This is a genomic window from Paenibacillus oryzisoli (genome assembly GCF_050467285.1).
In the GTDB taxonomy this organism is placed as follows: Bacteria; Bacillota; Bacilli; order Paenibacillales; family NBRC-103111; genus Paenibacillus_E; species Paenibacillus_E oryzisoli_A.
This window is the reverse complement of sequence record NZ_JBCMUN010000016.1, coordinates 172,097-229,767: the sequence shown is the minus strand read 5'-3', so window position 1 is coordinate 229,767 and position 57,671 is coordinate 172,097. Positions and strand designations below refer to the sequence as shown.

Here is a 57,671-nt window from a genome sequence, read left to right as displayed (position 1 = left end):
TAGCTCAGCTGGGAGAGCATCTGCCTTACAAGCAGAGGGTCGGCGGTTCGATCCCGTCAGCCTCCACCACTTTCTTATAAGTGGACAATCACCTTTATACGCCGTTGTAGCTCAACTGGTAGAGCAACTGACTTGTAATCAGTAGGTTGGGGGTTCAAGTCCTCTCGACGGCACCATTTATAATGGTTTGAATGATGTATTGTGGAGCCGTGGTGTAGAGGCCTAACATGCCTGCCTGTCACGCAGGAGACCGCGGGTTCGAATCCCGTCGGCTCCGCCATTCATTTCTTTCAAAACATTGGACATACTAATGACATACATATGGCTCGGTAGCTCAGTCGGTAGAGCAGAGGACTGAAAATCCTCGTGTCGGCGGTTCGATTCCGTCCCGAGCCATTTTTATTCTGGAGGCTTAGTGAAGTGGCTAAACACGGCAGACTGTAAATCTGCTCTCTCCGAGTTCGGTGGTTCGAATCCATCAGCCTCCATCCTTACTATGAGCCATTAGCTCAGTTGGTAGAGCACCTGACTTTTAATCAGGGTGTCGTAGGTTCGAGTCCTACATGGCTCACTTTTCATATGTAGGACGTCAAAGGCCAGAAGGTCTTTTTTTTATTTCTATAAATCGGCTATACATAACGAAAGCATCCCGCGTTGGGATGCTTTTTTGTCGCTTCAGGGATTAAGTTAGCTTGCGAGCGACGGAGTCCATTTTTTGCTGCATAGAGGCGTCTTTATCGCGGCGGTCATCGATTTTAATGGACGTGGAGACACGCTCTGCACCATTCGTGAAAGGTACTTCATGCACCGTGCGAATGACTTCCAACAGGCGGTCTAAAGGTCCCTCCAAGATGGTGCTCATCGGTGTCATTTGAAAGGCAATGTCGGTATGACGCTCCAGCTCTTTGTGAAGATCGGCGACATAACTGCTCAGGCTGGTACTTTGGGTGCCGATCGGAATGATGGTGATTTCTGCAATGGCCAAGGAAGGCGCCTCCTTTAGGAATTAGGATGTTCTGACTATTTTACCATACCTGCCAATAATTTAGCGTTTACCCTGCTGAAACAATTGGCACGCTTGCCAATGTCATGAGGGTGAGGAAATATTTTAGGAATGAAAGAGTTTTTATTACCATGGTAACCTATTACTTGTGAGCGTGAAGATTGGTAGAACAACATCATTGTTAGCACTGGAGGAAAAATCATGATGAAGAAACTTGCACGACGTACACTTGGCGTAACGATGGCGATGACGATTGCGTTATCTGCAACGACAGCTGTTTCGGCTTTTGCCGCTAATGATGACATGGACGCGGTATCGCTCGCCAAAAAAATGGTCGGTGTCGATTACAAGAAAGGTGCGGAGACCCCATCAGGCGGTTTTGATTCCTCCGGATTTATTTATTATGTCTTCAATACCCTCGATTATAAGGTGCCTCGTACACTCAAAGAACAGTTTGCGTTGAACAAAACGAAAATTACGAAGATCGACAATGCGCAGGTGGGTGATGTCTTGTTCTTTGGCAGCGGCTCTACGCCGACGTTTGCTGGGATATATGTAGGTTCGGGCAAAATGGTCATGTCTTCCCAGAGCAGAGACGAAGTCATCACCCGGAATGTCAGTGAGCTGAAAGGGAGCTTTATTGGCGGGCGAAGCATTTTATCCAAGGATGATCGCTTGAAGGCTCAATTGATTCTGACTGCTCAAAAGTATCTCGGCGTTCCTTATAAGTTTGGCGCAGCTTATGGTCAGACGAAGACGATGGACTGCTCATCCTTTGTAAAAACGGTATTTGCGGCCTATGGCTACACATTGCCGCGGGTTTCCCGCGATCAGGCGAAGGAAGGCAAGTATGTCAGCAAAAGCAATCTGGAAGTCGGCGATCTCGTCTTTTTTACAACGAAAGAATCGGGCAGCAAAATTGGGCATGTGGGCATTTACGTCGGCGACGGTATGATGATTCATACCTACGGTGAAGGCGGCGTGAAGTTCACGTCGATCAATAAAGAATGGTGGGCGGATCACTACGTGACGGCTCGCAGAATTTTGAAGTAAGTGGTCAGGGCCCTTTTGCAGGTTATGCAGAAGGGTCTTTCGATTATCAGATCGTGGCAAACATATGCTACAATAGAAGGTAGAGAGAGAAAGCGACAGCAAGGAGTGGAGACGGATGAGTTGGGAGCAAGTCAGAGAAAGATTGGAAGCGGTTTTACAGCTGCAGGTTCACCTAACGTCGATACCGGCATCGGATTGGCAGCAGTTGGTGGCAGATCAGGGCAACCCTGGGGACCCATGCAGAAGTGCAGCGCGCGGAACGGAACTTCTTTTTTATGTATCGAAAGAGCCTAACGATATTCGTGTCATGCAAATGGAGGGCAGCAGGCTTACGGAGTTGGAGCGCAAGCTGGTGGAGCTGGCCATTGAATCCAAACAGTCGCTGGAAAAAAAACAGAGAGGCTCGTATCTGTCGGAGGACGAGCGCAAGTCGCAGCAGCTGAGAGACTGGCTGCTGCTGCAATTGGAACGCGGGACGAGCCATGCGGAAGTGCCCGATGTACTGGCCTCGCAATCTTCGCTGTATACCAATAAGATTCCTTTGCTGCTCTACGGCGACTATCCGCAGAATCAGCGGGTGTCGTATACGGAGCTCAAGCGGCTGCTGGAATCGTTCTTTGAGGCGGAGATTATCCTGATTCCGCTGCTGGAGAAGGAGTGGCTGATTCTTGCCCCTGAAGCGCTGCTGACGAGCGGAAGCGAGGAACGAGAGGGCGACGAAGAGGAAAGCGTGGAGACCACGCTGGAGGCGCTTGGCGCCGGTCTCTACGAAATGCTCGCGAACGAGTGGGTGGGCGAGTGCCACCTTGCGATTGATTTTCCGGTGAAGCCGGCGAAGTCGCTGCTCGGAACGATTGTGAAGCTGCGGGAGACGATTATGCTGGGCCGCTCCTTCCATGTGGGAAGCTTCATCCATTTGAGATGGGAGCTTCGTCTGGAGAAGCTGATGCACCTCATCGACGAGGAGGAGAAGTCGGAATTCCTGGAGCAGGTGCTCCGCGGCACCGATCATGCGCTGGATACGGAGACGGTGACGACGCTTGAGCAGTTTTTTTCCCTTGACTGTAATGTCAGTGAGACGGCGAAGAAACTGTATATCCATCGCAATACGCTGCTGTACCGGTTGGATAAGTTTAAAAACGAGACGGGACTTGATGTCCGGACGTTCAATCATGCGGTTTTGGTACGTCTGGCACTGCTATTGTACAAAGTAACGAAAAGAAAGTGATTTTTTTGTAGGGATTGTGCATAGTCAGTCCGCTCATCCTGGGGTAAGATGTGTATATAACATTGATAAATGAATGTGTGAACGATAAACCGTAGGGGGAATGAACACATGGCAGGCGTACGTTTAAATCATATCGTAAAAAGATATTCTGGTGCAGAAGAGTCTACAGTTAAGGATTTCCATCTTGATGTTGCAGACAAAGAGTTCGTTGTATTGGTTGGTGCTTCCGGTTGCGGGAAATCCACAACTCTTCGTATGATCGCAGGTTTGGAAGAAATCACTGAAGGCGAACTTTACATCGGCGACCGTCTTGTAAACGACGTAGCTCCTAAAGACCGCGACATCGCGATGGTATTCCAATCCTATGCCCTTTATCCGCATATGACTGTTTATCAAAACATGGCGTTCGGTTTGAAACTTCGTAAATTCAAAAAGGCTGACATCGACGCTCGCGTTCGTGAAGCAGCTAAAATTCTTGATATCGTTCACTTGCTTGACCGTAAACCAAAAGCACTCTCCGGTGGTCAACGTCAACGTGTTGCCTTGGGCCGTGCGATCGTGCGTGAGCCGCAAGTCTTCTTGATGGATGAGCCGCTCTCCAACTTGGATGCGAAACTTCGTGTACAAATGCGCGCGGAAATCACAAAATTGACAAAACGTCTTGGTGTTACTACGATCTACGTAACGCATGACCAAACAGAAGCGATGACAATGGGCGATCGTATCGTCGTTATGGATAAAGGTATCATTCAACAAGCGGCTACACCAGAAGAAATCTACAACTTCCCAGTGAACATGTTCGTTGCAGGCTTCATCGGATCTCCATCCATGAACTTCATGAACGGTACACTTGCGAACGAAAACGGCGGATTGTTCTTCAAAGCCGGTTCCGTCAACGTAGAAGTTCCAGCTGGTAAAGCGCAAGTGCTGAAAGATAAAGGTTTTGCTGGCAAAGAAGTGATTCTGGGTGTTCGTCCAGAAGACATTCATGAAGAGCCGGTATTCCTGGAAGCATCTCCGAACACAGTATTCAACGTAAATGTTGAGTTGACTGAGAACTTGGGTCACGAAATGTACTTGTACCTGAACGGTATCGGCGCTAACACAGTAATCGCTCGTGTTGACGGTCGTTCCGGTATCAAAGAAGGCACAAATGTAAAATTGGCGCTCGACATGAACAAAGTTCACTTCTTCGACAAAGAGTCCACATTGTCCATCTTGAGCAACTAATTTTCCTAATAGAGCGTAAAAGGTCAGCCGGCAACGGCTGGCCTTTTCTGTGCGTATCGGAAAGTATAGTGAATGAGTTGCTTTCGGCTGACGATTCTATTACGATGAAACTATTGGAAAAGTAAGAACGCTTCACAGGATGGACATAAGCAAACTCGAAGGAGATCGGACATGGCCAAAAAACTGAAGGTTTCTGACATGGTGGAACAGTTACATATGGAGGTTCTCGCGGGCGAAGCAGGACTCAAACGCGCGATTACAACCGGTGATTTGTATCGCCCGGGTCTGGAGATGGCGGGGTATTTCAACTATCATCCACGAGAGCGGATACAAATGCTGGGGAAGACAGAAATTACGTTTATGGAAATGCTTACGGTTGGTGTGCGAAGAAATCGAGTGGAGCAGTTGTGCGCGCCGGAAGAGACGCCTTGTATTATTGTAACGCGGGGCTTGGACGTGCCGGTTGAATTGCTGGAGGAAGCGACGAAACGGGATCTGGCTGTTCTGCGGACGCCAATTTCCACGACGATTTTCGCAAGTCGGTTGACGGGGTACTTGGAGAATAAGCTGGCGCCCAGCACGACGATCCATGGGGTGCTTGTGGATGTGTACGGCATCGGCATGCTGATTACAGGCAGCAGCGGGATCGGGAAAAGTGAGACGGCACTGGAGCTCGTGAAGCGCGGTCACCGTCTGGTTGCGGACGATGCGGTCGAAATCCGGCAGAACGGCGATAAAGTGCTCACGGGCAACGCACCGGAGCTGATTCGATATTTGCTTGAAATTCGCGGCGTCGGTATTATTAATGTGATGACGTTGTTCGGAGCCGGGGCGATTCGCCAAGTGAAGAAGATCTCTGTCGTCGTTAAGCTGGAGAACTGGCAGCAAGAGAAGCAGTACGACCGTCTTGGTCTGGACGAGGAATTGACCAAAATTATCGATACGGATCTTCCGCTTGTCACCATTCCAGTCAGACCGGGCCGTAACTTGGCCGTTATCGTGGAAGTGGCCGCGATGAATTATCGATTAAAGCGCATGGGGTATAACGCGGCGCTGCAGTTTACGAATAAGTTGACGGAATCGCTGAATGACGAGTATGAGGATTTTGATTGAGGCGAGGCATACATCTGTAAAGGAGTGAAACTATGTTAGAAAGTGTAGCTTTTTCGTTAGGGCCGATTCACGTTCGGTGGTACGGAATCATTCTAGGCACAGCGGCGCTGGTGGGCTTGATGCTGGCGATTCGGGAAGGTAAACGATTCAAGATCGTACCTGATTTTTTCATGGACTTGCTGCTGGTGGGTGTACCTTCGGCGATTATCGGGGCGCGGATCTATTATGTAGCGTTCCAATGGAGTGACTATAAGGATAACTTATGGGAAGTATTCATGATCTGGCATGGCGGGATCGCGATATACGGAGCGCTCATCGGAGCGATTATCGGAACGTGGTTCTACATGCGGGCCAAAGGGTATAACTTCCTGCGGATCGCGGATATTATGGCGCCCGGCTTGCTGATCGGACAAGCGATCGGCCGGTGGGGCAATTTTATGAACCAGGAAGCGCATGGTGGCCCGGTTGAGGAATCCTTTTTAAGAAATACGCTGCATTTGCCGAATTTTATCGTGAATCAAATGAATATTGAGGGCACGTATTATCATCCTGCTTTTTTATATGAGTCGGTGTGGAGCTTTGTTGGCGTCCTGTTCTTAATCTGGCTTCGTCGCAGACCGTTCATGCGGGCGGGCGAAATGTTCTTTGCGTATTTTATCTGGTATTCGATCGGCCGCTTCTTTGTTGAAGGGGTTCGGACGGACAGTCTTGATTTTACAGGGCCGAGCTGGCTCGCTTCATTCGTAAATGCGCTGTGGTCGCCGATGAAGCTCGTTTTCGAGCCGGGGGTTATGACGTATGGCGGGAATGTTCGTTTTTCACAGCTGCTTGCGCTCCTGATCGTGATCGGGATGATTATTACCATTATTGTAAGACGCAAGAAAGGCTATGCGGACGTACGCTATTCGGATCCGATTGTATCGTCCAAGGCGGTGGAGCGTAACAATGTAGAGAAAGAAGAGACAGAGGCACACGAAGGAGTAAACTATGATTCAAACCGTACTGTTTGATTTGGATGGCACCATTGTAGATACAAATGAATTGATTGTTCAATCCTTTCTGCACAGCTTGGAAGGCCAAACGCCGGAGCCGATGACTCGCGAAGTCATTATTCCGAATATGGGACGTCCGCTCGTGGAGCAAATGCAGATGTTTACCGGTCGCGAGGAAGTTGAGGAGCTGATCGCCAAATACCGGACGTTCAACTTGTCGAAGCATGATGAGTTGGTGCAGGAATTTCCGCATGTTCGCGAAGTGATGGGCAAGCTTCATGCGAACGGAGTCAAGATTGGTATCGTTACAAGCAAAATCAGACAAACGACCCTGATGGGACTGAAGCTGTGCGGCTTGGATAGTTTCGTGAGCACGATTGTGACGGTCGAAGATGTGAAAGAACCGAAACCGAGCCCGGAGGGCATTCTTGCCGCGATGAAGACGCTGGCTGCCTCGCCGGAGACCACGATGATGGTCGGAGACAGCCATTATGATATTGAAGCCGCTAAAAATGCGGGGGTCACCGCGGTAGGCGTGTCTTGGTCGTGGAAAGGCCGGACATATTTGGAGAAGTATGCGCCGGACTACTTGATTGACGACATGAACGAGCTGCTTCCGATTGCAGATCTCGCGGCGGAAGTGAAGGCCGATTGAGACAAACCGAGCGCTACCCGGTCGACGGACCGAATGCTTTGTGGCAGATTTACCGGACGGTCAGCAAGTGGAAGGCGGTTCGTAATTTCATTTTCATCCAGTTCACACGCTATTGCCCGTCGTTGCCAGTGAAGAACTGGATTTACCGCAACGTGCTGGGGATGAAGGTTGGGGAGCATACGGCTTTTGCCTTAATGGTGATGGTCGATGTGTTCTTCCCGGAGCGGATCTACATTGGGACGAATACGATTATCGGCTATAATACGACGATTCTCGCGCACGAGTATTTGACGAAGGAGTATCGGCTTGGCGATGTGCGAATCGGCTCCAATGTGATGGTTGGCGCGAATTCGACGATTTTGCCGGGTGTGACGATTGGTGATAATGCGGTGATTGGGGCGGGCTCGGTCGTCCATAAGGACGTGCCGCCGAACAGTTTTGTGGCCGGGAATCCGCTGCAGATGATTCGCGAGGGCAAGCAGGAATAGGGGAAGAGAGGAGGCTGTGCGCGTGCGTACAGCTCTTTTTTCTATGCTGGGCGAGGGAAAGCGCGGAAGGCCCCGCTTAGCCGATTGACGCCCCCTACATTCCGTGTTAGAATAACCGTACATTCTTTATTTTGGTAGTATGGTAGCACATTAACGCACTAAAGTATTACGAAAAGAAGTGCGATTCAATAGAACCTATTTTTGAGGTGAACCGATGTCTAAGCCAAAAGTGTTTGAAAAGCCGCTAGGCTCCAAGGATTATTTGCCGGAAGCCGTTGCGAAATTAAGAAATATTGAGTTCCGTGTGCTCGCTTGCATGGAGCGTTGGGGCTACAGTCAGATCATTACGCCGACACTTGAGTATTACGATACGGTGGGGGTTGCTAGTTCGACGGCGGATAAAAAGCTGTTCAAGCTGCTCGACCGTCACGGCAAAACGCTCGTGCTTCGCTCGGAGCTGACGGCGCCGATTGCGCGTGTTGCTTCTTCATTATTGAAGGAACGTGCGTTCCCTCTTCGTTTATCTTACCATTCGAATGTGTTCCGTTCGATTGAGGAAGAGGCGGGCCGGGATTCGGAGTTTTTCCAGACCGGCGTTGAGTTGATCGGGGACGCTTCTTCAGAAGCGGACGCTGAGGTTGTGGCGCTCGCGATTGCTTCACTGCAAGCCGCAGGCGTGAGCACGTTCAAAATCGCGCTCGGCCATGTCGGTTTCTTGAACGGACTGTTCCAAGAAACGCTGGAAGGGTGCGCCGATGCGCAGCAGGCGCTCAAGGAGCATTTGCTGAGCCGCGACTATGTCGGGTACCGCGAAGCGATCAAGGGCTTGAAGCTGTCAGCGGACGTGGAACGTGAGCTGATCGGCGTGCTGCGGCTGCGCGGCGGCGACGAGATCTGCGAGCAGGCCCGCATGGTGACGCAGCATCCGATCGCGCAGGACGCGATCCGACATCTGTGCGAGGTGTACGACGTGTTGAAGGCGTACGGGGTGAGCGAGCATGTGGTGATCGATCTGACGATGATCGGCGACTTCTCTTATTACACCGGCATGACGTTCGAAGGCTATGCCGCAGAGCTGGGCTTCCCGGTCTGCAGCGGCGGCCGGTACGATAATTTGCTGAGCCAGTTCGGGCGTCCGGCTCCGGCGACGGGGTTTGCTTTGAAGACGAACCGGATTCTCGAAGTGACGGGCAAAGAACGGGTTGATCAGCCGCGCCGCGTGCTGATCGCGTACGAAGCCCAGCAGCGTGAGAAGGCGCTGCAGCTGGCGATCTCGCTGCGCAGCCAGGAGGCCGATGTGGCGGTAACGACGCAGCTGCTCGGCGATCATGACATCTCCGAAGCCGACTACGACGAAGTGATTCGTCTCACGGCGACCGAGTAGTTGGAGGAGGATAGCAGGATGGATGATATTTTAAAAGTTGCGATGCCGAAAGGCCGTATTTATAAACAGGCGGCGAAGCTGTTTCATCAAGCGGGTCTGCCGATTCCGGAGGACTTGGAAGAAGGACGCCGTCTGATCATTCCGGTGCCGGAAGCGAAGATGGAGTTTATTTTGGCGAAACCGGTGGATGTGCCGACGTATGTGGAGTACGGCGTGGCTGACATCGGAGTCGTGGGCAAGGACGTGCTGATGGAAGAAAACCGCAGCGTATATGAGTTGCTTGATCTAGGAATTGCACGCTGCCGGATGTCCGTTATCGGACTGCCGGACTGGAAGCAAGTGATCAACCCACGTGTGGCGACGAAGTATCCGAACGTAGCGTCCCAATATTTCCGCGAGCAAGGGCAGCAGGTGGAAGTGATCAAGCTGAACGGCTCGATCGAGCTGGCGCCGTTGATCGGACTCGCCGACCGCATCGTCGACATGGTGGAGACGGGGCAGACGCTCAAGGAGAACGGGCTGGTGGAGCAGGCGGAGATTTTTCAAATTACGAGCCGCTTGATTGCGAATCGTGTGAGCTACCGAATGAAGAACGAGGCGATTCAGCGGTTGTGCGATATGCTGCAACCGGTGCTGCCGACGGTGGATGTGAAGTAAGTTGGAGTCATTCCTGCGATTATGCAGGAATTTTCCGTGAATCCGGCGTCGTGGGCTGGATTCCTGCTTTTTCGCAGGTTTTGTGCCTACAAGCCGGTCGAGAGTATGGAGATGAAGTACGAAGATCAAGAACCGAAGGATTAAGTACGGAAAAGAGGAAGGATGAGGAAGATGCGGATTTTACCCGCCTCGGAATTTCAATTAAACCGCGAGGTTGAATACGGCTCCCCCGAGCAGAACGAATCCGTTCGCCGCATCATCGAGGAGGTGCGGCAGGACGGCGACGCCGCGCTGCGGCGCATGGCGCAGCAGTATGATAGTGTGGAAGTCGCTGAGCTTCGCGTCAGCGACGAAGAGATTGAGGCGGCGTACGCGCAGGTCGACGCCGCATTTCTGGCGGCGCTGCGGCAAGCCGCCGCGAATATTCGTGCGTTTCATGAGAAGCAGAAACGCAATTCCTGGATGGACCTGCAGCCGGACGGCAGTCTGCTGGGCCAAATCATCCGACCGCTGAAGCGGGTCGGCTTGTACGTGCCCGGAGGGAAGGCGGCGTACCCTTCCTCCGTGCTCATGAATGCCATCCCCGCCATCGTGGCAGGGGTGCCGGAGATCGCGATGGTGACGCCTCCGGCCACTGCGGGCGAAGAAGGCATCAACCCGCATATCCTCGTGGCTGCCGCCGAAGCGGGTGTGCGTGAAATCTACCGTGCCGGCGGGGCGCAAGCGGTCGCTGCGCTGGCCTACGGCACGGAGTCGATCAAGCCCGTCGACAAGATCGTCGGGCCGGGCAACATCTACGTCGCGCTGGCGAAGCGCTATGTGTTCGGCGTCGTCGACATCGACATGATCGCCGGGCCGACGGACATTGTCGTGCTCGCAGATGAGCACGCCGACCCGCAGTACATCGCGGCCGATCTGCTGGCGCAGGCCGAGCATGACGAAATGTCACCGGCGATTCTGGTGACACCGTCTGCGGAGCTGGCCGAGGATGTGAAGCAAGAGCTGTGGCGGCAATTGGATGTGCTGCCGAAGAAAGCCATCGCCTCCGTCTCCACGGCGACGAAAGGCGCGATTCTGCTCGTCGGCTCGCTCGAAGAGGGCATCGACGTGGTGAACCGTCTGGCGCCGGAGCACTGCGAGCTGCTCGTGCAGGAGCCGTTCAACTGGCTGCCGCGCATCGAGAACGCAGGAGCGATTTTCTTAGGGCAGTACAGCACGGAGCCTGTCGGCGATTATTTTGCCGGCCCGAACCACGTCCTGCCGACGAACGGCACGGCGCGATTCTCGTCGCCGCTGAATGTGGATGATTTTATCAAGAAATCCAGTGTGATTCATTATAGTAAGGAAGCGCTGCTCGCGAACGGTGAGATGATCATGACCTTGGCCCGCAATGAAGGGCTGGAAGGCCATGCGCGCGCGGTGGAAGTGCGACTTAAAAAAGAAGGGAAGCTGACATAGATGGCAGAGCAGGAGCAAGCAAGAACGCGTTCGGCGAGTGTAGCCCGCAAAACGAATGAAACGGACATCAAGCTGTCGTTTGACGTGGATGGCACGGGGATTTCCGAGTTGGTTACGGATGTGCCTTTTCTGAACCATATGCTCGATTTGTTCACGAAGCACGGTCATTTCAATCTGAAAGTGGACGCGAAAGGCGATATCGAAATCGACGACCACCACACGGTCGAAGATATCGGTATTTGCTTGGGGCAGACGCTGCGTGAGGCGCTCGGCGACAAACGCGGCATTAAACGTTACGCTTCCGTCTTTGTTCCGATGGACGAAGCGTTGGCTCAGGTTGTGATTGATATTAGCAATCGGCCGCATTTTGAATACCGGGCGGAGTATCCGACGGCGAATGTCGGCAGTTTTGAAACGCAGCTAGTGCATGAGTTCCTGTGGAAGCTGGCGCTGGAAGCGCGCATTACGCTGCACGTCATCGTACATTACGGCCAGAACACGCATCACATGATTGAAGCGGTGTTCAAGGCGCTGGGCCGTGCGATTGACGAAGCGACTTCGATTGATCCTCGCGTGCAGGGGGTTCCTTCGACGAAGGGAGTGCTGTAGGGATGATCGCAATTATCGATTACGGAATGGGCAATTTGCACAGCGTCAGCAAAGCGGTCGAGCGGCTGGGCTATGAAGCTGTAGTGACGGGCGATCCGGCGGTCATTTTGGCGGCGGAAGGCGCGATTCTGCCCGGCGTCGGCGCGTTCGGCGATGCGATGGAGCATCTGCGTGAGACGGGGTTGGACGCTGTCGTGAAGCAGTACGCCGCATCCGGCAAGCCATTGCTCGGCATTTGCCTTGGCATGCAGCTGTTGTTCTCGAGCAGCGAGGAACACGGCAACCATGAAGGGCTAGGTTTGCTGCCCGGCGCGGTGCTTCGTTTTCGCGGTGACTATAAAGTGCCGCATATGGGTTGGAACCGGCTCAGCTATAAGCAGGGTGGCAGTCCGATTTTTGCAGGGATTGATGAGGGGCATGTGTACTTCGTGCATTCCTACCATGTGAAGCCGGAGCGGGCGGGCGACCTGCTGGCGGTGACGGACTACTATCAGCCGGTAACGGCGATTGTCGGACGGGACAACGTTTACGGCATGCAGTTCCACCCGGAAAAAAGCGGCGAGACCGGCATGAAGCTGCTGGACAATTTCCTTGCTCTGTGCAAATAAGCCTGGGTGAGAGAAGAGGCGGAGGTGCCCTATGTTAGCAAAACGCATTATTCCCTGCCTGGACGTGAAGGATGGACGTGTGGTCAAGGGTGTGAACTTTGTGAATCTGCGCGATGCCGGGGATCCGGTGGAGCTTGCAGCGATTTATGATAAAGAGGGCGCGGACGAGCTCGTGTTCCTCGATATTTCGGCGTCGGTCGAGGGGCGCGCGACGATGGTGGAGGTCGTTCGCCAGACGGCGGGCGAGATTACGATTCCTTTCACCGTCGGTGGCGGCATTTCGAGCGTGGACGATATGAAGCGCCTGCTGCGCGCAGGGGCGGATAAGATCGGCATTAACACGGCGGCTGTCCGCAACCCGCAGCTGGTGTCCGATGGCGCGCGGAAGTTCGGCTCGCAGTGCGTCGTTGTCGCGATTGACGCGAAGTACAACGCGGAGTGGGGCGAGTGGGAAGTGTTCACGCACGGCGGACGCAATGCGACGGGCATTCGCACGCTGGAATGGGCGAAACGCATGGAATCGCTCGGCGCGGGTGAGATCCTGCTGACCAGCATGGATGCGGACGGGACGAAGGACGGTTTTGATTTGAAGCTGACACGCGCGGTGTCTGAGCTGCTCACGATCCCGGTGATCGCCTCCGGCGGCGCGGGGAAAGCGGAACACTTCTACGATGTGTTCACAGAAGGCAAGGCCGATGCAGGGCTGGCGGCGACGATTTTTCACTACAAAGAACTGACCATTCAAGGGGTTAAAGACAGCCTGAAGGGCAAAGGAGTTGAGATTCGATGACATTTTCCGTCGATCAAATTAAGTTTGACGCGCACGGCCTGGTGCCTGCGATTGTGCAAGACGCGATCTCTAAAGAGGTGCTGATGCTCGCGTACATGAACAGCGAATCTTTGCAGCGTACGATTCAAACGGGCGAGACGTGGTACTGGAGCCGTTCACGCGGAGAGCTGTGGAACAAAGGCGCAACCTCCGGCCACACGCAAAAGGTGAAAGGGCTCCGCTACGACTGCGACGCTGACACCTTGCTCGTGCTCGTGGAACAAACGGGCGCGGCGTGCCATAACGGCACGTACACTTGCTTCACGAACAGCATTCCGGTGGAAGGCGCTGCAACAGCCGAAGCGCCAGTGGCAACAAGCAGCGACCGCTTCGCGATTCTCGGCGAGCTGGAAGCCGTGATCGCTTCACGTGACGCCGAGCGTCCGGAAGGCGCGTATACGACGTACCTTTTCGAGAAAGGTGTCGACAAGATCCTGAAGAAAGTCGGCGAGGAAACCGCCGAAACGATTATCGCAGCAAAAAACAAGGACAACGACGAGCTTCGTTATGAAGCGAGCGATCTGATTTTCCACTTGATGGTGCTGTTGCGCGAGAGAAAACTGCCGCTCGACGAATTAATGCGTGAGCTAGATCGCCGTCACGTTAGAAAATAAATAAAACGACCTGGAGTGAATCACGATGTTGATTGATTATCATACACATCATGTACGCTGCGGTCACGCCTCCGGGGAACTGGAGGATTACGTCAAACGCGGCATTGAGATCGGGCTCACGCAATTGGGGCTGTCGGATCATATGCCGCTTTTGCATGTGGACCCGCAAACGTACTATCCGGAGATGGCGATGCCGATGGAGGAGCTGCCCCGGTATGTTGAAGAGTGCTTCGAGCTGAAAGCGAAGTATAAGGATCAGATCGATATTCGCGTCGGCCTGGAAGGCGACTATATCGAAGGGTACGAATCGCAAATCGCGGCGATCATTAACGCGTATCCATGGGACTACGTCATCGGCTCGGTGCACTTTCTGGGCGAGTGGGACATTTCGGATTTTCGGCAAACGGGGAACTGGGAAGGCAAGGATATTTTCGCCGTTTATACCCAATACTACGAGGCAGTGAAGCAAGCGGCGCGGTCCGGAATGTACGATTATTTGGGCCATCTCGACATGATCAAGCGCTTTGGCTATGTGCCTGAGCAGGACACGTGGGAATTGGAAAAGGCTGCTCTGGACGCGGTAAAAGAAAGCGGCATCGCGATTGAGCTGAACGCTTCCGGTCTGCGCCACCCGTGCAAGGAGATGTTCCCCAGCGAGCGGATGCTGCGGTATTGCCAGGAAGTGGGGATTCCCTTGACGCTCGGCTCCGACGCCCATCAGCCGGAACGGCTGGGGCAATATTTGGATGAAGCCAGAGCGCTGCTGAAGTCTCTTGGATTTAACGAAATAGCCACATTTGCGGCGCGAAAACGGCTTCTTGTGACTTTTTAAATTCGACACGTTTCATGTATAATAAATTAGATAGAATAATTTTAATTAATGAACCTTCGGAGGTAACCATTAACCATGTATAGCGACAATGTTAAAATCTTTTCCGGATCTTCCAATCCGAAGCTTGCTGAACGTATTTGCGAGGAGCTCGGCCAGCCGCTGGGACAAATCAAATTATCCCGGTTCAAAAGCGGTGAAATTTACTGTCTGTACGAAGAAACGATTCGTAACTGTGACGTATTTCTGGTGCAAACCTTCTCTCATCCGATCAATGAGCATATGATGGAACTGCTCGTCATGATGGATGCAGCGAAAAGAGCCTCCGCAAGAACGATCAACCTTGTCATTCCGTACTATGGTTATTCGCGTCAAGAACGTAAGGCTGCTCCGCGTGAGCCGATTTCGGCGAAATTGGTAGCGGACTTGTTCAGCGCTGCAGGCGCAACGCGTGTGGTTACGATCGACCTGCATGCCCCAGCGATTCAAGGCTTCTTCAACATCCCGGTGGATCATTTGACGGCGCTGGATCTCATCAGCGATTTTATCAAGAAAAAGAATTTGTCGAACCCAGTTATCGTATCTCCGGATGCGGGACGTGCAACGACGGCCGAGAAAATGGCCAACATCCTCGACGCGCCTTTCGCGATGATGATCAAGAAGCGTCCTGAGCACAACGAATCCGTGATCACGCACGTGATCGGTGATGTTGCCGGCCGTACGCCGATTATCATTGAAGACTTGATCGATACGGGTACGACGATCGTGAACGTTGTGGAAAGCTTAAAGGAAAGAGGCGCGCATGACGTGTATATCTGTGCGACGCATCCAGTGTTCTCCGGTCCGGCTTTGCAGCGTTTGGATCACCCGAGCATTAAAGAAGTGATCATTACGGATTCCATTGCGATTCCGGATGACCATTCCGATAAATTCAGCGTGCTGTCCGTAGCGCCATTGCTGTCCGATGCGATTCGCATTATTAACAACGGTGGATCCCTATCCTCCCTATTCAAATACGGCGGCGTGTAGAGGTAACTCCTCATTGAATTAAATAAGCAGTCCATTCTTTCCCTTGGGATAATGTTTTTGGCTTCCGAGCGATCTATGGTATAATTTGAGCGTAATCAAATTGCCGGAGGTGTCTTGCTATGGAAAAGAATCAGCGTTTATCCAAAGCGCCACAACCCAAAGTCATTTCAATCAACATGGATGCCGCATTCTTTTTCGAGAGAGCGGTTCAATCGTTGGATCGGTTTCACTATGATAAGGCATTGAAATATTTCCGGCGGGCTGCGGAGTTCGAACAGGATAATCCTGTGAACCACTGCAACTTGGCAGGGGTTCTCTCTGAGGTGGGCAACTACGATGAGTCGAACCGCATTTTGAAGCACATCCTAGATACGATCGATCCCGAGATGACAGAATGTCATTTTTATATGGCGAACAATTACGCTAACATGGAAAATTTCGAGCAAGCGGAACAGGCATTGGTTCGGTATTTGGAGAGCGACCCGACAGGGCAGTTCATCGACGAATCCGAAGAAATGATGGAGATGCTTCGCTACGAGCTTGATCGACCTGCCCCTCTCACTAGCATTAAGAGTCGAGAAGGGCTCTTCGAGCATGATAAAGCGCGTGCGTTACTGGAAGAAGGGAAATTCGCCGAAGCGGTTCGGGCGCTGGAGGAACTGGTGGTTAAGAAGCCAGACTTTACCGCCGCCCGGAACAATTTGGCCTTGGCTTATTATTATATGGGTCAATTCCAGAAAGCGCTGGAGACGATTCAGGAAGTTCTCGTGTATGAGCCTGGCAATCTTCACGCCCTGTGCAATATGGCCATTTTCCACCAGCATTTTGGGAATAAAAAGGAGCTTGCCGCCCTAACGCAGCAGCTTTGTAAAATGTATCCGCTGCAAGAGGATCACATGTTCAAGTTGGCGACGACGATGGGGATCCTGACGCAGCATGAGAAAGCGTACCATTTGTTCCGGCGCTTGCTCAAATCCGGCGAGGGTTCGCAGGATCCCAGCCTGTATCATTATACGGCGGTGGCGGCAAGTCATATCGGGCGCTTCGAGGAAGCGTACCGCTATTGGCGGCAAGTGCAGAAGCTCGACCCGGGTACGGAGGTCGCCAAGTTCTATCTGGAGCAGCTGCGCACGCGCGAGCAGGCGACAGCCCCGCTCTCGTGGAGTTACCACTACCACTTGCCTTTCGAGGAGCAGTTCCGCGTTCTGGAGAAGTCGTCGCAGGGCATTCCGGAGCAGCTCAAGCGAGATCCGTTGGTGCGTTCCTCCTTCTTCTGGGCGTTGCGGCACGGCGACATTGAAACGAAGCTGCAGGTGATTCAGGCGTTCAGCTATATTGCCGACAATGAAGTTCGTGAGGCTTTGCAGGATTTTATCCTGGACAGTCAAGAGGACGATTACTTGAAAAAGGTGGCGATCTTCGTCCTGCGCAGCATGGGCGTGCAAGATTCGCTGCCCGCTTTCCTCGAGAATGAGGAGCGCATGGTGGAGGCATCGCCGTATGCACCGCATCTTCCTTTCTGGGATGCCGGTTGGCAGCGGGTGATGGAAACCGCGCTCACCCATATGCATAAGCGCTACGATATGGTGCAGCAGTACGATCTTGAGATTCTGTGGGTCGAGTTCTTGACGAAGTCGTTCCCGAAGGCGCCGAAAATCCAGAAGCCGGAAGGCTGGGCGGCCGCGTTGGAATATCTGATCGCCAAGATGCATCGCCGCGCGATTTCCTATCAGGAAGTCGCGGAACGTTACGGAGTAACCGTGTCCACTGTCAGCCGTCATGTGAAGCTCATGGACGATACGTGCGGCTTGCGTGAGAAGATGGACGCGATTTTCAATAAATTTATCTAGACAGACAGCTTTCCTGAGGAAAGCGCGTAGGAGGGAAAATCATATGTACAAATCAGTTGTCGTAGGAACAGGACCATCCGGATTAACAGCCGCTATCTACTTGGCGCGCGCAAACCTCAGCCCGCTTGTGATCGAAGGACCGGAGCCAGGCGGCCAACTTACCACCACGACCGAAGTTGAGAATTTCCCAGGATTTCCCGAGGGTATTATGGGCCCTGAACTGATGGACAATATGCGCAAGCAAGCCGAGCGCTTTGGCGCTGAGTTCAAAACAGGCTGGGTCAACTCCGTAGAGCTTACGAACCGTCCGTTCAAGCTGCAAGTCGAAGGTTTGGGCGAGATTGAAACGGAAACGCTGATCATCTCGACAGGCGCATCGGCGAGACTGCTCGGCATTACGAACGAGAAAGAAAACATCGGACGCGGCGTCAGCACTTGCGCGACGTGCGATGGATTCTTCTTCCGCGGCAAAAAGATTATCGTGGTCGGCGGCGGCGACTCCGCGATGGAAGAAGCGAACTTCTTGACGCGCTTCGCTTCCGAAGTTCGTCTGGTGCACCGTCGCGACGAGCTGCGTGCTTCGAAAATCATGCAGGACCGCGCGCGCGGCAATGAGAAAGTCAAGTGGGCGCTGAACAACACGCCGCTTGAAGTCGTAGCTGGCGAGAAGGGCGTTACCGCCCTGAAAGTGAAGAACAATGCGACCGGCGAAGAGGAACTGATCGAAACCGACGGTATTTTCGTGGCGATCGGCCATACGCCGAACACGAAGTTCCTCGGCGGTCAGATTGATACCGACGAGCAGGGCTACATTATCGTGCAGCCTGGCACGCAGCAAACGAACATCCCGGGCGTTTTCGCTTGCGGTGACGTGCAGGATACGAAATACCGCCAAGCGATTACCGCGGCGGGAAGCGGCTGCGCAGCTGCTTTGGAAGCGGAGAAATTCCTTGAAGGACACATCGTGCACGACTGGAGTCAAACGCTGTAAGATCGCCGGATTGCCGGCAAACGTGGAAGGCTACGCTTTCCACGTTTTCTCATTTCTAGGCGTTGTTTGAATCTTGACCTGCCCACGGGCTTGTCTTATAGTGGGAAAAGGAGTATTTGTCCGAAAATTTTAAGATTATGCATGAGGTGACCTTGTAATGTCCAATCAAATTTATATCGGTGTCGATTTAGGCGGAACCAACATTAAGGTAGGGCTGTGCGATGAACAAGGCAATTTGCTGAAAACGTTGGAAGGCCCTACATCCCCGGAGCTTGGCGCGGAGTCCGTTCTTGAACGCATTGCGCAGTACGTGCGTCAAATTGTCGAAGAATCGGAATATTCCTGGGATCAAGTGGCGGGAATTGGTGCTGGCTTGGCCGGATTCATGGACATTCCAGAGGGATTTGTCAAATTTTCGCCGAACCTGCAGTGGCATAACGTACCGGCGAAGAAGACGCTGGAAGGGCTGCTGGGCAAAACTGTGAAAATTGACAACGATGCCAACGTGGCTGCGCTGGGAGAAGCATGGGCGGGAGCTGGAGCAGGCGAGAAAAATGTTGTATGCTACACGCTGGGAACCGGTGTAGGCGGCGGTATCATCATCGACGGCAAAATCTATCAAGGCTCCGCCGGCATGGCGGGCGAGCTGGGCCACATGGCGATCGTGCCGGACATCGAGGCGATTCAATGCGGCTGCGGCCAAATGGGCTGCCTGGAAACGGTTTCCTCTGCGACGGGCATCGTGCGCATGGCGAAGGAAGCGGTGGAGCGCGGCGAGAAAACGTCGCTGGCCCTGCATGAGAAGATCGAAGCGAAGCATGTCTTCGACGCTGCGAAGAGCGGAGACGAAGTCTCACTGCGCATCGTCAACCGTGCGGCGTATTACCTGGGCCGTTCGATGGCTGCGCTTGCGGTTGTGGTCAATCCGAAGCGTTTTATTATCGGGGGCGGCGTGTCGAGAGCTGGCGAAATTTTGTTCCAGCCGATTCGGGAAACATTTAAGAAATATACACCGGAAGCTGCGGCGGAAGGCGTGGAAATTGTAGCGGCAACACTGGGTAATGATGCTGGTGTTGTAGGTGCGGCTGGATTGAACTTGCGCTAGCAGGAAAGCTCGCGTTCCGTCTCAGGCGTATCAGGCGTGAGAGGGACGTGAACCAAAGGAAGGTGCTAAGCATGGAAGAAAACCACCCTTTAGCAAAACTGGTTATCATCACGGGAATGTCGGGCGCGGGGAAAACCATTGCTGTCCAAAGTCTGGAGGATTTGGGGTTCTTCTGCGTCGACAATCTCCCGCCGGTGCTCATCCCGAAGTTTGCCGAGCTGATCGTGCAGTCGATGGGGAAAATCGGCAAGGTCGCTTTGGTGATCGATTTGCGCGGGCGGGAATTTTTTACGGCGCTGCAGGAATCGCTGCGTTACATTCAAGAGAATTACACGCTTAGCTATGAGATTCTGTTTCTGGACGCGACGGACGCGACGTTAGTGCAGCGGTACAAGGAAAGCCGCCGCCGCCATCCGCTTGCGCCGGAAGGGGCGCCGCTGGAAGGAATCGGGCTTGAACGCAAGCTGCTGGAAGAGCTGAAGGGCCTCGCGACGCAGGTCATCGATACGAGCAGCCTCAAGCCTTTGCAGCTCAAAGAAAGAATCAGCTCCCGGTTCACCAATCTGGAAGCTAACCGCATATCTATAAATGTAATCTCGTTCGGATTTAAGTATGGGGTGCCGATTGACGCCGATTTGATTTTTGATGTGCGTTTTTTGCCAAATCCGCATTATGTCGAACAGCTTCGTCCGCAGACCGGTCAGAATCAGGACGTCTACGACTATGTGATGAAGTGGCCGGAGACGCAGGAATTTCTCAGCAAGCTGCTGGATATGCTGAACTTCTTGATGCCGCAGTATACGAAGGAAGGCAAAAGCCAGGTCGTCGTCGGCATCGGATGCACAGGCGGCAAACACAGGTCCGTCGCGATTGCCGAGTATCTGGGCAAAATTATGGGTAACAGTGAGACCGAGACTGTACGGGTCAGTCATCGGGATGCCGAGCGAGACCGTGTATAACGGCTATGTGATTATGGGAGCTTTCGGAAAGTCTCCTAAGAGGGTGGAGAAAGATGGATCGTGGACAATCACAGCGTAAACCCCGAATAGTCGTGATCGGCGGCGGCACGGGTCTCTCTGTTATGTTGAGAGGACTTAAGGAGAAGCCGGTGGATATTACGGCGATCGTCACAGTAGCGGATGACGGGGGAAGCTCGGGTATTCTGCGCAGTGAGCTGCAGATGCCGCCTCCAGGCGATGTCCGCAACGTGCTTACGTCGCTGGCCGACGTGGAGCCGCTGCTGTCGCTCATGCTTCAGTATCGTTTTCAAGTCGGAACGGGATTAGCCGGGCATAGTCTGGGAAATCTAATCTTAGCGGCGTTGACCGACATTACCGGTGATTTTGTTACTGCAGTGCAGGAGATGAACCGGGTGTTCGCCGTACGCGGCCGGGTGCTTCCCGCCTCGAATCAGGCGATTGTGCTGAAAGGCATCATGGAGGACGGCTCGCTTGTCGTCGGTGAATCCAAGATTCCGAAAGCACCGGGACGCATTAAAAAAGTGATGATTGAACCGGCGAATGTGACGCCGCTGGCGGAGGCGCTGCAAGCGATCCGCGAGGCGGACGCCATTCTGTGCGGACCGGGCAGCTTGTACACGAGCTTGCTGCCAAATCTGCTCGTGCCGGGCATTGCCGATGAAATCGTCCGGTCGGATGCCGTGAAGATGTTCATCTGCAATGTGATGACGCAGCCGGGGGAGACGGATAACTACTCCGTCAGCGACCACCTCGATGCGGTCTATGATCATCTGGGTCTCCATTTATTTGACTATGTGATCGTGAATAATGGGGAAATCCCGCCGCAGGTGCAGGCCAAGTATGCGGAGAAGGGCTCCAAAGCCGTTCATCTGGATTTGGATGAAGTAACGAAACGGGGCTATCAAGTCATCGCGGATCGATTAGTGCTGTTCCGCACGTATCTTCGTCATGATGCAGAAAAGCTTAGTGACCATATTTTTCAGCTTGTCGAAAGCTGGCTGTCAAGGAAGAAGTGAGTCCCTTGTCCTTTGCGGCAACTACGAAAAAAGAACTAACATTAATCAATGACGATGAGGCCTGCTGTCAAAAAGCGGAGCTCTCCGCGCTCATTCGCATGAATGGCTCGGTGCAACTGAGCAGCCAGCGGGTCATCCTCGATGTTTCAACGGAGAATGCTGCCATTGCGCGGCGCATTTACTCCCTGATCAAGAAGATGTATAACATGCACACCGAGCTGCTTGTTCGTAAGAAAATGCGGCTCAAGAAGAACAATGTGTACATTGTTCGGATGCCTGGACAGGTGCAGGAGCTGCTCAGCGATCTGAAAATCGTGTCCGAAGGCTTTATTTTTACCACCGGCATTAATAAAGAGATTATTCGCGGCACCTGCTGTAAGCGCGCCTATTTGCGCGGCGCCTTCATGGCGGGCGGTTCGGTGAATAATCCCGAGGGCTCGTCGTATCATCTGGAGATCGCCTCGATTTATGAGGAGCACTGCAAAGCGCTGGTCAATCTTGCGAACAAGTTCGATCTGAACGCCAGATTCATCGAACGCAAGAAAGGGTTCGTGCTTTATATCAAGGAAGGCGAGAAAATCATCGAATTCCTGAGCATTATCGGCGCGCATCAGGCGCTGCTTCGTTTTGAAGACGTGCGGATCATGAAGGACATGCGAAATTCGGTGAATCGGATCGTGAATTGCGAGACGGCGAATCTGAATAAGACGATCGGGGCAGCCGTACGGCAGATCGAAAACATCCGTATTCTCGAGCGCGAGGTCGGACTCGACAACTTGCCGGATAAGCTGAGAGAAGTCGCCCAGATCAGGCTGCAGCATCCCGACTTGAATTTGAAAGAGGTTGGTGATATGCTATCAGGCAATGTTAGCAAATCCGGCGTGAACCACCGATTGCGGAAAATTGACGAATTAGCGGAAAAATACCGAAATTCCTAGCTCTGCGCACTCCGAGCCGTGCTTAAATAAGTTTTTCGCATTTTTTCTAGTGTATATGAGGGAAAAATGTTATAATATTAAAACACAAGGATCATTGATAGGTTTATCATCTATAAAAGCTCCACATTAGGGGGAATTAGTTCCATGTCCAGACGTCCAGTCGTTGTGAAGTTGAGAACAGGACTTCATGCCAGACCTGCGGCATTGTTTGTTCAAGAGGCGAATAAGTTTTCATCCGAAATCTTCGTTGAGAAGGATGAGAAGAAAGTGAATGCGAAGAGCATCATGGGAATTATGAGTCTTGCGATCAGTACAGGAACCGAAGTCTTCATAAGTGCAGAAGGTTCGGATGCTGAGCAGGCTGTAAACGCTTTAGTTACATTAGTCAGTAAGGAAGAATTGGAAAACCAATAATTTCTTTAAAAGCTTCCCACTCGGGAGGCTTTTTTGCAGCTAGCGGGCAAATGGTGATTAAGAAGTGTCAATTTTGTTAACAATTAGGAGAACCTGCAACCTTTTTCACTTAGCTGCGTCTAATGAACGTGGCTTCGAAGGATAAAGGCTTTTTTGCCGTCCCTTTGAATGCACCGCTGAAGCTAAGCAGAAGGAGCCAAGTCCATGAAACGAATCAAAAAAGAAGTCATTTCGCTGCTCGCGCTGATCATTTTTGCAGCCAGTGCGCTCGCAGCACCGTCCGCTTATGCGGTGTCGACTACCTCGTCCTACATTTTACTTTATATCGATAAAGCGGATGCTTTTGTGAACCAGGACCAGGTGAAACTGGACGCGCCTGCGACGATTATTAACGGCAGCACGTTCGTTCCGGCGAAATTCCTGGGGGATACGCTAGGCTTTACCGTGGAATGGAACGATGCGTCCCGCACGATTCAAATGCTTCCTGCAGGCTATAATATCGTGCTCGATTCCGACCATAAAATGGTGACGCTGAACGGTCTCGACATGCCGTTTGATTCGGTAGCCGCCATTGTGAACGGCAAGCTGCTCGTGAAGCTGACCTGGCTGGCCGATTACATGGGCGCCAAGTACACGTACAACAGCGAGCTGCGCCGCGTGGAGATCGTTCATTTTAAAGCGCCAGAGGGCATTTATATCGATCAGGACAGCAACTCCCGTCCAGTGGCCAAGTTCATGACTGCGAAGCCGTCCTATCGGCTTGGGGAGCCTGTGAAATACATCGACCTTAGCTATGACCCGGATGCGGAGGGAATCGCGTCCTACGAGTGGACAGGGAATAAGGAAGCTTTCTTCGAGCCGGGATTGTATCCGGTGACCCTGACCGTTAAAGATGCGCATGGGCACGTGAGCAAGCTGTTTAAAAGCTATGTGACGGTTACGGATGAACCGTTTTTGAACGAAGTAGAGTACCCGATCTACAATAAACCGGTCGGCGGCTTCATTAAGACGGATTGGGGTACGATCTGGTCGTACTTTAATAAAATGGTGCCTCTGCCGAAGGAAACGACAGAGGTGCAGGGCCGCACGCTGCTGGTCAGCGACAGCCCGGAAGAGTTTACATCGAGCGGCATTCTGTACCGCGACAACATTAACGGCAAAGCGCGTCTATACGCTGACCATGTGAACGGTACGAAGCAGAAGATGACGATGGCGATTTTTGCCACGAACAATACCGACAAGCCAATCACGATCAAGACGACGAACAAAGGGGAAGTGTACCCTTCCGTGTACGCGAACTTGATCGGCAGTGAGGCGTCGGTCGACTTCTTGATGAATAACGTGTACGACCAACAGTTAACCGTGCCTCCGCACCAGACGTATGTATACGCGAAGCTGCCGGATTTCTATCCAGGCCAGGGCGTGAACCTGTTCTACGACGTGGAGACGGATGGAGAACTGCAAATTTCATTCGGCGTTACGGAGAAGCCGTTGACACCGACCACTGCGCAGGATCTGCCGCTGCTGGACTTTAATGGGCATGTGCGCGGTACGTTCCCAGTATCGGAGATTCAATGGAAAGTAGATGCATCTTCTTTCACGAAGACTTCGGTGTTGACGATCGGTGATAACAAGACCGACGTGTTTGTTAAAGGCTATGACGTCATGCGGAAGCAAGCCGTGGAGAACGGCGGCAACTACGGCGTCGTGTACAAGATTCATGCCGATAAGCCGCGCAAAATGGCGGTCATGATGATGGCGCGCGGCGGCGTCTTCAAAGGGCCGTTCAAAATCAACGGCGAAATCGTTCCGGTGCCGTATTCCGGCGTTGTGACCGCGTTCGACGGCATGGCCGTGCTGGCGCGTACGACGGGTACGGAGGACGCACTCGACATTGAGTTCACGCCGCCGGCTGGCTCGGCGTTCCCGATTGATTTGATCTTCTACCCGCTGGAAGATAAGAAATAAAACAAAACAGCCTGCAGTGAGGGGCTCCTTCGGGAGCCTTCGCTGCAGGCTGTTTTGTTGTTGTGTCGGTGTCGGCGCTGCGATTAGATGCGCTCGATGACTTTATCGATGAGGCCGTACTCGGCTGCTTCGGCTGCGCTCATGAAGTTGTCGCGATCGGTGTCGCGCTCGATGCGCTCGAACGTTTGACCTGTGCGCTCCGACAGGATGCGGTTCAGGTTGTCTCTCATTTTCAAAATGCGCTTCGCGCGAATTTCGATGTCGGACGCTTGACCTTCGGCACCGCCCAGCGGTTGGTGGATCATCACTTCGCTGTTTGGCAGCGCGTAGCGTTTGCCTTTGGCGCCGGCTGTGAGCAGGAAGGCGCCCATGGAAGCCGCCATGCCAACGCAGATCGTGGACACGTCAGGCTTAATGAACTGCATCGTGTCGTAGATCGCCATGCCAGCTGTGATGGAGCCGCCAGGGCTGTTGATGTACAGGGAAATATCTTTATCCGGATCTTGGGCGGCCAAGAAGAGCATTTGAGCAATGATGGAGTTCGCCACAACATCGTTGACACCCGTGCCTAAGAAAATGATGCGGTCTTTCAGCAAGCGAGAGTAGATGTCATACCCTCTTTCACCGCGCGCGTCCTGTTCGACGACCATAGGAATAAAACTCATGAGAATGACCTCCTTGGGGTGTATATTGCGTTTCAAGCGATACGAGTGGGTACAACTTACATTACAGTATCTACAAGTATGATAACGAAAAAACGTCCAAAGGTCAAGAAAGGTCAAACAAAGGTGAAAGCTGTGTGCCGAAGATGGGGGTGGGGAGGGTGTTTTGGTTGTTATCCCTATCGCGCAGGTTCGCTGCAAGGCTAATCTCGCAGCGCAAAAAATCCCCGATAAACGGGGATTTCCTGTGCTGCAAGCTGTTTTTTTTACCAACGAAAGGTGCTTCTAAATTACTTGTGATACATTCTATACATCATGACGGCAGCTTCCGCTCTCGTCGCGAATCCCGCAGGATTCAAGAAGTTCCCACTTCCCTGAATCAGCCCTTCCTTCAACATCGTTGCTACATCTTCAACAGCATAGGCGGCTACGGCGGACTGATCTGTGAAGGCGTTCAGCTCGGCACTTGTACCAGTCGCGCTAAGCTTCTTCGCCACTCGCAGCGCTCTAGCCGCAATCACCATCATATCTTGTCTGGAAATGGTCTCATTCGGACTAAACTTGTTGTTGCCACTGCCTTGTGCGATACCAAGCTTCTTCAACGTGGCTAAGGCATCATAGTAGTAGGCATCCTTGCCTACATCGTCGAAGTTGGATTCTCCACGAGCGGACAAGCCTAACGATTTCACTAACAGCAAGCTGAAGTCAGCTCGGGAGATGTTAGCTCCAGGATCGAACGTCGTTTCGCTCGTTCCGTTAATAATCCCTTTGGCCGCCATCACTTCGATGGCATCTTTGGCCCAACCATACGCTGAGATGTCGTCAAAGGTTTTAAACACATAAGCTACGGCATACAGGCTGAAGTGTGTCGCTCTGAAGCTCATCATTCCCGTTGCCGGGTCGTATTTCCCATCGGGAACGGATACCGCTTTGCCAGCCCCGTCTATATACCATACAACCAGGTGTTCAGGGTTGCTAAGCTCCTCGGCCGTCGGTTTGTAAGGTACAGATACCTTAACCGGTGCATCAGGGTTATTGTAGTCGACAGGGTTCCCATCAGCGGTAACGTGGAGCTCAATCACAGGCCGGTTACCGGTCTGCGCCTTCAGTGCATCAGACAGCTTAGAAGGATCGGCTTCGGCGATCGTTAAGCCTATTTCCTTTGCTCCAACTGCATCACTAAGCGAGAGCATGTTGGAAGGAACGATGATGCTGCCCACAGGTGTTTTTAGCTCCAACTGCTGGGCTGATGTTCCTGCTGTGAGTGCTTGTGCTGGAAGCGAAACCGTGTAGCCCGTCGCACCCTCTACATTGGGCACTTCAATCGGCAGTACTTTTGTGCCGGCAGCATCCGCCGTAAGCTGTCCGAATCCATCCGCAATCGCCTTAGCGTCCACAGCTATCTTCGCCACGCCTGTCTTGGGATCAGGCTGAGGCTTCGGTGCAGCGGCATTCGTGGAAGGTGTTCCCGTTGCCGGCGTTGGATCATCATGGTTCGTATTATTGCTCTCCGATTGTTTCACCGTGTAAGCTACTGGCAAACTGATTGCGGATGTATGCCCCAGATTATCATACGCTGCAAGGGCATATTGATAAGTTCTGCCCGATTCCAGGGGACCGTCGATATAGAAGGCATTGGATGTTCGGCTCACTTCCACGCCATCCCGGTATACAATATATTCGACTTGTGCGGGATCTTGAGCGATGGAGAGGATCATGACTTCATTCTTCATGCTTTGCAAAGCAGCGATCGGCGAGCTCGTTGTAGCCGTCGTCACCATGTTGGATGCATCGGAAACGGCTGTTCCCTTCACCGCTGCAACCTTATAATAATAAGTCTTTTCGCTTTGGAGTCCAGTGTCGGTATAGGTCACCGCGGAACCGGAATATACCATTTCGTAGCCTCCGTTAGCACTGGTGGAACGGTACAGCTTATAACCCGAAGCTCCAGTAGAAGCATTCCACGTTAATTTGATGCTTAAATTCGTGTTCTGGCTTGCGGCTAATGTCGTTGGTGCAAAAGGCTTGAAATACGCTTTGACATTGTCAAAATCGAAGCTGCTAACATTATCAACGGCCATCTTCACACCGTAAACTGCCGTTGAAACGGTTCTAAAACCAAATTGGCTCGCAGCCGCCGTATCTGAATCATTTAAGAAAACATCGTATTTATTGTTGTTGGTATTCATCACAATTTTCGTTTTATACCAAGTTCCGTCGAAGAGAACCGGCGAGTAGATTGTTGCCTTGTTGCCGGAGTTATAGGCAATGATTTGGCTTCCGCTAAAATACACATGTGCAGCCGTACCATTAGTAGGATTATAAATCATTGGGATGTTCTTCCAATTTGCATCCTTCGGTTGAACAAGCGTTTCAACCGTAACGACCCCTTGAATTCCCTGCGCCTCTCCAAAGCTTTTCTCTGCACTCGTCGCGAGCTTGTTACCGCCGGTAACTCTGACCGCATGACCTGGCGTCGCCGTATAGATAGCATCCACAACCGTAACCGGTCTGCCGGTGTCTTCGACAATCGTCCAACCTGCCGGATCTGCACCGAGCATATCGTTGTCAAAATTATCGTCAATGAGTGTTTGCACGACATTGAATGAAGAGGAAACAATGTTTGAATCCGGAGACTGTCCCTCATCGTTAACGGCCACGACCTTATAGCTATAGCTTGTTGCTCCGTCTAGTCCCGAATCCACGTAGGACAGCGCAGACGTGTTACCGACATACTCGAAAGATTCACCACTTGCTGTGGATCTATAAATCGAATAGGTGGCCGCATCCCTGCCAGGCCTCCAGTTTAGCTTGATGGCCGAGCCGGTATAATCACTCGCATACAGCTCTATCGGCGCGGTAGGTATATCCGTACCGGCTGCATTCGTTGTAGACGTCGTCAGTACGTCGGATGCTTCCGAGATCGCCCCGCTGCTTAACGTCACGATTTTGTAGGAATAGTTGGTTTTCGGGGTTAGACCGCTGTCCGTAAAGCTGCTCTCCGAAGAAATAAGCTCCGCTACTTGCTGAAAGCCTGCATTTGGATCCTGGGAACGGTACAACCGATAGCCAGTGGCTCCCGTAACTGGACTCCATGTCAGCTTCATTCCGGTTCCATTTCTATCCGTTACCGCTAAATTCGACGGAACAGCTGGAACATAAGAGACCTTAATCTCATCCAACGTCATAGCGCCGCCTGTACCAGCTAGAGCAAAAAAGATTGTATTCAGATTGTTAACCGGACTTTCTCTGTATGACCAGTCGGAGCCTGCTAGTTGATCATCCACATACATATCGAATTTCTTGGTTGCCGTATTAATAACAGCCTTCAAACGGTAGTCTCTGTTAGAATCCATCGGATTCAGGAGATCGACCTTGGTTGAACCGCTGTATCCCCAAATTACCCCGCCCTGCATAACGATATTAACAGCCCTTTTACCTGTCGTACTGTCCCGCACATCAAGCACGGTTTTGTATTGCACGTCTGCGGCATTCACTGTTACTTCCGCTGTTACATACGCTCCAGCGGGTACGCTGAAAGTATGGCTAACGATGGGATCGCCTGCACTTTGTTTCTTCAACACCACGTTAGCGCCAGCTTCCGAATTTTCCTGGACCGCAATCTCCCCGCCAACGGTTCCTGTCGGAACGGTCGCGCTCCATCCGCGTTGTCCATTAAGCTCGCCTCTAGTCATGTCATCGAAGCTTTCATTAAGGGCATATGCTGGTATGTTAAATACCGTCGAAATCGGAGCCGAAGCTGCAGATAATCCTCCAGGATTCATTGCTGCGACTTTATAGTAATAATTCGTCCCCTCTTTAATTCCTGAATCGGTAAAGGTCGCTGTTGTAACGGGCCCCGCCAAGGACTCGTAATCGCCGGTCAATGATTCAGAGCGATAAAGGCGATATTCCGAAGCTCCGGGGACTTCATTCCAGGCAAGCGAAATACTCGTTCCCGCAACACTCACTACGTTTAAGCCGGTAGGCGGAGCAGTCACCGTCCATCCGGTAGCCGCTGCTGAGTAAGATGACATTCCGTAGCTGTTCATCGCCGCTACTTTATAAAAGTATTGCGTGCCGCTTTCCAGATTCGAGTCCGTATAACTCAAAGCTCCACTCGGAAGATCAGATATCGAATAATAATCGCCGTATTCCGAAGTAGAACGGTACAGCCTGTAATCCGCGGCGCCTTGAACGGCATCCCATTCCACGGCTAAGCTATTTTCCGTGTTTCCATCCACCTTTAATCCTGTAGGAGCAGAAGGCGGTGTACTGGCTCGATCTACTTCATTCCACGTCAGCCTAACACGATTGCTGGAGTCTTCCACAGCTGTCAGACCACTTGGCGTAGAAAGCGCCTGTTTTTTACCTGGCAAGCGGAATTTAACTTTAAAGGTTTTTCCGATTGCGTTTTTGACATTAACGGACAATTTGGCTTTCCCGTCTACATGATGCATGGAAACGCCAGGATCCAAATAAACAATATCTCCAAAATCCGTATCCAGCACGAGATCAATTGTTCCCGTATTGGCCATTGTAGGATCGGAAACAGACACTTCGGTATCCTCTTCTGTCTCCTTGATCATGACGGAAGCTTTCTTATTACTTGTAATCTGCCCTACAGTCGTTACCTCATCATTCCAAAAATTAATTGCAGTGATGCCCAGCTGCTTTTCTTTGACAGCTTGTACATTCGATGTATTGGCCAGCACTTCAATATCCGGATGATTCGCATACTGGTCAACTTCCTCACTCGACTTCCCAGGAAGCAGAACGTAGTCATACGTTCCATCTGTGGGATTCGTACCGTGATCGAACCACAGATTCATGTAGTTGCGTGTAATATCCGTCGTGTAATCGGTGCCAAGATTGTATAGATTGATATTAGACCATTGGTCTGTTCGCGCTTCACGCAATCCATTGATCGTCGTTGGGGTTGGAAAATAGTAACCGATATCCGAACCTGCAACGTTACCTGTCAAATGGATGCGGTTCACGCCGGTCATGGCCTCGCTCCATCCAAGCGCAGTTGACTTGGCTGCTCCGTTCACTGTAAGCGCGTTGTCTCCACTGCTATTTAGCTTGCGGTTCTCAATGATAGATTCCACAACCTTGTTATCCGTGGAGGTAATGCCAGCACCGAGATTCACAATCTCATCATCGAACATAAACCACGATTTCTTCGCAGTCAGGTTGTAGCCATTGGCTGTGTACTGCATGCCTGTCGCTCCGTACAAACCTGAGATCTCTGTGCCGCCAACCCAGTTATTCGGATTTTTCACGTTCGCCGCTGCCGTTGAGTTCTGAATAACGGTCGTACCCGGCATGCGATAGCTGTTAACGGTAGCCCAGTAGGAATCTTTATATTGAGCCAAGTCCGAATTATACAGATAGGTCATCCCATCTCCGGTATGCCAACCCCGTAAATTGACTTCATTGACAAGTTCATAGTTCCCGATTTTATTGGATGACATGGAGATGCCAAAGGCAAATCCCGGTCTATGGTGTACGGCTCTAGCCATATTAGGGTATTGTTTGTTCATGACCAGCGGTTCTCGTGGAGTAATGGTTGGATCCTCTTCGATTAGCTTCGCTTGTACGATATCGCTCATCATGACCAAATCCGCATACTTGGTAGGAGAAGTGGCCTCCAGCAACCATTTTTTGACCATCGATTTATAGGCTGCCCGATCGTTGGCATTGGGTGCGGACAGTGCCATCCGAATTACGGAAGGTCCAAGTCCTTTTATCGAGGTCAATCCCTTATCATCGTCTCGATAACCAGCAATACCTCTTCCTCTGACGTCATCAAACATGGAGTTATTATAATAAAGAGGTTCAAAAGCATTATAAATCCATTGATAAATGTTATTCACATCGGGATCTGTGATATCCCAGGAAGAGCCTGCAATGACGTACATGGCCTTGGTCAAATTATCGAGCAAACTTGTGCCATATCCGCCGTTGTAAGGGATAAGTGCGGTATGCTGCAGAAATGAACCATCGCTATACATCCCTTCTCCAGAAGTCGCATAATCAAAGACCGAACTAAGTTGATCCCTGCCTTCAATAATTTTGGCACTGTTTTTGACAATAATGCCGCTTGTAATCTTAATGTAGCAAGCCCATACGCGATTAGCTCCTGTCAGGCCTGGCCCCCAAGCAAGCGCTTGATAGTCAATAACAGCATGCCAATTGCTTATTTGTGCTGATGTTAAATGATCATATAACCAAATCGTGATGTTATTGATCACAAGCGGTGAAGTGACCTGCCAGTCAAACCAATTGTCGTAACCTCTTTTGGGAATGCTGGTATTATATCTGTTGGCGTACATCCAATCCATGGCACTAATAATATCCGCCAACAGCGTTGCGTTGTTTTCAAGCGTTGAGCCTCTTGTCACATACGCCAATGTCATGGCTTCTAACCGTTGATAGCTCTGGGAAACATGCTCGGACTCGGTTGTCGTTGCAAGGTCACTCCATAGATAACTCCTGTCTAGACGCTTATCCATCGTATCCCAGTTGGTCTGTGCAATGTTCGTAATCGCGGTGATCTTGGCACTGATGTCCGGATCATTCGGATCATAGGCAGATCCTCCGGTTGTAAAATCGTATATTTTAGCTCGTAAAGTGTCATATTCGTCTGCCGCAGCACCCGCTGCATGAGCAGGAATGATTGGCAGCGCCACCAAGTTAACTAGCATGGCTATCACCAATATAAGCGCTTTCAAACTTCGTGCGTTACTAGTCATTAACCCTCCTAACTCCTCTCTTCATGCAAATTGTAGGATCCGTGATTCGTTCAACTTCACGCTTCCGAAACCTTTCCGGAACTTATGCAGCGTTTCACAAATAAAGGTCACCTCCAGTTCATTCATCTTACTTAACCGCTTTTCCCGGTACAATATACATAATTTTGACTAGTATACATGCGTACGCAACCAGCTATTTGGAGCGAAAGATGGAAAAGAAGATCGTATCTCGTCAATATACAAGTTCTCACCCAATTAACATTGCTTCTTTATTAGTAATCCTAGCTTGTTAGGGCATTGGAGCAGCTGAGTTACACCCTGAGTCCAGGGGGAGTGGCCGAAGACGTAAACAGGAATGTATAGTGCCCAGTGGGCAATCGGATTAGGTGGTGCTGTACCTGAGCGAAGGGGATGGTGCACGAAGCGGGGGTAAACTGGAGCAGCGGGCTAGCGGCATGCCATAACGAGCTGATGAACTCTCGTAATCCGGCCGGATAAATAAAGAAAAGCCCGCCAAATGGCGGGCTTTCTAACCAACATATTCTGTTACGCGCCCGAAAGGAATCGAACCTTTATCTCAGGCTTCGGAGGCCTACGTCATATCCATTGGACCACGGGCGCATGTTCACAAAAAGGCGAAGCAAGGGTTATTATATGACACGCGAGCAGAAAAAGCAAGAAGGAAAGCCCTTACAGCCCAAAAACAACTTTTTGTTTGAACAAATGTTGAATGTTGCCGAGGAATTGGTTATAATAAAGTCTGTAAAGAGTCAGAAAGTTTTCACGAAAATGAAACAACTTGCTAGACGCCTTTTTTTTCACCCGGGTGGGACACAAAATGTATACGCGGGACAGAAAACGTCCATCATAGGAGCAGGAGTGTTGACGGTCGTCATATGAGAGAAATTCTTGACATTCAAAAACAGCTCATGCCTGATGTCATGGACATCATGAAGAAGCGTTACTCCATTCTGCAGCACATTCTCGTATCCGGTGTTGTCGGCCGCAGGTCGTTAGCGTCCTCGCTCGATATGACGGAGAGGGTGCTTCGCGGCGAAGTCGAGTTCCTCAAGGAGCTTGGCCTTCTCGATTCTGACGCCTCAGGCATGAAGATCAGCGAAACGGGCAGAAAGCTGCTCGAGGATATGCAGCCGATCATTAAGATGGCTTTTGGCCTGACGGATCTGGAAGAAGCGATTGCGAAGGCTTATGGCATCTCGCAGGTGGTTATTGTTCCCGGTGATTCCGACACTTCGGAGTTCACGAAGAAGGAGCTGGGACGCGCGGGAGCCGCGGCACTGAAGAAGTACGTCGCCAAGGATGACATCATCGCGGTGACGGGCGGATCGACGCTGGCGCAAATCGCCAATAACCTGGTGACATCGTCCTCGATGAAAGGCAGCTGGTTCGTACCGGCGCGCGGAGGGCTCGGTGAGAGCGTAGATATGCAGGCGAACACGATCGCTTCGATCATGGCGAAGAAGACGGGCGGGAAATACAGGCTTTTGCATGTGCCCGATCATCTTGGGGAAGAAGCGTATCAGACGCTGATGCAGGATCCGCAGATTCAGGAAGTTGTCGACGCGGTGCGCAGTTGTCGCATTGTTGTGCACGGGATCGGAGATGCTATGGTCATGGCACGCCGCCGTAAGGTGGATGCCGAGACAACTAGCAGTCTGAGAGCCGACGGCGCGTTGGCGGAAGCGCTGGGGTATTATTTTGACCGCGGAGGAAATGTGGTTCACAAGATGCCGACGGTGGGACTTAAACTGGAGGATCTGCAGCGCATTGAGGTTGTGATCGGTGTTGCCGGCGGGAAAAGCAAAGGCGAAGCCATCTCGGCAGTGCTGAAGCACGGTCAGGAAGATGTATTGGTGACTGACGAAGCGGCTGCCCAAGAAATTATGAAGCATGCCTGAACGAAAATGAGACATCATAACGTATGCCTTACCGGGCTGCGTTTTGAAATATAATTAATCACGTACTTTTAGGAGGAATTGACGATGGCAGTAAAAGTAGGTATTAACGGTTTTGGTCGTATTGGTCGTAACGTATTCCGCGCAGCTCTGAACAACCCAGATGTACAAATCGTAGCAGTTAATGATTTGACAGATGTTAAGACGCTTGCTCACTTGCTGAAATACGACACAACTCACGGTAAACTTGACGCTACAGTTGAAGCTGGCGAAGGCGAACTGATCGTAAACGGCGTTTCCGTAAAAGTATTCGCTGAGCGTGACCCTGGAAACCTGCCTTGGGCATCTGTAGGCGCTGAAATCGTTGTTGAATCCACTGGTATTTTCACAGCGAAAGAAAAAGCGGCTCTTCACTTGAAAGGCGGCGCTAAGAAAGTTATCATCTCCGCTCCAGCTACAGACGAAGACATCACAATCGTACTTGGCGTGAACGAAGACAAATACGATCCAGCAGCTCACACAGTGATCTCCAACGCTTCCTGTACGACGAACTGCTTGGCTCCATTCGCAAAAGTAATCAACGACCAATTCGGAATCGTTAAAGGGATGATGACAACTGTTCACTCCTACACAAACGATCAATCCGTTCTGGACGTTCCTCATAAAGACCTTCGCCGCGCTCGCGCAGCAGCTGAGAACATCATTCCTTCCAGCACTGGCGCAGCAAAAGCAATCGGTCTGGTATTGCCTGAACTGAAAGGCAAACTGAACGGTATGGCAATGCGCGTTCCTACACCTAACGTTTCCGTAACGGATCTGGTTGTAGAAACAAAAGTTAACGTTACTGTTGACGAAGTTAACGCTGCTCTGAAGGCTGCTGCTGAAGGCCCTCTGAAAGGCATCTTGAACTACTCCGCTGAGCCGCTTGTATCCAGCGACTACAACGGTGACCCAGCTTCCTCCACAGTAGACGCACTGTCCACAATGGTTGTTGGCGACAACATGCTGAAAGTCGTTTCCTGGTACGACAACGAGTGGGGCTACTCCAACCGCGTTGTAGACTTGACTGCATTCATCGCGAGCAAAGGCCTGTAATTGCATAGCTTGACAAGATAGAGCCACATGAAGGGGAGAAGCGATTCTCCTCTTTATGTGTGATTTGAAACCATACACGTTCGGGAGGGCATTAGACGATGAATAAGAAAAGTGTACGTGATGTAGAAGTTGCTGGTAAACGAGTTTTTGTCCGCGTTGATTTCAACGTGCCTGTAGAGAACGGTCAGATCACTGACGACACGCGCATCAGAGAAACACTGCCAACGATCAAGTACTTGGTCGAGCAAGGGGCAAAAGTCATTCTTGCTGCGCACTTTGGTCGTCCAAATGGTCAAGTGGTTGAAGAGCTTCGTTTAACGCCAGTTGCCGCAAAATTGGCTGAACTACTCGGTCAAAATGTGATCAAAGCGAATGAATCCGTTGGTGAAATCGTGAAGGCGCAAGTCGATGCGCTCGAGAATGGCGATGTTCTTTTGCTTGAAAATGTTCGTTTCAATGCAGGCGAAGAAAAGAACGATCCGGAATTGGCAAAAGCTTTTGCAAGCTTGGCTGATCTGTTCGTGAACGATGCATTCGGCGCGGCTCACCGTGCGCACGCTTCCACAGCGGGTATTGCAGCGTACATTCCGGCTGTATCCGGTCTTTTGATGGAGAAAGAACTGGATGTCCTCGGCAAAGCGCTGAACAACCCTGCACGTCCTTTCACGGCGATCGTCGGCGGTTCCAAAGTGAAAGACAAAATCGCTGTCATCGAAAACCTCCTGAACATCGCAGACAACGTCCTGATCGGCGGCGGTCTGTCCTATACATTCCTGAAAGCACAGGGCTATGAAATCGGTAAATCCTTGCTAGATGAGTCCAAGCTTGATCTGGTACTCAGCTTCATCGAGAAAGCCAAAGAAAAAGGCGTAAACTTCCTGATCCCGGTTGACATCGTTGTGGCTGACAAATTCGGCGCGGATGCGAACACGCAAATCGTGGGCGTTGACGGTATTCCGGCTGACTGGGAAGGCATTGACATCGGTCCGAAAACGCGTGAACTGTACGCTGACGTGATTGCAAAATCCAAGTTGGTTGTATGGAACGGGCCAATGGGCGTTTTCGAAATCGAACCATTCTCCCACGGTACGCGTGCAGTGGCTGAAGCTTGCGCGAACACAGAAGGCTACACCGTTATCGGCGGCGGCGACTCTGCTGCAGCAACGGAGAAATTCCACTTGGCTGACAAAATGAATCATATGTCCACTGGCGGCGGCGCATCCCTGGAATTCATGGAAGGCAAAGCGCTTCCTGGCGTCGTAGCACTGAACGATAAATAAGCATCACACCGGGTGACCGGATACTTAATTTGAGGAGGGCCTGTCCCATGAGTAGAACTCCGATTATCGCGGGGAACTGGAAAATGTTCAAAACCGTCTCCGAAGCGGTCAGCTTCGTGAACGAAGTCAAAGGTAGCACGGTAGCTGGTGTAGAGAGCGTCATTTGTTCTCCTTTTACAAACCTGCCTGCGCTGGTTGAAGCTGTGAAAGGCACGGACCTGCACGTTGGCGCGCAAAACCTTCACTTTGAAGACAACGGCGCGTTCACAGGCGAAATCAGCGGCGTGATGCTGAAAGACCTTGGTGTCGAGTATGTGATCATCGGCCACTCCGAGCGCAGAGCATACTTCGCAGAGACTGACGAAATCGTGAACAAAAAAGTCGTTGCAGCATTCAAACACGGCTTGAAACCGATCCTGTGCGTAGGCGAGAAGCTGGAAGAGCGCGAAGCGGGTCAAACGAAAGACGTGTGCAAAGTGCAAACGGAAGCGGCTTTTGCCGGCCTGAGCGCAGAGCAAGCGGCGCAAGTGGTGATCGCGTACGAGCCAATCTGGGCCATCGGTACGGGCAAATCCTCCACAGCAGCTGATGCGCAAGACGTGATCGGTTACATCCGTGAGCTCGTTAAAGGTCTCTACGGTGAAACTGTAGCGGAAGTCGTTCGTATCCAGTACGGCGGCAGCGTGAAGCCGAACAACATCGCCGAGTACATGGCACAGCCTGACATCGACGGCGCACTTGTAGGCGGAGCGAGCCTCGAGTCCGCTTCCTACATCCAACTCGTCCAGGGGGCGAAGTAAGATGACGAGACCGAAACCGGTAGCACTCATCATCCTCGACGGCTTCGGACTTCGTTCGGAAGAGCAGGGCAACGCAGTTGCTCACGCGAAAAAGCCGAACTACGACCGGTACTGGTCGAGTTATCCACATACAACCCTCACTGCTTGCGGTGAGGCGGTCGGTTTGCCGCAAGGCCAAATGGGCAACTCCGAAGTCGGTCACCTGAACATCGGCGCAGGCCGTGTCGTGTATCAGGACTTGACGCGGATTTCCAAATCGATTCGTGACGGCGAATTTTATGATAACGAAACGATCGTCGGCGCCGTGCGCCATGCCAAAGACAACGGCAAAAAGCTTCACCTGTACGGCTTGTTGTCCGACGGCGGCGTGCACAGCCACATCGAGCATTTGTTTGCTTTGCTTGATCTTTGTAAGAAAGAGCAGTTCGAAGACGTGTATATCCACGCGTTCCTGGACGGCCGCGACGTGGCTCCGGATTCCGCGAAAGGGTACATGGAACGTCTGCTGAACAAGATCAGCGAAGTCGGCGTAGGCAAAATCGCGACCGTCCAAGGCCGCTACTACGCAATGGATCGCGATAAGCGCTGGGAGCGTACGGAAAAATCGTACCGCGCCATGGTGTATGGCGAAGGCCCGGCTTACACGGATCCGATGAAAGCGATCATCGAATCGTACGAAAAATCGGTCTATGACGAGTTCGTCATGCCGACCGTGATCATGGGCGAAGACGGCAAGCCTGTCGGACTTGTTGAGTCCGGCGACGCCGTCGTCTTCTTCAACTTCCGTCCTGACCGTGCGATCCAGTTGTCGCAGGTCTTCACGAATGAAGACTTCCGCGGCTTTGATCGCGGGCCGCAAGCGGCCAAAAACCTGTACTTCGTCTGCTTGACGCTGTTCAGTGAGTCCGTTGACGGCTTCGTGGCCTACAAGCCGAAAGATCTGGATAACACTTACGGTGAGGTTATCGCACAAAACGGGTTGAAGCAGCTGCGCGCGGCTGAGACCGAGAAGTACCCGCACGTGACGTTCTTCTTCAGCGGCGGCCGTGATCATGAGCTGCCAGGCGAGACGCGCCTGCTCATTCCTTCGCCGAAGGTCGCAACGTACGACCTGCAGCCGGAAATGAGCGCGTACGAGCTGGCGGACGCGGTAGTGAAGGAGATCGAGGCTGAGAAGCATGACACGATCATCCTGAACTTCGCGAACCCGGACATGGTTGGCCACTCCGGCCTACTGGAGCCAACTGTGAAAGCGATCGAAGCGACAGACGAGTGCCTCGGCAAAGTTGTCGAAGCTGTGCTGGCCAAAGGCGGCGTGGTGTGCATCACAGCGGACCACGGCAACGCTGACGTTGTCACAAATGCTGACGGTTCACGCAATACGGCGCATACGACGAATCCGGTCCCTTTTATTGTTACGGACAAATCTGTTACACTAAGAGACGGCGGCATTCTGGCCGATATTGCACCGACGCTGCTCGACTTACTGCAAGTTAAGCAACCGGAGCAAATGACCGGAGCTACGATTATAAATCACTAATTTTATTGAAGGAGTGTTTCACACAATGACTATCATTTCTGACGTTTATGCACGCGAAGTACTGGATTCCCGCGGTAATCCAACAGTTGAAGTTGAAGTTTACCTGGAGTCCGGCGGTTTTGGTCGTGCGATCGTACCATCCGGCGCTTCCACAGGCGCTTACGAAGCTGTTGAGCTTCGCGACGGCGACAAAGGCCGTTACCTTGGTAAAGGCGTTCTTAAAGCTGTTGAGAACGTGAACGAAATCATCGCTCCTGAGATCATCGGTCTGGACGCGCTTGATCAAGTTGGCATCGACAACAAAATGATCGCGCTGGACGGTACGCCGAACAAAGGTAAACTGGGCGCTAACGCGATCCTGGCTGTTTCCATGGCTGTTGCTCGCGCTGCAGCTGACGCGCTGGACGTGCCTTTGTACACATACCTTGGCGGATTCAACGCAAAAACGTTGCCAGTTCCAATGATGAACATCATCAACGGCGGCGCGCATGCGGACAACAACGTTGACGTGCAAGAGTTCATGGTTCTGCCTGTTGGCGCGCCTTCTTTCAAAGAAGCGCTTCGCATCGGCGCTGAAATCTTCCACAGCCTGAAATCTGTACTGAAAGAAAAAGGCTTGAACACAGCGGTTGGCGACGAAGGCGGTTTTGCGCCTAACTTCACATCCAACGAAGAAGCCATCACAACCATCCTGGCTGCGATCGAAAAAGCAGGCTTCAAACCAGGCGTTGACGTATTCCTGGGCATGGACGTTGCGTCCACTGAGTTCTTCAAAGACGGCAAATACCACCTCGAAGGCGAAGGCAAATCCTTCACATCCGCTGAGTGGGTTGACTTCCTGGCTGCTTGGGTTGACAAATACCCAATCATCACTGTTGAAGATGGCTGCTCCGAAGACGACTGGGAAGGTTGGAAATTGCTCACTGAGAAATTGGGCGGCAAAGTTCAACTCGTTGGTGACGACCTGTTCGTAACGAACACTGAGCGTCTGTCCACAGGTATCGAGCAAGACATCGCAAACTCCATCTTGGTTAAAGTAAACCAAATCGGTACATTGACGGAGACGTTTGACGCGATCGAAATGGCAAAACGCGCTGGTTACACAGCCGTTATCTCCCACCGTTCCGGTGAGAGCGAAGACAGCACAATCGCGGACATCGCGGTTGCGACAAACGCTGGTCAAATCAAAACAGGTGCTCCGTCCCGTACGGACCGTGTTGCGAAATACAACCAATTGCTTCGCATCGAAGACGAGCTGTTCAGCGTAGCACAATACGCAGGCAAAAAAGCGTTCTACAACTTGAGAAACTTCAAGTAATTTATAGGGATCTTTGAACTAGTTCAAAGTCTCTCCACTTTATATAACGGGCAGGTGGCTTACACCTGTCCGTTTTTGCGTATAATGGGGAATAGTCGTCTGGCGCAAGGGAGGCCATGATTTTGAGTAATTGGGTAAAAACCATTCTGTTTTTGATCGGCTCCGCGATTCTCACGCACTGGCTTCCATCGTCGTTTTTCCGCAACCTGGACACGATGGTGCATGAGTTCGGGCATGCCGCGGTAACGCTGGCGCTGAGCGGCAAGGTCATGTATATCGAGCTGTACCGCGATCACAGCGGGGTGACCTACTCCCAGCTCACGAAGTCGTGGGCGCTGATCCCTGTCTCGCTGGCGGGGTATATGACCGCCTCGCTGTTCGCTTGGTTCCTGTTCTCGGCGTATGCCAAAGGCAAGCAGCGACTGGGGCTGCAAGTCATGACAGGGCTGTCTGCGCTGTCGCTCGTGCTGTTCGTGCGCAACGGCTTCGGCGTGTCGTTCCTTCTCGGCTTCATCATCGTGACCGTGCTGGCGTTGGCGCTCGCGCCGAAGTGGCTGCGGGACTTCTACTACCTCCTGCTCGCCTTCCTCTGCCTGGAGGAGTCGGTGTTCGGCCCGCTGTCGCTCGTCGTCTACTCGGCGCAGAACAGCCGCGCGGCCGGCGACGCCACGAACCTGGCGGCGCACACAGGTGTGCCGGCCATCGTCTGGGCCGTGCTGTTCAGCTTGTTCGCGCTGTGGTGCGCGAAGCAAGCCGTGCAAGCGTTCCTCGGGCGCAGCAAAGGGGCGCAGCGCCCTGCGAGACCTACCGCGATGTCTTATCGCGAGTAGGTCTTTTTTTCATGTTGTTTGGCCCCATTTAGAGGCTCAGCTTATCTTCCAAACGGGTCAGTACGGCTTCCAGTGTATCCAGTTGAGAGACATAGTACAGCAGCTCCTGCTTAATGGTGCGAAGCTCGTTGGGAGAAACGTTCAAGATTTTGTACGTCCGGAACGTATGCACAATTTCTCGATACATATGGTATCGGTAAGGGCGGTAATGCAGCTCTTCGCCCATCCATTCCGCTGCGCGCTGCAAGCCCGGAAGATTGAGCGTATGACGCCGGATATGCAGCTGCGTCTCGTAGGAGAGCAGGAAGTCGACGAACGTCTTGGCAGCCGGCTTGCGTGCCGACATTGTGTTGATGGCAAGCCCGATCACGACGAGAATTGTCCGCGAGTCGTGCAGATGCGGGAGAGGAGCGATGTCGAACTCGAAGTCCGCCTTTTTCAGCTCGTTCAGATTGGAATACGAAGCCATGATCATCGATGCGCGCTGATCCAGGAAAAGCGACAGGGCATCGGAATCGTTTTCCGTTGAGATATAAGGGAAATGCTCCTGCGCCAGCTTGCGGATCAATTCGAAGGCTTCGGCGATTTTATCATCGTGCAGATTGATCTTGCCAGCTTCGTCCCGCTCGAATTTGACGCCATTTTGAATCAGAAAAATCGGCCATCGGTTCTCGGACAGCATGTGGAAAAGGAACCCCAACCGCTCATTGCCTTTGGCGAGCTGGTTTGCTGCACGGCTCAGATCTTCCCACGTCCAGGAGCTGTCCGGCTCCATAAGCTGCAGCTCGCGAAAATGCTCGCGGTTGTAGCAGAGCATAACTGGCGTGAAGACGAACGGCAGCACATACTGCTGACCGTTTTCTATGAAATGCGTGTTCAAGAACGGATAGATGTCCTTGGCGGGCTCGAAGGGTTCGAGTAAGCTTTTGTCCGGGGTCTCACTCCGCATAAACGCGTAGTTGTACAGGTTGACGGTAATGACGTCGAACAAGCCTTCCTGCAAATACGTCTTCACCGCATCGCGCTCCTGCGGGAAATCGACGGGATACGGCTCCACAATGATGTCGTTTTGCATGGCATTAAACTGGCTTACAAGCTCCAACAGCTCTGTTTCTTGATGCAGGCTCGGGTAGTAGCCGAAACGGATAACCTCGCCCTGCTTCTCTTTTTTGCGAATGATGCGAGCGCCGATCCGCGGTACTTTTTCAATAAACCCCTCGGCAACCAACACCTCCAGCCCTTTGCGAACCGTGTTCTTGCTAAGCGTATACTGATCGCCCAGCTCCAACTCGGACGGAAGGAAATCCCCTTCGGCGCGTGCCCCGCTCAAAATATCCTGTTTCAGTGTAGCGACCATATTCTCCAGACGGCTTCTGGAGGTGGCCCTTTTCGGTTTCATGTGCGTGATTCCTCCAATATGCGCATTTACGTATATCAAAGTATACTACAGGAAAGAAGCTGCGTCATCTACGATCCTATGCTCACCATTGCAGGCATATCTTAATACATGTGCGGTAGAAATGAAATGTGTATGCGTTGTAAACTACAGATTGACAGAGAAATAGATGGGAAAATATAATCTAAAGTATACCAGAAATCAGAAAGGCGAAGAGACGGCATTTGTTGTGGTTTATGTAAGGGTTCATTTTATAACCGACTAAAGGAGGCACCATCACATGGCACGCTACGTTACCATTTCCTGCCTGGGGCCGAGTCCGCTTGCGTTGCAGGCAGATGTTCCGCCGAACGAGGCGGTCGAGCAAATGATCGACCACTGGCAGCGGCAGCTGGATCGGGTACTGCCCGATCAGCCGGACATCATCGTGCTGCCGGAAGTGTGCGATCGCCCCTCCAAGGCGACGTACCCCAAAGCGCAGCGCATGGCTTATTACGAGGCGCGGGGCACGAGAGTCCGCGATTTTCTGGCGATCGTCGCAGCCCAGCACCGCTGCTACATCACTTATCCGGCCCATGAGCAGATGGCGGACGGCACCTGGCGCAACAATGTGCAGTTGATTGACCGTAACGGCGGGATTGCGGGCGTGTACAACAAGAACTACCTCGTCCCGGACGAGTATACCGAGGCAGGGATTCTGTACGGCAAGGAAGCGCCGATTTTTGAGACCGATTTTGGTCGAGTGGCGGCGGCAATTTGTTTCGATCTTAATTTCGAAGAAATACGTCAGCGGTATGAAGCGGCTAAGCCGGATCTCATCTTGTTTCCCTCGATGTATCACGGCGGCTTGATGCAGGGGTACTGGGCATATTCGTGTCGGTCTTATTTTGCCGGAGCGATTGCGGGTCTGCCTTGTACGATTGTCTCCCCGCTGGGCGAAACAGTCGCGCAGAGCACCAACTATTATCCGTTCATCACCACTCGCGTCAACCTGGATGCAGTAGTACTTCATATCGACTATAATGGGGAGTTTTTTCGGCAGATCAAGCAAAAATATGGCACTAAAGTGCGCATCCACGATCCCGGCTATTTGGGAGCGGTGCTGCTCACGAGCGAAACAGAAGAGTTCACGGTGGAGGATCTGATCGCGGAGTTCAAGCTAGAGCGGATTGACGATTATTTGGCAGGAGCAGCGCAGCAGCGGTGCGAGCCTGGGCGCATGGAGCCGTAAGGCGGCAAGGAAGGGTAAGGGACTGAACGGTATGTGGTGTTGGTCCGAAGGGTGTTGAGTAGTTAGGTGACCGAGGGCGAGTGTTGCTGGTTTGGTGATTATGGAGTAGCTATGGGGCCTGGTGAGGGGGATCTGTCGGAAGGGATTGAGTAGTGAAGTGGCTGATGGTGAATGGTGCTGACCTGCTGCATGGCGTGGTGAGTGACGGGTGAGAAGCATGGGTCTGATTGTATGAGCCATAGAGGCTGACGGAGTTGGTCTTGTGCAGCTAATTCAGATATCTGGCGAGGTGGCAGGCGGATTCCTGCGATTAGGCAGGAATTTCCCGCGAAAGGGTCATTTTTAGTAGGATTCCTGCAAGAAAGCAGGCTTTTGGGGCGATTCTACTTGAAAAGGAGGCTTCGGACGAAAAAGCCTGCTAAATTGCAGGAATCTTCCAGAAGTCAGGGAGGAGATTAAGAAATTCCTGCCTATTTGCAGGTTTCGGTCCCCTCCCCCTCCGTCCCCTATGCCCGCTGTTTTATGCTCGAATCCGCCCATCGATCACCGCACCGCACGAAACCCTCCCGCCGTTAGCCACTCCAGAAGAAGCCACTCTACAAGATGCCGTTCCACAAGATTACCTCCACCCTGCACGCTCATGTAAACGCGAGACTGAGGAAAGGAGTTCCCGATATGACAAGAAAAAAGATCGGCCTGGTCGATCTGGACACGTCGCATCCGGCCAGTTTTGTGCCCATCCTGCGGGAGATGGGCTATGAGGTCGTCACCGTCTTCGACGGCGGCACGGTGCATCCCGCGGGCTATGCGGAAAGCTTTGCTCGCCAGTATGGCATCCCGCACGTAGCGTACAGTCTGCAGGAGGTGACGCAAAAGGCGGATATCGCCTTTCTCCACGGCTGCAACTGGGAGCTGCGCACCGAGCGTGCGCGGCCCTTTATCGAGGCCGGTATCCCGGTCTTCCTCGACAAGCCGGTCGCGGGTAGCCCCGAGCATCTGCACATTCTGGCCGACTGGGCGGAGAAAGGCGCCGTCCTGACCGGCGGCTCGGCGCTGCGCATCAGCGACGAGGTCAAAGCGTGGAAGGCGGAGGCTATTCCGCCGGACGAATGGGTGTATGGCCTCGCAGGCTGCGCCATTGACGAATTCAACTATGGCATCCATGCGTATGCCATGGTGCAGGGGCTGCTTGGCCCAGGCATCGTCGCTGCGCAGCACAAGAGCAGCCAAGGCGGTCAGCGCCAGGTGGAGCTGACCTGGGCGGACGGCCGCCGCATCCTAATCAGCGTAGGCGAAACCAAGGGCTACCTCCCGTTCTACGCGAGCCTCGTGACGCAAACGACAACGCACTACATCCGGACCGATAACAGCAAGCTGTATCGGGCCTTGCTCCGCGAAGTGATGCCCTACCTAAGTGGCGAAACAGATGAGCCGCCGATCCCGTTCAACCTTCTCATCGAAATCGAGCTGGCGGCCTTGGCGGCGAAGCTGTCCGGGGAGCTGGGCGGCCGGCGCATCGAACTCGCGGACATTCCCATGAACTACGCCGGCTATGATGGTCAAGCCTTCGCGCACAGCTACCGCGACGCCAAATACCCGCCAGTTGGAGGTGCCTTATGATCAAGATTGCACAAGCAGCCCTCGCCGTCGAAAAAGAACCGCTTCTCCACCCGTTCGGCTTCAAGGGCGGCTCCCTCAGCGAGCTGTGGCAGACGGTGGTTGGGCTTCAGAGCGAGAGCGGGCACACCGCGATAGGATTGGGGATTCAGAGTGTGCTGTGGTCGGATCCGGGCGTTTTTTTCAGCGCGGCGGAACAGACCGGAAACGAGCACATGCTGGCGATCACCCATCACGCGCTCGCGCAAACACGCGGTGCCGCGTTCAGCACGCCGCTGGAGCTGTCCCACAGCCTCCGTGCCTCCGCGCTCGCCTACGGCCGCGAAGTGACGGGCCGCGCCGAGCTGCGCGAAACGTTTGCGCTGAACGCGCTTGTGCCGCTCGATCACGCCGCGTGGCTGCTGTACGCGCGTGAGACGGGCCGCGAGCACTATGACGCGATGCTGCCTGAAACCTATCGCGAGCTGCTCAGTTACCGCAATGCGGAGCTGGGCCTCACGCCAGTCGTCGGCTACGGGCAGTCGCTGGATGAGATTCGGGGGCTGCTGGATCAGGGCTATTTTGTGCTGAAAATCAAAATCGGCTCCGATCCCGACAAAGACGGCGATCCCGACAAAATGCTCGCCTGGGATATGCAACGGCTCACCGAGATCCACGCGCTGGCCGCGGAGCGTACCACGTTGTATACAGACAGCGGCCGCGTCCTATACTATCTGGACGCGAACGGCCGCTACGATACGATGGATCGGCTGCTGCGCTTCCTGGATCACGCCGATAGCATCGGCGCGCTGGCGCGCATCGTTCTCCTCGAGGAGCCGTTCCCGGAGGAGAACAAAACCCCCGTGCACGCCGCGCCCGTGCGCGTCACGGCGGACGAGAGCGTCCACGGCGTGGAGGACGCTCTAGAGCGCATCGCGCTGGGCTACCGCGCCATCACGCTGAAGCCGATCGCGAAGACGCTCAGCGTCGCGCTCGAGGTGGCGCAGGCAGCGCTGACGCGCGGCGTGCCGTGCCTGTGCGCAGACCTGACCGTCAATCCGTGGATGCTGGATTGGAACAAAAACCTCGCCGCCCGGCTCGCCCCTCTCCCAGGGCTGAAGGTCGGCATCCTCGAGTCCAACGGGCATCAGAATTATGCCCATTGGGAGCGGATGCAGGGCTACCACCCCGAGGGCTGGGCGCCTTGGACGCAAAGTGCGGGCGGGGTGTACACGCTCGGCGACGATTTTTACGCGCGCAGCGGTGGCAGCTTTGGTCGGAGCCCGCATTACGAAGCTGTGCTGGCGGAGGTATGGAGCTAAGAGCGCTGCGCGATGGAGTGGGGGGGAAGCCCGTCCAAAGGGGCTGTCTGCCGAACGGTTCGCTGAGTATAGCAAGCAGTCGCGCTAGTAGGCTTACAGGCTTTTCCAACACAGGCAGACCGCCCTTCCTTGTGTTCTTGGACAATCTGTGATAAACTATCCATGCTAGTTGTATCAGGCGAAGAATAGGCAATTGGGGTGCTAACAATGGAAATTTTCATGAAAATTTTGCTCATCATAGCTTCGGTTGGGTTAATTGCGATTGTCCTTTTACAGAAAGGGAAAAGTGCAGGCTTGTCCGGTGCGATCTCCGGTGGTGCTGAGCATTTGTTCGGAAAGCAGAAGGCGCGTGGACTTGAGTTGTTCCTGTCTCGCTTTACTATGGGGCTTGCTGCGGCATTTTTCATCCTATCCATCGTTGTTGCGTACGTCGTGAAGTCCTAACCCACATAAATCGAACACAGCAGGGGAATTCTACTCCTGCTGTTTTTGCATTTCTATGGACAGGAAAAGAAAGGGAGATCGGACATCGAAGAACGTGTTTACAAGTCGACGGAACCGTTTTATTGGGAAGGGCGGGGAGAGAAGCGGGGAACCGGGATCCTTATGATTCACGGGTTTACAGGCTCGCCCTCGGAATTCAGACGAATCGGATACGCCTTGCGGGACGAAGGCTACACGATTCAGGCAGTGCGACTGCCCGGGCATGGCACCTCGCCGGAGGATATGCGGAGCACCGGATGGACGGATTGGTATGGGCATGTGCTGGAGAGTTATGAAACGCTTGCGGCCAAATGCCGCCAAGTGGTCATTATGGGGCATTCGATGGGCGGCCTGCTCGCCCTGAAGCTGGCGGCGGAACGCCGTACGGCCGGGGTGATTTCGCTGGCGGCGCCGCTTCGGCTGAGATCGCGGAAATCGGCGCTCGCGGCGGTGCTGCAATATGTTATCCCCTATATCGCCAAAAAGCCTAGAACAAGCTCCACCTTACTGGACGAGTCATGTGCTTATACCAAAACGCCGATTCGCTGCGTCGTCTCTCTGCGGAAGCTGATGCGGCATGTGAAAGGCTTGCTGTCACGGATCGAGGCGCCCATTTGGATCGGACAAGGATTGCGGGATGGGGTGGTGCATCCGGATAGCGCTTCTTTTTTGCAGGAAAAAGTGGGGTCGGGATGGAAAGAATTACATATGTATCACAATTCGTCTCATGGACTTCTGCTCGATCAGGAAAGAGAGCGGGTTTATGCGGACATTGCAGCGTTTATCCTTTCTTTGCCTGTGGCATACTATGGAGTGAGGGAATTAAGAACGGCGGAGTAGATAAACCGAGAAGAAGGTGAAAGTCATGAAAGTAACAAAAGACCAAATCGTAAGCTTCATGCAGGAGCAGGCGTACAAGCCAATGACATACAAGGAGCTGGAAAAGCACTTTGGCGTGGGGCGTGCGGACGATTTTAAAGAATTTATCAAGCTGCTGAATCAGTTGGAGGAAAGCGGTGACGTGGTGCGCGGCGCGAATGACCGGTACGGGGTGCCGGAGCGCATGAATTTGGTGAAGGGGCGGCTGCAGGCGCATGCCAAAGGTTTTGCATTTCTGATTCCTGAGGATCGTGAGCATCCGGATGTGTATATTAACGCGAACGATCTGCATACAGCGATGAACAATGATATCGTTTTTGTGCGGATTACTGCGAAAAGCCAAGGCGGCGGCCGCCTGGAAGGCGAAGTTGTTAAAATTATTGCGCGCGCGAACACGCAGATCGTCGGTGTTTTTCAAGGCATGGAGACGTATGCGTTCGTGATCGCGGATGATAAAAGGTTGGCGCGGGATATTTTTATCCCTCAGCAGGCGTTCAATGGGGCGGTGACCGGGCAAAAAGTCGTCGTCCGCATCGTGAACTATCCGGAAGGCCGTTCGGCCGCGGAGGGCGAAGTCATTGAAATTTTGGGTCATAAAGATGACCCTGGTGTAGATATTCTGGCGATCGTGCGCAAGCACCAGTTGCCGGAGGTGTTCCCGGAGGATGTGATGGCAGAGGCGGACGCCGTGCCGGACCGGATTTCGGAAGAGGAGATCGTCAGCCAAAGGCGCCGCGACTTGCGCGGGAAGCGGATCGTCACGATCGACGGCGAGGATGCCAAGGATTTGGACGATGCAGTGAATGTGGAAGTGTTGGAAAATGGGAACGTACGACTAGGCGTTCATATCGCCGACGTCAGCTATTATGTGCGCGAAGGCTCTGCGTTGGATACGGAAGCGTACAACCGCGGCTGCTCCGTGTACCTGACCGACCGTGTCATTCCGATGCTGCCGCACCGCCTGTCGAACGGCATTTGCTCGTTGAATCCGCAAGTGGATCGGCTGACGATGTCGTGTGAGATGGAATTTGACGCGGACCTGAAGGTCGTCTCTCATGACGTCTTCACAAGCGTAATCCGGACGAGCGAGCGTATGACGTACAAGAATGTACGTTTGCTGCTGACTGGCGAAGCAGAACCGGAGCTCGTCGAGCGGTATGCGTATTTAATGGAAGATTTTAAACGTATGGAGGCGCTGGCAGCGCGTCTTCGTTCCCGGCGGATGAAGCGGGGGGCCATTGATTTTGACTTTGAAGAGTCCAAAATCCTTGTAGATGAAGACGGCAAACCGACCGACATCGTGAAGCGCGAGCGCTCCGTGGCCGAAATGATGATCGAAGAGTTCATGCTGGCGGCGAATGAGACGGTGGCGGAGCATTTTACGTGGCTGAAGGTGCCGTTCCTGTACCGGATTCACGAAGATCCTGACGCTGAGAAGCTGATGAATTTCATGGAGTTCGTGACGACATTCGGCTACACGATGAAGGGCGGCAAAGGCGGTGCGATCCATGCGCGCTCCCTGCAAAATTTGCTTGAAGAGATCAAAGATACGCCCGAAGAGACGGTCATCTCCAAAGTGATGCTCCGCTCGATGAAGCAGGCGCGTTACGATTCGCAAAGCTTGGGGCATTTCGGACTTGCGGCGGAGTTTTACTCGCATTTTACGTCTCCGATTCGTCGCTATCCTGACTTAGTCATTCATCGGGTCATTCGTGAAGTATTGGAAAACGGCGGCACCCTGCCTGACGACCGGCACGAATATCTGGCTTCGCGGATGAACGACATTGCACAGCAATCGTCGGAACGCGAGCGAATCGCGGTCGATGCGGAGCGGGAGACGGAAGCGCTGAAGAAAGCGCAGTACATGCTGGATAAAATCGGCGAGGAATTCGAAGGCATTATCTCTTCGGTTACGGGCTTCGGGATGTTCATCGAGCTGGATAATACCGTTGAAGGGCTGATTCGTCTCAGCGATCTGACCGATGATTACTACAATCATCACGAGCAGCAGCATGCTTTGATCGGCGAGCGCACCTCGAAAATGTTCCGCATCGGCGACAGCGTCAAAGTTCGCGTCGTTCGCGTGAATATGGATGAGCATACGGTGGATTTTGAGCTTGTGGATATGAAGCCGCGCAAAGAGGGCGTATTCCCGCGCCGCGCAGGCGGCGGTGGCGGTAAGTTCAAGGGCGCTGGCGGGTTCAAGGGCTTCCGCGGCGGGAAGGGTGCCACGGGTAAAGGCGGCGCAGACCGAGGTAGAGACAAGGGCAAAGATAAGGACAAAGGCAAAGATAAGGGCACCGATAAAGGCAAGAGCGGTACTGGCCGCCATGAAAAAGGGAAGGGCGGCTATGTGGCGGTAGGCACCGGCGAGAGCGCGGCGCCGGAGGGCATTCGCGGCCGGAAGCGCGGCCGCGGTAATGGTGCTGCTGCGGCTGGCGAGGCTGCGCCGCAGCGCGTGGAAGGCGGCGGCGCGACGGACGACGCCGGCGGTGCGAAGGCACGGCGGAAGAAGTCGTCCGGGGACGACGCGCCGTGGTGGGATAAGAAGCGCGGCAAGAAAGGCCGCGCTGGTGGTGGTACGCTGAGCGAAGGCGGTTCGCTTAGCGAGCGATTGGCGGCTGTCGGCGCAGGGCGCACCGACAGCGGATCTGGCCGCCGCGCGGCCAAGGGCCGCGGCGGGATCGCGCTTGGGGGCGGCGGCGGTGAGGCCGCCCCTGATCTGGGCGCCGCGCCTGCAGAGCGCGGCGGTGTGGATTGGGCGAGCGGCGTGAACGCGCTCGCGAAGGGCGGTAAGAAGCGGCGGCGGTAGCGCCGCTTCTTGCTTTTCTGCAGTGATCTTGCTACAATAAATTGCACTCATTGTAGCAAGATCACTTGCTTTTTAGCAGGCGTGCGGAAGGGGGACATCTCACGTGGCAACCAAGAAGGCGGACGGCAAACTGCTGGCGCAGAATAAGAAAGCTTCGCATGATTATTTTATAGAAGACACCTATGAATGCGGTCTTGTGTTGACCGGCACGGAGATCAAATCCTTGCGGATGGGTCGCGCAAACATCGGAGACAGCTTCTCGACGATTCGCAATGGCGAAGCTTTTGTTCACAACATGCATATCAGCCCGTTTGAGCAAGGGAATCGCAGCAATCCGGAAGATCCTACGAGGACGCGCAAGCTGCTTTTGAAAAAGGCGCAAATCGCCAAAATGCTTGGTCAAGCCAAGCAAGAGGGCTATACGCTTGTACCGCTGAAAGTGTACATTCGCAATGGCTATGCCAAGCTTTTGCTCGGCATCGGCAAAGGGAAAAAGCAATTCGACAAGCGGGAATCCGCCGCGAAAAAAGATGCACAGCGCGACATTCAACGTGCGCTGCGCGAGAAGCAAAAAGTCGCGAGATGATTGGTTAGTATGGAAGCGAGCACCTTCACTTCCATGAAGCTGGACGTTCCATTTTGGCGTCCGTGTGGTATACTAGGTTTACAGCTTGAGATGAGCTGTAGTGACTAGCGCGAGCGACGTGTCCTTTTTAACCTTCACCGTTCTGATGAGCGGTTGTGAAGGCAATCCGGGGGTGTTCTTGGATTCGACGGGGATAGTTCGAGCGCGGGTTGCGGGTAGTGGGGCCGCGTCCACTATAAAACGCTAAAGCCTATTAAATGGCAAACAACAACAAACCTACGCTTTCGCAGCTTAATAACCTGTGAGCGTGCTTCTACTCAGCATCGCCCATGTGACTGGGATAGGGGCTCAACTATAGTGGGATACGACGCTCGGTCTCCGTCTGGGGTCGACGTAAGAAGATAATCAGACTGACCCAACGCATAGCCGGTTACGGGGCGCTGCTCGGGTGACATCAAAACTGTGACTACACCCGTAGATGCCTGTGTGGCGATATTTTCGGACAGGGGTTCGACTCCCCTCACCTCCATTAGAAAAACCCGCTATTTTAGTGGGTTTTTCGTCTTTTATATGGTCGATCTGTAGACGAAATGTAGACATGTCAATTTATCTGTTCAATGTGTTAGAGTTTTTGTAGACGAAATGTCTACGAAAATATCGAATTAATTTTTAATTCTTACAATTTATAATCATTAAATGTTATAATTTCCTAGGAGGCGAAACTATGGAGAAATTTAATAAGGCGCTAATTGAAGCTATTTCATCGTGGTCGAGACTTAGTGGAGAATGGGAAAAAATTGAAGATTCTCATTCCGATATAATATCTAAAAATTATCCATTTACTAAAGACTTTAGAGAAATCCTTAATGATTTGATTGAATGGAAAGAAAGTATGGAAGAAAATTGATCTGTACTAGTAGATAAGCCTCTAAAACCAGTTTAATTTGGTTTAGAGGCTTATTATTTACTGAGAGGATGTATTACATCTTAAAATATTTAGAATTAATTTTGAAGATTTTGATGGACTGTATTAGTGCTATAGGTAACTGATTGGCTATTTTTAGTTTCTGGGAAGATAGCTGATAAACCAATCATTTTTTCAAAACCACTTATTGGTTTTTTACTTCCATCTATTATAACTAAAGGATATATCATAAGTATTCCTTGGGAAGGAAGTTGCTTTTTATTCTTTAGAATAGTCTCTGTAATAATTTTTTTATCTGATCCCGTTCTTAAAGCTCCTATTGATATAGAACCTGTCTCTTGGGTTAAAAATGAACGTGTTGCCTGATTGCAAATAATTTCACCAATCTGCACCGGATATTGTTTGGTCATTGTGGACATCAATACAACTGTAAAATCTTTAAGTTCATCATGATCCAGATGCATTTTATTAATATAGTTAGCCCAGAGGTTTGGAGATCCAATAGTTGCGGATTCTGGGACAGCAAAGCTGTTAAGGAAATCAATTACTTTTTCTGTGGGTACCTCATACCATAGGTGGTTTGCGTTTACCGCTTCTGAAACGTCCCCTAGATTCCTTATGAAATCGTTTGTGTTTTTTGCATTCGAATTTATTACAGTGGTGTTGTCGCTAAATACAATTGTTTGCGGAGCTGAATCATTAAAAGAAATATATTCCATTTCTTCTCCAGCATCTTGTTGCTTCAGAAGGCTAGTCACAAACATTATTGAGTGTGATCTAATCTTTAATCCAAACTGAGTTGGCTTTAGGTTGTTTCTTCTCATTTCTACCAACATATTTTTTAAATCTTGGCTTGCTAAGGCAATATGTCTATAACTATTGATTAAATTTGAAGTAGTATAAATTCTGCACAAATCTTCAAAGCCTTTTTTATATCCAAACCATCTACCCATCTGCATTAACGTATCATATGTTTTACTGGATCTTAAATAATATGAAATAGTTAGATCTTCGAGAGTAAGTCCTCTTGAAAGTTTATCGCCACCAACTGCAATTACGTTTAATCCTCTTTCTTTATGTTTTGCGTAGTCTAGGCTATCCTCAGACTCGCCATTGATGGTCATTACCCTAATTAATGACTGTTCTTCGTTGTTCTTATCTAATACTTTTTCCGAAAGAACAGACTTAATTTCTTTTAATACTGTGTCCCATTTATCAATTTTATTGTAAATTTGCATACTCATAGATGTCGGTACGTAATCACTTAAGAAGATTTCTTTGAATTCATGAATAATGTTGGAATCCTCTTCTACTATTAATTTTTGTATACTTTCAAGCTCTTCACTAACTTTTTTACTAAGATCTGTATGCGAATTGATGGATCGATCGGTATGAATAAGCATTGAGTTATGCTTTCTAATCTGTCCACGCAATCTTCTTATAGCAATTGTAATTACAAAGGATTTGATAGCATTTTTCAGCTCACTTGAGAAATGATTGATATCATCATTAACATTTGTAGCTAACGGTCTTGTCAAAGGCATGCCTTCACCATCTTTGAATCCAAACAATTCTACTGGTCCAAGGTAATCTTTGTTTGTAGAAAGCGCAAGAATAAAATCTTTTGGGAAAAGATCTTCTCCAAAAATCGGATGATTTGTTTCATGATTTATTAATACGTTTGCAAAAGGTGTTGCTGTATATCCAATGTATGAAGTCTGTCTAATATTACTTAGAATTTCTCTAATACATCTATTGATTGGTGAAGGTATATACTTAGCTTGATTTCGATCAGAGGACGTTTTAACAGATTTAATATCAATAGACGCCTGATCAGCTTCATCGTCTATGATAAGGGTAGGTGTATTAATCTTTACTCTTTTTATAAATGAAATTAATGCTTCAAGGACAGTTGAGTTTTTCTTAACAACCACTACTAAAGGAACTTCTTTTGTTGGGGCTAAGTTTACATTTTTTAAGGAATCATTGTTTACATCTCCGTCTGATGCTCTTGTTGTTAGACATACCGTGTTAAAGTTTGTAATCTTCCCAATGCCTATGAGAGTCCTCCCAAACTCTTCGGCTACATCATCAATTGTCGTTTCATAACCCAATACATCTGAATCGATCCGCATCTGCGTTTGGCTTCGCAAATCATTATGAATACCTGAAAGCACGATAATAAATCCATACCCTGCATCAATTGATTTATTGATTAGTCCAATGAAATGTTCAGTTTTTCCAGATTGGACGTTACCGATTACCAAGCCATTAGTACGAAATGCAATATTAGAAGAGGGATCACCCATTTCGGTTAGCACAAGATCAGTGGTCTCATCCAGTTCATTTACCTGATGTAATTCTCTATCTTTGACACCTGTTAGGTAGTTTCTGTAACTTTCCCAACGATTCCATTTAATTCGATTATAATCATTTTTCAGCCAATGATTATTGCTACCAGTGGATAGTAAGACCGTATCATTCTTACTTCGAATAATATCGGCAACTACTTCATCCAAGATGTAACTTGTTAATTCATTTGCATCAATATCAGAATATCTTTTAAGTGAAATTATTTCTGTAACAACTTCTCTGACATGACTAAATACTTGAGTTTCATCTTCGATATCAATAGAATCAAGTTGCAATAGGTCAGTGGCCGCACGTTTTGCAGCTTGAAACATTTTTAAGTCAGATCGAATATTGGCTGATCCATTCATAGTATAACCACCTCTTCAATAATATTCCATTTTATTCTACAATAAATGCATTCAATAATATAGGAGTTTAGGGGATTTCTAAAAATTATTATCGCTAATAAAAAATTAGCTAACTTAATAGCAATATCTAATAGTAGAAATATATATTATTTTATTGAATTAGGGAGTAATTGATCAGGAATGATTAAAATTTTTCTTTACGAGGGGGGATAACATATGATCGGAACGACTAAGACAATATTTTCAAGAAGACATCAGCGATGCAATAGTGTTTGTTTGTGCCGAAAAATGCTATAATACGAATTTAAGGCTTGCGATAAAAATAGTTATTAATTAAAATTGAATTAAGATACCAAACACACGTTCCACAAGGAGAAAAGTATGAATAATTACTCTATACCTAACAATTTTAACGTTCTTGATTTGTTTTGTGGTTGTGGCGGGCTTTCACAAGGCTTTATTCAGGCAGGATATAATGTATTATTAGGTGTCGATTTTGACGAAGCTGCGTTAAAAACCTTCAAATATAACCATACAGAATCAAAAGCTATTAAAGCAGATTTATCCACAGATGATGCTTTTACAGACATTGAGATCGCACTTGGCTCCCAAAAAGTGGATGTAATTATTGCTGGGCCTCCATGTCAAGGTTTCTCATTAACAGGCTCAAGAGATATTAACGATACGAGAAATACTCTATACCTAGCGGTTGTTAAAGCCGTTAGAAAGTTTGAACCAAAAGCCTTCTTAATAGAAAATGTGCCTGGAATGGCAACTCTATACAATGGAAAGGTAAAGGAACAAATTATCAATACATTCGAAGACCTTGGATACAATGTTACAGTTACTGAAAAGCCTCTTTTAGCAGCTGATTTCGGTGTTCCCCAAATGAGGAGAAGAATGTTTTTTGTTGGTGTACAAAGAGAACTTGGTAAGTTTGTTATGCCGGAACCAACAAATTCCCCTGAGAATTATGTAACTTGTGAGCAAGCAATTTCTGATCTTCCAAGTCGTGAAAATGATTTAGGGACTGAAGTTGACGAGTATCCTGTGCGACCACAGAGTGAGTATCAAAAGATGATGAGAGCTAATAGTACAAAGTTACATAATCATGTTGCAACTAAACATACAGATTATGTAAAATCCGTTATTATTCAAGTGCCTGAGGGTGGGAACTACAAAGATCTTCCGCCAGGTGTTGGTGATAGTAGGAAGTTTAATGAAGCATGGACAAGATATCACAGCAAGAAGCCTTCTCGCACTATCGATACAGGACATAGGAATCATTTCCATTATAAGTATAATCGCGTTCCTACTATTAGGGAAAATGCAAGACTTCAATCATTTCCTGATGATTTTGTATTCTTAGGAACTAGAACTCAACAAAACAGGCAAGTTGGCAATGCTGTTCCTCCATTACTTACTTATAACATAGGCAAGCAGCTCATTAAGTATTTAAAGCAAGCACAAGAATTTGAACGTTTGGAAGATTACCAAATGATCCCAAATTTATAAAAGGTGAGATATAGGTGACTTTAAAAGTGGGCAATAACGATAGGTATAATACTTTAGAGTTATTCGTAGGCTGTGGCGGTTTGCTTGATGGCTTCGAGAAGTGTGGTGGTTACGAAACAATTGCAAGCGTTGAATGGGCCGAGCATGCCTGTAAAACTCTGGTTAATCGTTTGAAGTCAAAATATCACTATGACGATGCACAAAGTAAAGTTTTGCATTTCGATATTCAAAGGACATACGAATTAATTAATGGGTGGAATAACGATGAAGAATATGGCTCTCATAGTGGTTTAGACAAAGTTGTTAATGGTAGGAATATCGACATTGTAATAGGGGGACCTCCATGCCAAGCGTATTCTTTAGCGGGAAGAATTCAAGATAAAGATGGCATGAAGTATGATTATAGAAATTATCTTTTTGAAAGTTACCTAGAAGTAGTAAAAGTTTATAAGCCTAAATTAATTGTATTTGAAAATGTTGAAGGAATGTTATCTGCTACCCCAGATGGAGTGAATATTGTAGAAAAGATAAAAGAAGGTTTTAATAATCAGGGTTTTGACATTATTGATGATATTCGAGGTAATGCTCTTTTAGATTTATCAGAGTTTGGGGTTCCACAAAGAAGAAAGAGGGTTATATTAGTCGGATTAAACAGAGACCATTTTGGGGATAGGAATTACAACCAGAAATTACTTTTAGAATTTTATAATAGTATACTACCTAAATATAAATCCCCCCAAATTCCAACTGTTTATGATGCAATTCATGACCTTCCCGCATTCTTTCCTGTAAAAGAGCCGGAAGCGACTAAAAAAATGAAATTTTCACATGAACCTTCTGTCTCAGCTATCAACGGGCATACCCCTAGATTTCATAATAAACGGGATATTGATATTTTTCGTACACTTGCAGAAGATATAGAGTCTGGAAATAACAAATTTCAGAGTACTGACTCATTAAAACAGC

Annotated in this window: 46 protein-coding genes, 7 tRNA genes and 1 other RNA gene (2 of these 54 running past the window's edge); 48 read left to right on the top strand and 6 right to left on the bottom strand. The window is 51.1% G+C overall.

Annotated elements, in window-relative coordinates; translation table 11 throughout:
• The 6 genes from ABE504_RS25600 to ABE504_RS25575 all read left to right on the top strand — a co-directional run.
• Window positions 1–69, top strand: a tRNA-Val gene (locus ABE504_RS25600); it begins 7 nt to the left of the window's first position.
• 31 nt (window positions 70–100) lie between these two features.
• Window positions 101–176: transfer RNA gene (locus ABE504_RS25595), tRNA-Thr, on the top strand.
• Window positions 177–203: 27 nt separating this feature from the next.
• Window positions 204–280, top strand: a tRNA-Asp gene (locus tag ABE504_RS25590).
• 43 nt (window positions 281–323) lie between these two features.
• A tRNA-Phe gene (locus ABE504_RS25585) sits at window positions 324–396 on the top strand.
• A 10-nt stretch (window positions 397–406) separates the two neighbouring features.
• Window positions 407–488 (top strand) — tRNA-Tyr (locus tag ABE504_RS25580).
• Between the two features lie 10 nt (window positions 489–498).
• Window positions 499–571 (top strand) — tRNA-Lys (locus ABE504_RS25575).
• A 111-nt stretch (window positions 572–682) separates the two neighbouring features.
• Here ABE504_RS25575 and ABE504_RS25570 read toward each other — a convergent pair.
• Complete coding sequence (locus ABE504_RS25570; RefSeq protein ID WP_430094306.1) at window positions 683–985, bottom strand: MTH1187 family thiamine-binding protein; 303 nt, start codon at window positions 983–985, stop codon at window positions 683–685.
• 219 nt (window positions 986–1,204) lie between these two features.
• Here ABE504_RS25570 and ABE504_RS25565 point away from each other — a divergent pair, with 219 nt between their 5' ends.
• From ABE504_RS25565 to ABE504_RS25450, 24 genes are all read left to right on the top strand, one after another.
• Window positions 1,205–2,056, top strand: a complete 852-nt coding sequence (locus ABE504_RS25565; protein WP_430094303.1) for a C40 family peptidase — start codon at window positions 1,205–1,207, stop codon at window positions 2,054–2,056.
• 115 nt (window positions 2,057–2,171) lie between these two features.
• Window positions 2,172–3,284 (top strand): PucR family transcriptional regulator, encoded by a 1,113-nt coding sequence (locus ABE504_RS25560; protein ID WP_430094301.1) that lies wholly within the window; start codon window positions 2,172–2,174, stop codon window positions 3,282–3,284.
• A 108-nt stretch (window positions 3,285–3,392) separates the two neighbouring features.
• Window positions 3,393–4,514 carry an ABC transporter ATP-binding protein gene (locus ABE504_RS25555; RefSeq protein WP_430094298.1) on the top strand — a complete coding sequence of 374 codons (1,122 nt, stop codon included), beginning with the start codon at window positions 3,393–3,395 and terminating at the stop codon, window positions 4,512–4,514.
• A 171-nt stretch (window positions 4,515–4,685) separates the two neighbouring features.
• On the top strand, window positions 4,686–5,627 hold the full coding sequence (gene hprK, locus ABE504_RS25550; RefSeq protein ID WP_430094295.1) for an HPr(Ser) kinase/phosphatase: 942 nt from the start codon (window positions 4,686–4,688) through the stop codon (window positions 5,625–5,627).
• Between the two features lie 32 nt (window positions 5,628–5,659).
• Window positions 5,660–6,637, top strand: a complete 978-nt coding sequence (gene lgt, locus ABE504_RS25545) for a prolipoprotein diacylglyceryl transferase (RefSeq protein ID WP_430094293.1) — start codon at window positions 5,660–5,662, stop codon at window positions 6,635–6,637.
• Window positions 6,615–7,274, top strand: a complete 660-nt coding sequence (gene ppaX / locus ABE504_RS25540) for a pyrophosphatase PpaX (RefSeq protein WP_430094290.1) — start codon at window positions 6,615–6,617, stop codon at window positions 7,272–7,274. The genes lgt and ppaX overlap by 23 nt, the downstream gene beginning before the upstream one ends.
• A complete protein-coding gene (locus ABE504_RS25535) occupies window positions 7,271–7,762 on the top strand; it encodes an acyltransferase (RefSeq protein ID WP_430094288.1) in 492 nt (163 codons plus the stop codon). The genes ppaX and ABE504_RS25535 overlap by 4 nt, the downstream gene beginning before the upstream one ends.
• 214 nt (window positions 7,763–7,976) lie before the next feature.
• Window positions 7,977–9,146 (top strand): ATP phosphoribosyltransferase regulatory subunit, encoded by a 1,170-nt coding sequence (locus ABE504_RS25530; protein ID WP_430094286.1) that lies wholly within the window; start codon window positions 7,977–7,979, stop codon window positions 9,144–9,146.
• A gap of 18 nt (window positions 9,147–9,164) precedes the next feature.
• Entirely contained in the window at window positions 9,165–9,803 is a 639-nt protein-coding gene (hisG, locus tag ABE504_RS25525; RefSeq protein ID WP_430094284.1) for an ATP phosphoribosyltransferase, read from the top strand.
• Window positions 9,804–9,974: 171 nt separating this feature from the next.
• Window positions 9,975–11,261, top strand: coding sequence for a histidinol dehydrogenase (gene hisD / locus ABE504_RS25520; RefSeq protein WP_430094282.1), 1,287 nt, complete (start codon window positions 9,975–9,977; stop codon window positions 11,259–11,261).
• Window positions 11,262–11,870, top strand: coding sequence for an imidazoleglycerol-phosphate dehydratase HisB (gene hisB, locus ABE504_RS25515; RefSeq protein WP_430094280.1), 609 nt, complete (start codon window positions 11,262–11,264; stop codon window positions 11,868–11,870).
• Window positions 11,871–11,872: 2 nt separating this feature from the next.
• Window positions 11,873–12,478: an imidazole glycerol phosphate synthase subunit HisH gene (gene hisH, locus ABE504_RS25510; RefSeq protein ID WP_430094277.1), complete on the top strand. Its 606-nt coding sequence runs from the start codon at window positions 11,873–11,875 to the stop codon at window positions 12,476–12,478.
• Between the two features lie 31 nt (window positions 12,479–12,509).
• A complete protein-coding gene (gene hisF, locus ABE504_RS25505; RefSeq protein WP_430094276.1) occupies window positions 12,510–13,268 on the top strand; it encodes an imidazole glycerol phosphate synthase subunit HisF in 759 nt (252 codons plus the stop codon).
• Window positions 13,265–13,921, top strand: a complete 657-nt coding sequence (gene hisIE, locus ABE504_RS25500; protein WP_430094273.1) for a bifunctional phosphoribosyl-AMP cyclohydrolase/phosphoribosyl-ATP diphosphatase HisIE — start codon at window positions 13,265–13,267, stop codon at window positions 13,919–13,921. Before hisF ends, hisIE begins: the two co-directional genes overlap by 4 nt.
• 25 nt (window positions 13,922–13,946) lie before the next feature.
• Complete coding sequence (gene hisJ / locus ABE504_RS25495) at window positions 13,947–14,753, top strand: histidinol-phosphatase HisJ (protein WP_430094270.1); 807 nt, start codon at window positions 13,947–13,949, stop codon at window positions 14,751–14,753.
• Between the two features lie 75 nt (window positions 14,754–14,828).
• Window positions 14,829–15,779, top strand: coding sequence for a ribose-phosphate diphosphokinase (locus ABE504_RS25490; RefSeq protein WP_430094267.1), 951 nt, complete (start codon window positions 14,829–14,831; stop codon window positions 15,777–15,779).
• 119 nt (window positions 15,780–15,898) lie between these two features.
• Window positions 15,899–17,629, top strand: coding sequence for a tetratricopeptide repeat protein (locus ABE504_RS25485; protein ID WP_430094265.1), 1,731 nt, complete (start codon window positions 15,899–15,901; stop codon window positions 17,627–17,629).
• A gap of 43 nt (window positions 17,630–17,672) precedes the next feature.
• Complete coding sequence (gene trxB / locus ABE504_RS25480; protein ID WP_430094262.1) at window positions 17,673–18,620, top strand: thioredoxin-disulfide reductase; 948 nt, start codon at window positions 17,673–17,675, stop codon at window positions 18,618–18,620.
• Between the two features lie 157 nt (window positions 18,621–18,777).
• A complete protein-coding gene (locus ABE504_RS25475; protein ID WP_430094259.1) occupies window positions 18,778–19,725 on the top strand; it encodes an ROK family glucokinase in 948 nt (315 codons plus the stop codon).
• Window positions 19,726–19,796: 71 nt separating this feature from the next.
• Window positions 19,797–20,684 (top strand): RNase adapter RapZ, encoded by an 888-nt coding sequence (gene rapZ / locus ABE504_RS25470; RefSeq protein WP_126143856.1) that lies wholly within the window; start codon window positions 19,797–19,799, stop codon window positions 20,682–20,684.
• A gap of 53 nt (window positions 20,685–20,737) precedes the next feature.
• Window positions 20,738–21,721: a gluconeogenesis factor YvcK family protein gene (locus ABE504_RS25465; protein WP_430094257.1), complete on the top strand. Its 984-nt coding sequence runs from the start codon at window positions 20,738–20,740 to the stop codon at window positions 21,719–21,721.
• A 5-nt stretch (window positions 21,722–21,726) separates the two neighbouring features.
• Window positions 21,727–22,659 carry a DNA-binding protein WhiA gene (gene whiA / locus ABE504_RS25460; RefSeq protein WP_430094254.1) on the top strand — a complete coding sequence of 311 codons (933 nt, stop codon included), beginning with the start codon at window positions 21,727–21,729 and terminating at the stop codon, window positions 22,657–22,659.
• A 144-nt stretch (window positions 22,660–22,803) separates the two neighbouring features.
• Window positions 22,804–23,073: an HPr family phosphocarrier protein gene (locus tag ABE504_RS25455; protein ID WP_028555561.1), complete on the top strand. Its 270-nt coding sequence runs from the start codon at window positions 22,804–22,806 to the stop codon at window positions 23,071–23,073.
• A gap of 204 nt (window positions 23,074–23,277) precedes the next feature.
• On the top strand, window positions 23,278–25,041 hold the full coding sequence (locus tag ABE504_RS25450) for a stalk domain-containing protein (protein ID WP_430094252.1): 1,764 nt from the start codon (window positions 23,278–23,280) through the stop codon (window positions 25,039–25,041).
• An 83-nt stretch (window positions 25,042–25,124) separates the two neighbouring features.
• Here the strand turns inward: ABE504_RS25450 and clpP are convergent, their stop codons facing one another.
• From clpP to ABE504_RS25435, 3 genes are all read right to left on the bottom strand, one after another.
• Window positions 25,125–25,706 (bottom strand): ATP-dependent Clp endopeptidase proteolytic subunit ClpP, encoded by a 582-nt coding sequence (gene clpP / locus ABE504_RS25445; RefSeq protein WP_430094250.1) that lies wholly within the window; start codon window positions 25,704–25,706, stop codon window positions 25,125–25,127.
• Window positions 25,707–25,993: 287 nt separating this feature from the next.
• Window positions 25,994–32,461, bottom strand: coding sequence for a polysaccharide lyase family 8 super-sandwich domain-containing protein (locus ABE504_RS25440; protein WP_430094248.1), 6,468 nt, complete (start codon window positions 32,459–32,461; stop codon window positions 25,994–25,996).
• A gap of 549 nt (window positions 32,462–33,010) precedes the next feature.
• Window positions 33,011–33,082: transfer RNA gene (locus ABE504_RS25435), tRNA-Arg, on the bottom strand.
• A 275-nt stretch (window positions 33,083–33,357) separates the two neighbouring features.
• Here ABE504_RS25435 and ABE504_RS25430 point away from each other — a divergent pair.
• From ABE504_RS25430 to ABE504_RS25400, 7 genes are all read left to right on the top strand, one after another.
• Entirely contained in the window at window positions 33,358–34,380 is a 1,023-nt protein-coding gene (locus tag ABE504_RS25430; RefSeq protein WP_430094245.1) for a sugar-binding transcriptional regulator, read from the top strand.
• 84 nt (window positions 34,381–34,464) lie between these two features.
• Entirely contained in the window at window positions 34,465–35,472 is a 1,008-nt protein-coding gene (gene gap / locus ABE504_RS25425) for a type I glyceraldehyde-3-phosphate dehydrogenase (protein ID WP_430094243.1), read from the top strand.
• A gap of 98 nt (window positions 35,473–35,570) precedes the next feature.
• On the top strand, window positions 35,571–36,752 hold the full coding sequence (locus ABE504_RS25420; RefSeq protein WP_430094240.1) for a phosphoglycerate kinase: 1,182 nt from the start codon (window positions 35,571–35,573) through the stop codon (window positions 36,750–36,752).
• Between the two features lie 47 nt (window positions 36,753–36,799).
• A complete protein-coding gene (gene tpiA, locus ABE504_RS25415; protein WP_430094238.1) occupies window positions 36,800–37,552 on the top strand; it encodes a triose-phosphate isomerase in 753 nt (250 codons plus the stop codon).
• 1 nt (window position 37,553) lies between these two features.
• Window positions 37,554–39,092 (top strand): 2,3-bisphosphoglycerate-independent phosphoglycerate mutase, encoded by a 1,539-nt coding sequence (gene gpmI, locus ABE504_RS25410; protein ID WP_430094235.1) that lies wholly within the window; start codon window positions 37,554–37,556, stop codon window positions 39,090–39,092.
• A gap of 25 nt (window positions 39,093–39,117) precedes the next feature.
• Window positions 39,118–40,410, top strand: a complete 1,293-nt coding sequence (eno, locus tag ABE504_RS25405) for a phosphopyruvate hydratase (RefSeq protein WP_430094233.1) — start codon at window positions 39,118–39,120, stop codon at window positions 40,408–40,410.
• A gap of 122 nt (window positions 40,411–40,532) precedes the next feature.
• Entirely contained in the window at window positions 40,533–41,240 is a 708-nt protein-coding gene (locus ABE504_RS25400) for a M50 family metallopeptidase (RefSeq protein WP_430094231.1), read from the top strand.
• Window positions 41,241–41,268: 28 nt separating this feature from the next.
• Here ABE504_RS25400 and ABE504_RS25395 read toward each other — a convergent pair whose 3' ends face one another.
• On the bottom strand, window positions 41,269–42,639 hold the full coding sequence (locus tag ABE504_RS25395) for an extracellular solute-binding protein (RefSeq protein ID WP_430094229.1): 1,371 nt from the start codon (window positions 42,637–42,639) through the stop codon (window positions 41,269–41,271).
• A gap of 277 nt (window positions 42,640–42,916) precedes the next feature.
• Here ABE504_RS25395 and ABE504_RS25390 point away from each other — a divergent pair, with 277 nt between their 5' ends.
• The 9 genes from ABE504_RS25390 to ABE504_RS25350 all read left to right on the top strand — a co-directional run bounded on the left by ABE504_RS25390 (window position 42,917) and on the right by ABE504_RS25350 (window position 52,452).
• Window positions 42,917–43,867, top strand: coding sequence for a carbon-nitrogen hydrolase family protein (locus ABE504_RS25390; protein ID WP_430094228.1), 951 nt, complete (start codon window positions 42,917–42,919; stop codon window positions 43,865–43,867).
• Between the two features lie 675 nt (window positions 43,868–44,542).
• Window positions 44,543–45,487, top strand: coding sequence for a Gfo/Idh/MocA family oxidoreductase (locus tag ABE504_RS25385; RefSeq protein ID WP_430094226.1), 945 nt, complete (start codon window positions 44,543–44,545; stop codon window positions 45,485–45,487).
• A complete protein-coding gene (locus ABE504_RS25380) occupies window positions 45,484–46,785 on the top strand; it encodes an enolase C-terminal domain-like protein (RefSeq protein WP_430094225.1) in 1,302 nt (433 codons plus the stop codon). Before ABE504_RS25385 ends, ABE504_RS25380 begins: the two co-directional genes overlap by 4 nt.
• A 207-nt stretch (window positions 46,786–46,992) precedes the next feature.
• Window positions 46,993–47,229: a preprotein translocase subunit SecG gene (secG, locus tag ABE504_RS25375; RefSeq protein ID WP_126143991.1), complete on the top strand. Its 237-nt coding sequence runs from the start codon at window positions 46,993–46,995 to the stop codon at window positions 47,227–47,229.
• Between the two features lie 162 nt (window positions 47,230–47,391).
• Window positions 47,392–48,108, top strand: coding sequence for an alpha/beta hydrolase (locus tag ABE504_RS25370; protein ID WP_430094223.1), 717 nt, complete (start codon window positions 47,392–47,394; stop codon window positions 48,106–48,108).
• A gap of 25 nt (window positions 48,109–48,133) precedes the next feature.
• Window positions 48,134–50,959, top strand: a complete 2,826-nt coding sequence (gene rnr, locus ABE504_RS25365; protein WP_430094221.1) for a ribonuclease R — start codon at window positions 48,134–48,136, stop codon at window positions 50,957–50,959.
• A gap of 103 nt (window positions 50,960–51,062) precedes the next feature.
• A complete protein-coding gene (gene smpB, locus ABE504_RS25360) occupies window positions 51,063–51,545 on the top strand; it encodes an SsrA-binding protein SmpB (protein ID WP_126143988.1) in 483 nt (160 codons plus the stop codon).
• Between the two features lie 168 nt (window positions 51,546–51,713).
• Window positions 51,714–52,077, top strand: a transfer-messenger RNA (tmRNA) gene (gene ssrA, locus ABE504_RS25355).
• A gap of 192 nt (window positions 52,078–52,269) precedes the next feature.
• A complete protein-coding gene (locus ABE504_RS25350; protein WP_430094219.1) occupies window positions 52,270–52,452 on the top strand; it encodes a hypothetical protein in 183 nt (60 codons plus the stop codon).
• 95 nt (window positions 52,453–52,547) lie between these two features.
• Here ABE504_RS25350 and ABE504_RS25345 read toward each other — a convergent pair whose 3' ends face one another.
• Window positions 52,548–55,190: a Z1 domain-containing protein gene (locus ABE504_RS25345; RefSeq protein WP_430094217.1), complete on the bottom strand. Its 2,643-nt coding sequence runs from the start codon at window positions 55,188–55,190 to the stop codon at window positions 52,548–52,550.
• A gap of 381 nt (window positions 55,191–55,571) precedes the next feature.
• Here ABE504_RS25345 and ABE504_RS25340 point away from each other — a divergent pair, with 381 nt between their 5' ends.
• Window positions 55,572–56,705 (top strand): DNA cytosine methyltransferase, encoded by a 1,134-nt coding sequence (locus ABE504_RS25340; RefSeq protein ID WP_430094215.1) that lies wholly within the window; start codon window positions 55,572–55,574, stop codon window positions 56,703–56,705.
• Window positions 56,706–56,719: 14 nt separating this feature from the next.
• Window positions 56,720–57,671, top strand: partial view of a DNA cytosine methyltransferase gene (locus ABE504_RS25335; protein WP_430094213.1) — the 5' portion only. 311 nt of this gene lie beyond the right edge of the window; the window shows 952 of its 1,263 coding nt (coding positions 1–952); its start codon is at window positions 56,720–56,722; its stop codon lies off the right edge, out of view.

Coding starts and splice junctions, on each gene's coding strand:
- ABE504_RS25565 (WP_430094303.1), top strand. CDS start 1,205: ATGATGAAGAAACTTGCACGACGTACACTTGGCGTAACGATGGCGATG.
- ABE504_RS25560 (WP_430094301.1), top strand. CDS start 2,172: ATGAGTTGGGAGCAAGTCAGAGAAAGATTGGAAGCGGTTTTACAGCTG.
- ABE504_RS25555 (WP_430094298.1), top strand. CDS start 3,393: ATGGCAGGCGTACGTTTAAATCATATCGTAAAAAGATATTCTGGTGCA.
- hprK (WP_430094295.1), top strand. CDS start 4,686: ATGGCCAAAAAACTGAAGGTTTCTGACATGGTGGAACAGTTACATATG.
- lgt (WP_430094293.1), top strand. CDS start 5,660: ATGTTAGAAAGTGTAGCTTTTTCGTTAGGGCCGATTCACGTTCGGTGG.
- ppaX (WP_430094290.1), top strand. CDS start 6,615: ATGATTCAAACCGTACTGTTTGATTTGGATGGCACCATTGTAGATACA.
- ABE504_RS25530 (WP_430094286.1), top strand. CDS start 7,977: ATGTCTAAGCCAAAAGTGTTTGAAAAGCCGCTAGGCTCCAAGGATTAT.
- hisG (WP_430094284.1), top strand. CDS start 9,165: ATGGATGATATTTTAAAAGTTGCGATGCCGAAAGGCCGTATTTATAAA.
- hisD (WP_430094282.1), top strand. CDS start 9,975: ATGCGGATTTTACCCGCCTCGGAATTTCAATTAAACCGCGAGGTTGAA.
- hisB (WP_430094280.1), top strand. CDS start 11,262: ATGGCAGAGCAGGAGCAAGCAAGAACGCGTTCGGCGAGTGTAGCCCGC.
- hisH (WP_430094277.1), top strand. CDS start 11,873: ATGATCGCAATTATCGATTACGGAATGGGCAATTTGCACAGCGTCAGC.
- hisF (WP_430094276.1), top strand. CDS start 12,510: ATGTTAGCAAAACGCATTATTCCCTGCCTGGACGTGAAGGATGGACGT.
- hisIE (WP_430094273.1), top strand. CDS start 13,265: ATGACATTTTCCGTCGATCAAATTAAGTTTGACGCGCACGGCCTGGTG.
- hisJ (WP_430094270.1), top strand. CDS start 13,947: ATGTTGATTGATTATCATACACATCATGTACGCTGCGGTCACGCCTCC.
- ABE504_RS25490 (WP_430094267.1), top strand. CDS start 14,829: ATGTATAGCGACAATGTTAAAATCTTTTCCGGATCTTCCAATCCGAAG.
- ABE504_RS25485 (WP_430094265.1), top strand. CDS start 15,899: ATGGAAAAGAATCAGCGTTTATCCAAAGCGCCACAACCCAAAGTCATT.
- trxB (WP_430094262.1), top strand. CDS start 17,673: ATGTACAAATCAGTTGTCGTAGGAACAGGACCATCCGGATTAACAGCC.
- ABE504_RS25475 (WP_430094259.1), top strand. CDS start 18,778: ATGTCCAATCAAATTTATATCGGTGTCGATTTAGGCGGAACCAACATT.
- rapZ (WP_126143856.1), top strand. CDS start 19,797: ATGGAAGAAAACCACCCTTTAGCAAAACTGGTTATCATCACGGGAATG.
- ABE504_RS25465 (WP_430094257.1), top strand. CDS start 20,738: ATGGATCGTGGACAATCACAGCGTAAACCCCGAATAGTCGTGATCGGC.
- ABE504_RS25455 (WP_028555561.1), top strand. CDS start 22,804: ATGTCCAGACGTCCAGTCGTTGTGAAGTTGAGAACAGGACTTCATGCC.
- ABE504_RS25450 (WP_430094252.1), top strand. CDS start 23,278: ATGAAACGAATCAAAAAAGAAGTCATTTCGCTGCTCGCGCTGATCATT.
- clpP (WP_430094250.1), bottom strand. CDS start 25,706: ATGAGTTTTATTCCTATGGTCGTCGAACAGGACGCGCGCGGTGAAAGA.
- ABE504_RS25440 (WP_430094248.1), bottom strand. CDS start 32,461: ATGACTAGTAACGCACGAAGTTTGAAAGCGCTTATATTGGTGATAGCC.
- ABE504_RS25430 (WP_430094245.1), top strand. CDS start 33,358: ATGAGAGAAATTCTTGACATTCAAAAACAGCTCATGCCTGATGTCATG.
- gap (WP_430094243.1), top strand. CDS start 34,465: ATGGCAGTAAAAGTAGGTATTAACGGTTTTGGTCGTATTGGTCGTAAC.
- ABE504_RS25420 (WP_430094240.1), top strand. CDS start 35,571: ATGAATAAGAAAAGTGTACGTGATGTAGAAGTTGCTGGTAAACGAGTT.
- tpiA (WP_430094238.1), top strand. CDS start 36,800: ATGAGTAGAACTCCGATTATCGCGGGGAACTGGAAAATGTTCAAAACC.
- gpmI (WP_430094235.1), top strand. CDS start 37,554: ATGACGAGACCGAAACCGGTAGCACTCATCATCCTCGACGGCTTCGGA.
- eno (WP_430094233.1), top strand. CDS start 39,118: ATGACTATCATTTCTGACGTTTATGCACGCGAAGTACTGGATTCCCGC.
- ABE504_RS25395 (WP_430094229.1), bottom strand. CDS start 42,639: ATGAAACCGAAAAGGGCCACCTCCAGAAGCCGTCTGGAGAATATGGTC.
- ABE504_RS25390 (WP_430094228.1), top strand. CDS start 42,917: ATGGCACGCTACGTTACCATTTCCTGCCTGGGGCCGAGTCCGCTTGCG.
- ABE504_RS25385 (WP_430094226.1), top strand. CDS start 44,543: ATGACAAGAAAAAAGATCGGCCTGGTCGATCTGGACACGTCGCATCCG.
- ABE504_RS25380 (WP_430094225.1), top strand. CDS start 45,484: ATGATCAAGATTGCACAAGCAGCCCTCGCCGTCGAAAAAGAACCGCTT.
- secG (WP_126143991.1), top strand. CDS start 46,993: ATGGAAATTTTCATGAAAATTTTGCTCATCATAGCTTCGGTTGGGTTA.
- ABE504_RS25370 (WP_430094223.1), top strand. CDS start 47,392: ATGATTCACGGGTTTACAGGCTCGCCCTCGGAATTCAGACGAATCGGA.
- rnr (WP_430094221.1), top strand. CDS start 48,134: ATGAAAGTAACAAAAGACCAAATCGTAAGCTTCATGCAGGAGCAGGCG.
- ABE504_RS25350 (WP_430094219.1), top strand. CDS start 52,270: ATGGAGAAATTTAATAAGGCGCTAATTGAAGCTATTTCATCGTGGTCG.
- ABE504_RS25345 (WP_430094217.1), bottom strand. CDS start 55,190: ATGAATGGATCAGCCAATATTCGATCTGACTTAAAAATGTTTCAAGCT.
- ABE504_RS25340 (WP_430094215.1), top strand. CDS start 55,572: ATGAATAATTACTCTATACCTAACAATTTTAACGTTCTTGATTTGTTT.